This is a genomic window from Billgrantia bachuensis (assembly GCF_011742165.1).
Lineage (GTDB): Bacteria > Pseudomonadota > Gammaproteobacteria > Pseudomonadales > Halomonadaceae > Halomonas > Halomonas bachuensis.
In genome coordinates this window covers 57672-108375 of the sequence record NZ_JAAQTO010000039.1, presented here as the reverse complement: position 1 = coordinate 108375, position 50704 = coordinate 57672, and the positions used below count along the sequence as shown (strand labels likewise).

General features: G+C 62.3%; 56 protein-coding genes and 1 pseudogene (1 of these 57 running past the window's edge). 30 read left to right on the top strand and 27 right to left on the bottom strand.

Annotated elements, in window-relative coordinates; translation table 11 throughout:
• Window positions 1-111: 111 nt before the first annotated feature.
• The 7 genes from HBJ55_RS14505 to HBJ55_RS14475 all read right to left on the bottom strand — a co-directional run bounded on the left by HBJ55_RS14505 (window position 112) and on the right by HBJ55_RS14475 (window position 4498).
• Window positions 112-1494: an Nramp family divalent metal transporter gene (locus HBJ55_RS14505; protein WP_277345679.1), complete on the bottom strand. Its 1383-nt coding sequence runs from the start codon at window positions 1492-1494 to the stop codon at window positions 112-114.
• Between the two features lie 250 nt (window positions 1495-1744).
• Window positions 1745-2023: a peptidylprolyl isomerase gene (locus tag HBJ55_RS14500; protein ID WP_167116256.1), complete on the bottom strand. Its 279-nt coding sequence runs from the start codon at window positions 2021-2023 to the stop codon at window positions 1745-1747.
• A gap of 83 nt (window positions 2024-2106) precedes the next feature.
• Window positions 2107-2394 (bottom strand): DUF1330 domain-containing protein, encoded by a 288-nt coding sequence (locus HBJ55_RS14495; protein WP_167116253.1) that lies wholly within the window; start codon window positions 2392-2394, stop codon window positions 2107-2109.
• A gap of 13 nt (window positions 2395-2407) precedes the next feature.
• On the bottom strand, window positions 2408-2731 hold the full coding sequence (locus tag HBJ55_RS14490) for a hypothetical protein (protein ID WP_167116250.1): 324 nt from the start codon (window positions 2729-2731) through the stop codon (window positions 2408-2410).
• 36 nt (window positions 2732-2767) lie between these two features.
• On the bottom strand, window positions 2768-3652 hold the full coding sequence (locus tag HBJ55_RS14485; protein WP_240936122.1) for an SDR family NAD(P)-dependent oxidoreductase: 885 nt from the start codon (window positions 3650-3652) through the stop codon (window positions 2768-2770).
• Window positions 3649-4281, bottom strand: coding sequence for a glutathione S-transferase family protein (locus HBJ55_RS14480; RefSeq protein ID WP_167116247.1), 633 nt, complete (start codon window positions 4279-4281; stop codon window positions 3649-3651). The genes HBJ55_RS14485 and HBJ55_RS14480 overlap by 4 nt, the downstream gene beginning before the upstream one ends.
• A 28-nt stretch (window positions 4282-4309) precedes the next feature.
• The gene (locus tag HBJ55_RS14475; RefSeq protein ID WP_167115988.1) at window positions 4310-4498 is read right to left on the bottom strand and encodes a hypothetical protein; all 189 of its coding nucleotides are present in this window, start codon (window positions 4496-4498) and stop codon (window positions 4310-4312) included.
• On the opposite strand from HBJ55_RS14475, the gene trxC reads away from it, so the two are divergent.
• The 6 genes from trxC to HBJ55_RS14445 all read left to right on the top strand — a co-directional run bounded on the left by trxC (window position 4497) and on the right by HBJ55_RS14445 (window position 10504).
• Complete coding sequence (gene trxC, locus HBJ55_RS14470; RefSeq protein WP_479688608.1) at window positions 4497-4895, top strand: thioredoxin TrxC; 399 nt, start codon at window positions 4497-4499, stop codon at window positions 4893-4895. The genes HBJ55_RS14475 and trxC overlap by 2 nt on opposite strands.
• A gap of 88 nt (window positions 4896-4983) precedes the next feature.
• On the top strand, window positions 4984-5454 hold the full coding sequence (locus HBJ55_RS14465; RefSeq protein ID WP_167116241.1) for a GFA family protein: 471 nt from the start codon (window positions 4984-4986) through the stop codon (window positions 5452-5454).
• Window positions 5455-5500: 46 nt separating this feature from the next.
• On the top strand, window positions 5501-6037 hold the full coding sequence (locus tag HBJ55_RS14460; protein WP_167116239.1) for a hypothetical protein: 537 nt from the start codon (window positions 5501-5503) through the stop codon (window positions 6035-6037).
• Window positions 6038-6104: 67 nt separating this feature from the next.
• On the top strand, window positions 6105-7220 hold the full coding sequence (locus tag HBJ55_RS14455; RefSeq protein ID WP_240936121.1) for a methyltransferase: 1116 nt from the start codon (window positions 6105-6107) through the stop codon (window positions 7218-7220).
• A gap of 150 nt (window positions 7221-7370) precedes the next feature.
• A complete protein-coding gene (locus HBJ55_RS14450; protein ID WP_167116232.1) occupies window positions 7371-9356 on the top strand; it encodes a diguanylate cyclase in 1986 nt (661 codons plus the stop codon).
• A 137-nt stretch (window positions 9357-9493) separates the two neighbouring features.
• Window positions 9494-10504 carry a M20/M25/M40 family metallo-hydrolase gene (locus HBJ55_RS14445; protein WP_338072027.1) on the top strand — a complete coding sequence of 337 codons (1011 nt, stop codon included), beginning with the start codon at window positions 9494-9496 and terminating at the stop codon, window positions 10502-10504.
• Between the two features lie 90 nt (window positions 10505-10594).
• Here HBJ55_RS14445 and HBJ55_RS14440 read toward each other — a convergent pair whose 3' ends face one another.
• Entirely contained in the window at window positions 10595-11065 is a 471-nt protein-coding gene (locus tag HBJ55_RS14440; protein ID WP_167116229.1) for an aminoacyl-tRNA deacylase, read from the bottom strand.
• Window positions 11066-11328: 263 nt separating this feature from the next.
• On the opposite strand from HBJ55_RS14440, the gene HBJ55_RS14435 reads away from it, so the two are divergent.
• From HBJ55_RS14435 to HBJ55_RS14400, 8 genes are all read left to right on the top strand, one after another.
• A complete protein-coding gene (locus HBJ55_RS14435) occupies window positions 11329-12435 on the top strand; it encodes a heparan-alpha-glucosaminide N-acetyltransferase domain-containing protein (protein WP_167116226.1) in 1107 nt (368 codons plus the stop codon).
• Between the two features lie 26 nt (window positions 12436-12461).
• The gene (locus tag HBJ55_RS14430) at window positions 12462-13520 is read left to right on the top strand and encodes a serine hydrolase (protein WP_240936130.1); all 1059 of its coding nucleotides are present in this window, start codon (window positions 12462-12464) and stop codon (window positions 13518-13520) included.
• A gap of 220 nt (window positions 13521-13740) precedes the next feature.
• Window positions 13741-14817 carry a TRAP transporter substrate-binding protein gene (locus tag HBJ55_RS14425; protein ID WP_167116220.1) on the top strand — a complete coding sequence of 359 codons (1077 nt, stop codon included), beginning with the start codon at window positions 13741-13743 and terminating at the stop codon, window positions 14815-14817.
• Window positions 14818-14879: 62 nt separating this feature from the next.
• The gene (locus HBJ55_RS14420; RefSeq protein ID WP_167116217.1) at window positions 14880-15470 is read left to right on the top strand and encodes a TRAP transporter small permease; all 591 of its coding nucleotides are present in this window, start codon (window positions 14880-14882) and stop codon (window positions 15468-15470) included.
• Window positions 15471-15473: 3 nt separating this feature from the next.
• On the top strand, window positions 15474-16757 hold the full coding sequence (locus HBJ55_RS14415) for a TRAP transporter large permease (RefSeq protein ID WP_167116214.1): 1284 nt from the start codon (window positions 15474-15476) through the stop codon (window positions 16755-16757).
• A gap of 27 nt (window positions 16758-16784) precedes the next feature.
• Window positions 16785-17312 carry a gluconokinase gene (locus tag HBJ55_RS14410; protein WP_338072026.1) on the top strand — a complete coding sequence of 176 codons (528 nt, stop codon included), beginning with the start codon at window positions 16785-16787 and terminating at the stop codon, window positions 17310-17312.
• 99 nt (window positions 17313-17411) lie between these two features.
• On the top strand, window positions 17412-18407 hold the full coding sequence (gene gntR / locus HBJ55_RS14405) for a gluconate operon transcriptional repressor GntR (protein WP_167116274.1): 996 nt from the start codon (window positions 17412-17414) through the stop codon (window positions 18405-18407).
• A gap of 19 nt (window positions 18408-18426) precedes the next feature.
• A complete protein-coding gene (locus tag HBJ55_RS14400) occupies window positions 18427-19332 on the top strand; it encodes a DMT family transporter (protein WP_167116211.1) in 906 nt (301 codons plus the stop codon).
• Here the strand turns inward: HBJ55_RS14400 and HBJ55_RS14395 are convergent.
• The 5 genes from HBJ55_RS14395 to HBJ55_RS14375 form a co-directional block, all read right to left on the bottom strand.
• Window positions 19310-20059, bottom strand: a complete 750-nt coding sequence (locus HBJ55_RS14395; RefSeq protein ID WP_167116208.1) for an ABC transporter ATP-binding protein — start codon at window positions 20057-20059, stop codon at window positions 19310-19312. The genes HBJ55_RS14400 and HBJ55_RS14395 overlap by 23 nt on opposite strands.
• On the bottom strand, window positions 20053-21123 hold the full coding sequence (locus tag HBJ55_RS14390; RefSeq protein ID WP_167116205.1) for a FecCD family ABC transporter permease: 1071 nt from the start codon (window positions 21121-21123) through the stop codon (window positions 20053-20055). The genes HBJ55_RS14395 and HBJ55_RS14390 overlap by 7 nt, the downstream gene beginning before the upstream one ends.
• Entirely contained in the window at window positions 21113-22246 is a 1134-nt protein-coding gene (locus HBJ55_RS14385) for an ABC transporter substrate-binding protein (protein WP_167116202.1), read from the bottom strand. Before HBJ55_RS14385 ends, HBJ55_RS14390 begins: the two co-directional genes overlap by 11 nt.
• A gap of 179 nt (window positions 22247-22425) precedes the next feature.
• Window positions 22426-22884, bottom strand: a complete 459-nt coding sequence (locus HBJ55_RS14380; RefSeq protein ID WP_240936120.1) for a RidA family protein — start codon at window positions 22882-22884, stop codon at window positions 22426-22428.
• Window positions 22885-23027: 143 nt separating this feature from the next.
• Window positions 23028-24125 carry a class I SAM-dependent methyltransferase gene (locus tag HBJ55_RS14375; RefSeq protein WP_167116199.1) on the bottom strand — a complete coding sequence of 366 codons (1098 nt, stop codon included), beginning with the start codon at window positions 24123-24125 and terminating at the stop codon, window positions 23028-23030.
• A 106-nt stretch (window positions 24126-24231) separates the two neighbouring features.
• Between HBJ55_RS14375 and HBJ55_RS14370 the strand changes: the two genes are divergently transcribed.
• Window positions 24232-25266, top strand: a complete 1035-nt coding sequence (locus tag HBJ55_RS14370) for a GlxA family transcriptional regulator (protein WP_167116197.1) — start codon at window positions 24232-24234, stop codon at window positions 25264-25266.
• A gap of 15 nt (window positions 25267-25281) precedes the next feature.
• Here HBJ55_RS14370 and HBJ55_RS14365 read toward each other — a convergent pair whose 3' ends face one another.
• The gene (locus HBJ55_RS14365; protein ID WP_167116194.1) at window positions 25282-26679 is read right to left on the bottom strand and encodes an aminotransferase-like domain-containing protein; all 1398 of its coding nucleotides are present in this window, start codon (window positions 26677-26679) and stop codon (window positions 25282-25284) included.
• 97 nt (window positions 26680-26776) lie between these two features.
• Here HBJ55_RS14365 and HBJ55_RS14360 point away from each other — a divergent pair, with 97 nt between their 5' ends.
• On the top strand, window positions 26777-27379 hold the full coding sequence (locus HBJ55_RS14360; protein ID WP_167116191.1) for a LysE family translocator: 603 nt from the start codon (window positions 26777-26779) through the stop codon (window positions 27377-27379).
• Window positions 27380-27404: 25 nt separating this feature from the next.
• Here HBJ55_RS14360 and HBJ55_RS14355 read toward each other — a convergent pair whose 3' ends face one another.
• Window positions 27405-28352 carry a threonine ammonia-lyase gene (locus tag HBJ55_RS14355; RefSeq protein WP_167116188.1) on the bottom strand — a complete coding sequence of 316 codons (948 nt, stop codon included), beginning with the start codon at window positions 28350-28352 and terminating at the stop codon, window positions 27405-27407.
• 9 nt (window positions 28353-28361) lie between these two features.
• Complete coding sequence (locus HBJ55_RS14350) at window positions 28362-28979, bottom strand: exopolysaccharide biosynthesis protein (protein ID WP_167116185.1); 618 nt, start codon at window positions 28977-28979, stop codon at window positions 28362-28364.
• 265 nt (window positions 28980-29244) lie between these two features.
• Here HBJ55_RS14350 and HBJ55_RS14345 point away from each other — a divergent pair, with 265 nt between their 5' ends.
• Window positions 29245-30960: a methyl-accepting chemotaxis protein gene (locus HBJ55_RS14345; protein WP_167116182.1), complete on the top strand. Its 1716-nt coding sequence runs from the start codon at window positions 29245-29247 to the stop codon at window positions 30958-30960.
• A 114-nt stretch (window positions 30961-31074) separates the two neighbouring features.
• Here HBJ55_RS14345 and HBJ55_RS14340 read toward each other — a convergent pair whose 3' ends face one another.
• On the bottom strand, window positions 31075-32061 hold the full coding sequence (locus HBJ55_RS14340) for a LysR substrate-binding domain-containing protein (RefSeq protein WP_167116179.1): 987 nt from the start codon (window positions 32059-32061) through the stop codon (window positions 31075-31077).
• A gap of 144 nt (window positions 32062-32205) precedes the next feature.
• Here HBJ55_RS14340 and HBJ55_RS14335 point away from each other — a divergent pair, with 144 nt between their 5' ends.
• From HBJ55_RS14335 to HBJ55_RS14325, 3 genes are all read left to right on the top strand, one after another.
• Window positions 32206-32829: an FMN-dependent NADH-azoreductase gene (locus HBJ55_RS14335; RefSeq protein WP_167116177.1), complete on the top strand. Its 624-nt coding sequence runs from the start codon at window positions 32206-32208 to the stop codon at window positions 32827-32829.
• A 125-nt stretch (window positions 32830-32954) separates the two neighbouring features.
• Window positions 32955-34304, top strand: a complete 1350-nt coding sequence (locus tag HBJ55_RS14330; RefSeq protein ID WP_167116174.1) for a cytochrome P450 — start codon at window positions 32955-32957, stop codon at window positions 34302-34304.
• A 168-nt stretch (window positions 34305-34472) separates the two neighbouring features.
• Complete coding sequence (locus tag HBJ55_RS14325) at window positions 34473-35423, top strand: alpha/beta fold hydrolase (RefSeq protein WP_167116171.1); 951 nt, start codon at window positions 34473-34475, stop codon at window positions 35421-35423.
• Window positions 35424-35521: 98 nt separating this feature from the next.
• Here HBJ55_RS14325 and HBJ55_RS22425 read toward each other — a convergent pair whose 3' ends face one another.
• From HBJ55_RS22425 to HBJ55_RS14315, 3 genes are all read right to left on the bottom strand, one after another.
• A complete protein-coding gene (locus tag HBJ55_RS22425) occupies window positions 35522-35770 on the bottom strand; it encodes a helix-turn-helix domain-containing protein (RefSeq protein ID WP_240936119.1) in 249 nt (82 codons plus the stop codon).
• A gap of 102 nt (window positions 35771-35872) precedes the next feature.
• Window positions 35873-36361 (bottom strand): cupin domain-containing protein, encoded by a 489-nt coding sequence (locus HBJ55_RS22420; protein ID WP_338072025.1) that lies wholly within the window; start codon window positions 36359-36361, stop codon window positions 35873-35875.
• A gap of 89 nt (window positions 36362-36450) precedes the next feature.
• On the bottom strand, window positions 36451-36864 hold the full coding sequence (locus HBJ55_RS14315) for a helix-turn-helix domain-containing protein (protein ID WP_167116168.1): 414 nt from the start codon (window positions 36862-36864) through the stop codon (window positions 36451-36453).
• A 66-nt stretch (window positions 36865-36930) separates the two neighbouring features.
• Here HBJ55_RS14315 and HBJ55_RS14310 point away from each other — a divergent pair, with 66 nt between their 5' ends.
• Together HBJ55_RS14310 and HBJ55_RS14305 are read left to right on the top strand one after the other, a co-directional pair.
• The gene (locus HBJ55_RS14310; protein ID WP_167116165.1) at window positions 36931-37428 is read left to right on the top strand and encodes a DUF2938 domain-containing protein; all 498 of its coding nucleotides are present in this window, start codon (window positions 36931-36933) and stop codon (window positions 37426-37428) included.
• Window positions 37429-37507: 79 nt separating this feature from the next.
• Window positions 37508-38920: an MFS transporter gene (locus HBJ55_RS14305; RefSeq protein ID WP_167116162.1), complete on the top strand. Its 1413-nt coding sequence runs from the start codon at window positions 37508-37510 to the stop codon at window positions 38918-38920.
• Between the two features lie 6 nt (window positions 38921-38926).
• On the opposite strand, the gene HBJ55_RS14300 is transcribed toward HBJ55_RS14305, so the two are convergent.
• From HBJ55_RS14300 to HBJ55_RS14290, 3 genes are all read right to left on the bottom strand, one after another.
• A complete protein-coding gene (locus HBJ55_RS14300; RefSeq protein ID WP_167116159.1) occupies window positions 38927-40456 on the bottom strand; it encodes a sensor domain-containing diguanylate cyclase in 1530 nt (509 codons plus the stop codon).
• Window positions 40457-40617: 161 nt separating this feature from the next.
• Window positions 40618-40953 carry a DUF2795 domain-containing protein gene (locus HBJ55_RS14295; protein WP_167116156.1) on the bottom strand — a complete coding sequence of 112 codons (336 nt, stop codon included), beginning with the start codon at window positions 40951-40953 and terminating at the stop codon, window positions 40618-40620.
• A complete protein-coding gene (locus HBJ55_RS14290) occupies window positions 40953-41948 on the bottom strand; it encodes a DUF2795 domain-containing protein (protein WP_167116153.1) in 996 nt (331 codons plus the stop codon). The genes HBJ55_RS14295 and HBJ55_RS14290 overlap by 1 nt, the downstream gene beginning before the upstream one ends.
• 152 nt (window positions 41949-42100) lie before the next feature.
• Between HBJ55_RS14290 and HBJ55_RS14285 the strand changes: the two genes are divergently transcribed.
• Complete coding sequence (locus HBJ55_RS14285) at window positions 42101-42934, top strand: AraC family transcriptional regulator (RefSeq protein ID WP_167116150.1); 834 nt, start codon at window positions 42101-42103, stop codon at window positions 42932-42934.
• Here the strand turns inward: HBJ55_RS14285 and HBJ55_RS14280 are convergent.
• The 3 genes from HBJ55_RS14280 to HBJ55_RS14270 all read right to left on the bottom strand — a co-directional run bounded on the left by HBJ55_RS14280 (window position 42920) and on the right by HBJ55_RS14270 (window position 44851).
• Entirely contained in the window at window positions 42920-43513 is a 594-nt protein-coding gene (locus tag HBJ55_RS14280; protein WP_167116147.1) for a LysE family translocator, read from the bottom strand. The two genes, HBJ55_RS14285 and HBJ55_RS14280, sit on opposite strands and share 15 nt — an antisense overlap.
• Window positions 43514-43665: 152 nt before the next feature.
• A complete protein-coding gene (locus HBJ55_RS14275) occupies window positions 43666-44352 on the bottom strand; it encodes a type 1 glutamine amidotransferase domain-containing protein (RefSeq protein ID WP_167116144.1) in 687 nt (228 codons plus the stop codon).
• A 73-nt stretch (window positions 44353-44425) separates the two neighbouring features.
• Window positions 44426-44851: a DCC1-like thiol-disulfide oxidoreductase family protein gene (locus tag HBJ55_RS14270; RefSeq protein WP_167116141.1), complete on the bottom strand. Its 426-nt coding sequence runs from the start codon at window positions 44849-44851 to the stop codon at window positions 44426-44428.
• A gap of 260 nt (window positions 44852-45111) precedes the next feature.
• Between HBJ55_RS14270 and HBJ55_RS14265 the strand changes: the two genes are divergently transcribed.
• The 4 genes and pseudogenes from HBJ55_RS14265 to HBJ55_RS14250 all read left to right on the top strand — a co-directional run bounded on the left by HBJ55_RS14265 (window position 45112) and on the right by HBJ55_RS14250 (window position 47471).
• Complete coding sequence (locus HBJ55_RS14265) at window positions 45112-45861, top strand: SDR family NAD(P)-dependent oxidoreductase (protein ID WP_167116138.1); 750 nt, start codon at window positions 45112-45114, stop codon at window positions 45859-45861.
• Between the two features lie 25 nt (window positions 45862-45886).
• Window positions 45887-46258, top strand: a pseudogene (locus tag HBJ55_RS14260) (glyoxalase superfamily protein); the annotation flags it as partial.
• 38 nt (window positions 46259-46296) lie between these two features.
• Complete coding sequence (locus tag HBJ55_RS14255; RefSeq protein WP_167116132.1) at window positions 46297-46680, top strand: nuclear transport factor 2 family protein; 384 nt, start codon at window positions 46297-46299, stop codon at window positions 46678-46680.
• A gap of 44 nt (window positions 46681-46724) precedes the next feature.
• Window positions 46725-47471 (top strand): SDR family oxidoreductase, encoded by a 747-nt coding sequence (locus HBJ55_RS14250; protein WP_167116129.1) that lies wholly within the window; start codon window positions 46725-46727, stop codon window positions 47469-47471.
• 118 nt (window positions 47472-47589) lie between these two features.
• Here HBJ55_RS14250 and HBJ55_RS14245 read toward each other — a convergent pair whose 3' ends face one another.
• On the bottom strand, window positions 47590-48501 hold the full coding sequence (locus tag HBJ55_RS14245) for a LysR family transcriptional regulator (RefSeq protein ID WP_167116126.1): 912 nt from the start codon (window positions 48499-48501) through the stop codon (window positions 47590-47592).
• A 110-nt stretch (window positions 48502-48611) separates the two neighbouring features.
• Here HBJ55_RS14245 and HBJ55_RS14240 point away from each other — a divergent pair, with 110 nt between their 5' ends.
• The 3 genes from HBJ55_RS14240 to HBJ55_RS14230 all read left to right on the top strand — a co-directional run.
• A complete protein-coding gene (locus tag HBJ55_RS14240; RefSeq protein ID WP_206022651.1) occupies window positions 48612-49442 on the top strand; it encodes an alpha/beta fold hydrolase in 831 nt (276 codons plus the stop codon).
• Window positions 49443-49846: 404 nt separating this feature from the next.
• Window positions 49847-50365 carry a GNAT family N-acetyltransferase gene (locus tag HBJ55_RS14235; RefSeq protein WP_167116123.1) on the top strand — a complete coding sequence of 173 codons (519 nt, stop codon included), beginning with the start codon at window positions 49847-49849 and terminating at the stop codon, window positions 50363-50365.
• Window positions 50366-50504: 139 nt separating this feature from the next.
• Window positions 50505-50704: the 5' portion of a hypothetical protein gene (locus HBJ55_RS14230; RefSeq protein ID WP_167116120.1), read on the top strand. It continues 46 nt past the right edge of the window; only the first 200 of its 246 coding nucleotides appear in the window; its start codon is at window positions 50505-50507; the stop codon falls past the right edge of the window.

Sequence of the window (50704 nt, the reverse complement as noted above, 5' to 3'; positions counted from 1 at the left end):
CATGCGGCGTCCCTGTTTTCGAAAGAGCGAATCGACATCTATCCTAACGCGTGACAGCGCCTGGCGCCGAGCACGCGCTGCAAGGCGAGCGGCGCCGGCATAGCCCGGGCTTCAGCCATTCAACAGGCCTGCCATGTTGAGCAGATAAAGCACTGCGAAGCCGAGGTAGAAGAAGCCGGCGACTGTCATCGTCACGCTCGCCGCGATTCCCGGCCTGAGCTCCGCCGGTAGGCGTGTGCGATTGACATAGAGCGCTGCCAGGGCGATGAAAGGCGTATGGGCTGCCGCAATAATGCCTGAAACGGACATCACCTGCACCGGATCGCTGAAGGCCAGCAGGATGAGCAGCGGCATGAGGCCGGTCACGCTGACGATGTAGAGTCGCTTGAGCCAGCGACGCTCGAACATGGGCCAGGGCAGCCGGCGATCGAGGGCGTTGAGGCTCTTGAGCAGCAGGCTCGAACCGCCGGCCTCGCGGTGGCGGCGGGTCACGATCAGGGTCATGTCGGCGAAGCTGCGTCCCCAGCCGTCCTGGTTGGCCAGGATGCTGCCACCCAAGGCAATGACGATCGCGACCAGCAGCACATAGCGGCCGACCTCGCCCCACACGTCCGAGAAGATGTTGGTCAGGTCCACTGCGACCTCCGGTCCCTCGGGCATGATGCCCTCCGGTGCCAGCAGTTCCGCGCCGAGCACGAGGAAGGAGAAGATCACCACCAGGCCGCCAAGTACGCCGAGTGCTGCGGTCACGGTCATGGTGCGGATCCAGCCCCGGGCATGGGCGACCCGCGTTTCGTGGGGCTTGGGTGCGGTCCTGTCCATCTCCCGACGCGAGTCGTCGGGTTGTTCGTCGTCGGGCTCACGGCTCTGCAGGCCGCCGCCGAAACCGCGGGTGGCGGTCCAGTAGCCGAACCAGACGATACCCATGGAGCCGGCGAGAATGGTGCCCACCCAGGGTAGGATCACGTAGAGGTCGGGGTCGTCCGGCCAACCGGGGGCCAGGCCCTGGGCAATCGGCGCCAGGCCGGGGAAGACGATCATCGCCGTGACGATGGCCATCACCATCAGCGCCAACGCCATTACGCGGCTGAAGGTTTCGATCAGCGAGTAGCGCCCGGTGGCGGTGAACAGGGTGGAGGCCACCACCATGGCCATGGCGTACAAGGTGTTGGTGCCGGGCAGGAATTCGCCCAGCGCACTGCCGACGACCGCGGCGAGCCCGGCGATGCCGATCGCCGCCGCCAGCAATTGCGGTACGAAGATCACCCACACGGCCCAGTTCCTCGGCCCGCTCAGGGTGTGCATGCCCTCCAGCATGGTCTGGCCGGTGACGATGGAGTAACGCGCCATTTCCCGGATCATGACCCACATGAACAGCACCACGATGAGCAGTATCCACAGCAATTGGTACTCGTAGGCTGAGGCCACTCGGGGGGGTAAAGAGGATCGAACCGGTGCCGACGGCGGAGAGCATCCACAGCAAGCCGGGGCCATACCACTTGATGCGGTCTTTTCCCTTGGGCGGGTCGGGTACTCGATCGCGAAAATGAGCGTCCTGCTCCTGTTGCGTCCTTGTCACATCCTGCTCCTTGCTGCTTGCATGGATGCTTAAGGTAGCAGGCCTGGCTTGCATCAGCCCAAGGGATGCCGGCACAGCAAGGGCATGAACGACAAAGCCGCCGTGGCGGGGCACGGCGGCTTCGGTCAGGCGGCCGGGGCGTGACGCCCTTCGGCCGGGCTGGTCTCAACTGCGGCTGGTGATTTCCAGCAGGTGGTAACCGAACTGGGTCTTGACCGGGCCGTGCACCTTGTTCAACTCGCCGGAGAACACCACTTCATCGAATTCACGCACCATCTGGCCGGGGCCGAAGCTGCCCAGGTCGCCGCCCTGGCGGCCGGAGGGGCAGCTCGAGTGCTCGCGGGCGACTTCGGCGAAGTCGCGTCCGCCTTCGATCTCGGCCTTGAGGGCCTCACACTTCGCTTCGTCGTTTACCAGAATGTGCCGTGCAGTTGCCTTGGCCATGTCGTTCTCCTGACAATGAGGGGCGCGCCAGCGCCACGTAAAGAGACGCGAAGGATAGCACGAGGCGTTCGCTAAGCCGAAAGCTACCCCTCGTAAGCGGCCAGGTCGACCTGCGCTGCCGCGTCGCGCAACGGAATCAGCGCCTGGTACTCGGGCGAGGCGTACCACTGCTCCACGGCATGCATGTCAGGGAACCGCAGCACCACGATATTGGGGTGGCCCGGCTGTCCCACCAGCGTGGAGGCGCGCTGTCCACGCATGATCACTTCGCCGCCCCAACTGGCGAGCGTCTCGGGGATTTGCTCGACGTACTCCAGCCAGCGTTCGGGATCGTTGACGGTCACCTGACCGACGACATACGCATGGTTCATACGACGCTCCTCATCAATTACCGTCCACGCCGAACCTTAGCCGCAGATTCTGCAGGCCGTCGAGCTCCATGCGCATCTCATCCGAGAAGATCGGGTGGCCCTGAAGGCGAATGGTGACCGTGGCATCGGCACCGCGGTAGCCGACTTCCGCTCGTATCGTGGCCTCGTTGCTGACGGGCGCCAACGGGTCGTAGTCGATGCGCTCTACCTCCAGGGCGGTGAGTCCTCTTGCCTCGAGCTGTTCGTCGATGGCCTGCCTGACGACGTGGCCGTAGTAGAGGTAAAGCCCGCCATAGGCCAGGGCGGCAATGAAAAGCAGCGAGATGAGTCGGCCCAAGTGTTTCTCCTTATGTAACGATATTGGTATGTCGAGTTAGGTTCTGCGCTCGTCGCGTGTCGACGCCAACAACACCCGGTCCATTCCACACGTGGTGAGCAACCGCTTCAGCACGCCGAACAGGTGGGTAGGCAGGGTGACATGATAACGCGGCTTGGGCCGCCGGCTCTCCAGGGCATGGACCAGCTTGTCGACCACGGCATCGGGGCCCAGGGTGAAGGCGCCACCGGAAGATCCTTTGCTGCCGGTCAGCCGGGCTTCCACGGTGCGGTAGGTGTCGCGGTGATAGCTTCTGGCGGTGTCGATGTTGGCCTTGAAGGCGCGATGGCAATTCTCGCGGAAGCGGCTGGCGATGGGGCCGGGCTGGATCAGGCTGACATGGATACCGCTACCGTACAGCTCCTGGCGCAAGGTATCGGTGAGGCCCTCCAGGGCGAACTTGGAACATACGTAGGCCCCGCGATAAGGCAGGGCGGCGAATCCCAGCACCGAGCTGTTGTGCACGATGCGTCCGTATCCTTGTTCGCGCATCACCGGGATGATCCGCGTGGTGAGCTCGTGGGTGCCTAGCAGGTTGGCTTCCAGTTGGGCGCGTAGAACGTCACGGGTCAGGTCCTCCACGGCACCCGGTTGGCCGTAGGCGGCATTGTTGAACAGTGCATCGAGCCGCCCGTCGGTGCGTTCCAGCACCCGTTCCACGCAGGCGGTGATGGAGTCGCTCGAGGCCAGCTCCAGGGGAAGGGCCTCGAGCCCCTCCCCGCGTAGCCGGTCGAGATCCTCCTGGCGTCGGGCGGTGGCGAAGACCCGCCAGCCGCGCTGTACCAGGGCATGGGCCGCGGCATGGCCGATGCCGCTCGAGCAGCCGGTAACCAGTATGCTTCGCGGTACCGAGCCGGTTCCGGTCATGAGGCCATCGCTCATGGCAGGGGTATCTCGTTGACCTGCTTGGGCACGTGGTAGCCGCGCTGCACTGCGGGGCGGCCGGCGATCTCGACGTACCAGCGCTTCACGTTGGGATACTCATTCAGGTCGATGCGCTGCCACTCGTAGCGCGACACCCAGGGCCAGCAGGCAATATCGGCAATGGTGTACTCGTCGCCGGCCAGGTAGGCATGGTCGGCCAAGCGGGTATCCAGTACGCGGTAGAGGCGCTTGGCCTCGTCATGGAAGCGTTCTTCGGCATAGGGCGCCTTGCCGGGGTTGAACTGTAGAAAGTGGTGAGCCTGGCCGAGGAAGGGCCCCAGGCCGCCCATTTGCCACATCAGCCACTCCAGGGTGCGGTAGCGCTGCTCCGGATCGGCGGGCAAGAAGCGATCGGACTTCTCGGCCAGATAGATCAGGATGGCGCCCGACTCCATCAATACCGTGCCGGTGTCGTCATCGCGTATGGCGGGGATCTTGTTGTTGGGGCTGACTGCGAGAAAGGACGGTTCGTGCTGCTCGCCCTGGGTGATGTCCACGGCGTGGGTGCGATAGGGCAGGCCGAGTTCCTCGAGCATGATGGATACTTTGCGGCCGTTGGGTGTGGTCCAGGTCCATAAGTCGATCATTGCTGTTTCCTTGCGCCTGGGGGCGACGTTATTCGTTGCCTGCGTTGAAGGCTGTCACCGACCATAGCATCCGCCGGGCAATGGCGTAACGGGCCGCTCCTGCGATCGGCTTGATTGAGTGCTGTTGCGGCGCCATGCTTGGCTCGTTGATCTTCTTGAGTGGAGCGGATCCGATGGCCGATTCTTTCATCCTGGGTTGCCCGTACTGTAGTGCCATGAATCGTGTCCAGGCGACCCGCCTTGGCGAAGCGCCCAGATGCGGCAAATGCAAGCAGCCTTTGTTCACCGGTGTGCCCGTCGAGCTTACGTCGGCCAACTACCATGCGCTGGTCGAGCGCAGCGAACTGCCGGTCGTGGTCGACTTCTGGGCCAGCTGGTGCGGGCCCTGCAAGATGATGGCGCCAATCTTTGCTGAAGCGGCGCGGGAGCTGGAGCCGCGCATACGCTTCGCCAAGCTGAATACCGAGGTCGAGCCGGAACTGGCCGGGCGTTTCAACATACGTAGTATTCCTACGCTGATCGTGTTTCGACAAGGCAGTGAAATCGCCCGTCAGCCCGGGGTGTTGCAGGGGACACAGCTGCGCCAGTGGCTACATCCGCACCTGGCCCAGTAAGGCCGGCCCGCTAGTACCGACACGGGCCAGGCGTATCGCTTCCCACCGGCTACGCTGAGAAGGGAGGCACCAGCAACAGGAGGCAGCCATGCTTCTTCAAGGCTCCTGTCACTGCGGTGCGGTGAGATTCGAGCTCGAGTCGCCGCATCCGTATCCCTATCAACGCTGTTACTGCTCGATCTGCCGCAAGACCGCGGGAGGTGGGGGTTATGCCATCAACCTGGGTGGCGAGTACGCCACGCTGAAGGTCGAAGGAGAGTCGAACGTCTCGGTCTATCACGCCGTTATCGATGGAAAGCCGAGCTCGGGCGAGCGCCACTTCTGCTCTCGCTGCGGCAGTGCTCTGTGGGTTTACGACCCGAGCTGGCCGGAGTTGGTGCACCCTTTCGCCTCGGCCATCGATACGCCCCTGCCGGTGCCGCCCGAGCGGGTTCACCTGCTGCTGGACAGCAAGGCCAACTGGGTCGAGCCGGACACCAGGCCGAGCGACAAGCGCTTCGATCACTACCCGAACGAGAGCCTGGCGGAGTGGCATGAGCGCCTGGGGCTTGTCAGGTAGCCGGGCGCCCTTGAGAATGACCGCCGACCGATGGCGAGGGGGTAACATGAAGGGGAAACGCACTCTGTGGGGGTGGCTAGGGCCATTGGCACTGTTGGCAATGGCCGCTCCAGCTGCTGCCGGTGCGCCGGAAGAGCCCGAGGTCATCGGTAGCATGGTTGGCCTGCTCGACGGAGAGGAGCGTGAATGGTTTATCGTGAGCCAGGATGTCGACTCCAATGCCACCTTCACCGAGCTTGGCGACCAGGTTCAGATCGACCTGGTCGGTTTCGTCGATGTGGATGATTGGCGGGTTCGAGATTCGCTTTCGCTCAGCATCACACTGGTTGAGGGAGAGGTGACGGAGTTCGACGTACTGCATCCCATCGGCGCCACCGCCATGCCACCGGTGTTCACGTCCGATAACGCCAGCGTGCGACTGGATCTGCATGCCTTCGACGTACAGGGAAGCAAGGCGCACGTGATGGGCAGGGTGGAAGGGGTCCTGGCCCTGCAGAAAGAGCTGGGCGAAGACGCCATCGAAGACGAAGGGATCGGCATATCGGTGGAGTTCGATGCCGAAGCATCCCGTATCGAGTATTGAGCAACGCTTCTGCCGCCTTGCGTCATTGCTGGCCGAGTGGCAGTCGCTCTGGCGTCCGGCGCCATTCATGTATCGTCGACCTCCTTGGCAGAAGGCCTGCCCGGAACTGGTCGACGTACTGCTGGGGCTGGACGACCTCCAGTTGGAACGCTTGCAGGCCAACCCCTGGCAGAACTCGCCGCTGCAAGCCTGGCTGCCGGTCGCCGAATTGGCCGAGCTGGTGCGTCTGGCGCCGCTCGCTGACAAGGCCGTGCTACTGTCACAAGCCTGGGGGCAGCATGTGGGCGGTCGTAAATGGCAACAGATCGAGGCCTTCGCTCGACACCTCCACGTGGCTCCACAAGACGTCCTGCTGGACTGGTGTGCGGGCAAGGGACACCTGGCCCGCGCACTGTCCCACTACCATGCCGCCGAGGTCATCGCCCTGGAGTGGCAGGCGTCGCTGTGCGAGGAGGGGCAGCGCCTGGCAGCGGCACAGCTGGCCTCGGTGCGTATGCACCAGCAGGACGTCATGGCAATGGAAGCCGGCCGCTTTCTCACTTCGCAGACGCATGTCGTCGCCCTGCATGCCTGCGGTGACCTACACCTGCGACTGCTCGATGTGACTGCGGCTTCGGGTAGCGCGATTACCCTGGCGCCGTGCTGCTATCACCGTATCCAGGAAACCGACTATCGTCCCGTTTCGCGTCGAGGGCGCGAGCTGTGTGGCAGGTATTCGCTGTCCCTCGAGCGTAACGACCTGGCGCTGGCGGTGCAGGAGACTGTCACCGCGCCACGAGGGGTGCGCCGACGCCGTGAGCAGGCCAACGCCTGGCGGCTGGGTTTCGATGAGTTGCAGCGGGAGTTGCGCGGCGAGGATGTCTACCTGCCGGTACCCAGCCTGGCGTATGGCCGCATGCCCGAGCGCTTCGAGGCCTTCTGCCGATGGGCAGCGCATCTCAAGGGACTCGATGTGCCTGATACGCTCGATCTGACGTCCTACGAGCGGGCGGGCTGGCAGCGGCAGGCCGAAGTGAAGCGCCTGGAACTGGTACGTCACCTGTTCCGGCGCCCGTTGGAGACATGGTTGGTCATGGATCGATTTTTCCTGTTGGAAGAGGCGGGGTATTCGGTGGAAATGGGAACGTTCTGCGCCTCGGGTTTGACCCCACGGAATCTGTTAATTCGTGCCAGAAAGGCCTAATTTGCAAGTAGTAGGTCACATCCAGTTTTAGGCTCAGGCCATACCAGCCACTAGATATAACGACTATTATAAGGCGCTAGTTTCAGACTCCTGGACAATCACGGTCCTTGGCGATTCTGGCAAAGGCGTCGATACGCAAGGGAACCGGCTGTGAACGAAGGTAACTCGACGGCCTCGGGAGACGACAACCTGAGCCGTCTGCTTGATTTGCTGCCCCTACCGGTGTTGGTCGCTCGCATTCAGCATGAGTGGCGGTTGTTCTATGCCAACGATGCCGCCCGCCGTTATTTCGGGCTTGATGAGGGAGTTGAAGGCCAGCCATTGCTGCCGCTCCTTGATGATGTCGATCGGGAGGCACTCGAGGCCGCTCTGGCACAGCCGGAATTCGCTGAAATCCGCGTCGCATGGCATGGCGTCGCAGGCAAACCTCCCTTCGAGGCGTTGCTGGGCCGTGCCACCTGGCAGCGGCAGGCTGCATGGCAGCTGACGCTGGTCCCGCTGACGCAGAGCTCACGCTCGGTCAGCGAGCCTTTCTATAAGCAGATGTTCAATACCAACCCGGCGATCAAGCTACTGATCGATCCTGCCGATGGACGAATCGTCGACGCCAATGCCTCTGCCGTGTCTTTCTATGGCTATTCGCTCGCTGCGCTCAAGCAGCTGAAGATCACCGACATCAACTGTCTGAGCAGCGCCGAAGTGCGTGCCAGCATGGCCAGGGCGGAGTCCTGCCAGCAGCTCTTCTTCGAGTTCCGTCATTGCTTGGCCAGCGGCGAGATTCGCGATGTTCACGTCTACTCGGGGCCGGTGCTTTTTCAAGGCCGGGAATACCTGCACTCGATCATCGTCGACGTTACCGACGAGAAGCGTTATTGCGCCCAGCTGGAAGGCTACAACAATCTATTTCACGACCTGCCTGTTGGTATCTACCGCCACACGGCGGGGCCGAGAGGACGATTTACTGCTGCCAATCCGGCCTTGTTGCGTATCTTCGAGGCGGATTCACGCGAGGCACTCTTCGCCGCACGGATCACCTCTCTCTACGAATGTCCCAAGCAGGTCAGTGAGTTCATGGCGGACCTCGAGCGTGATGGTGCCGTGATCCGCCGCCCGCTGAAATTGCGTAGCCTCAAGGGGCGTCTCATCCATGCCGAGGTTACCGCTTATCGCAAGACCGCAGTGGACGGCAGTATCGATTACAGCGGTATCGTCGAGGACGTGACGGCGCGCCATGCCGCTCAAGTCAACCAGGACAGGTTGACCCATTTATTGGACGCGTCGCCTGATATCGTCTCGATTGCCGATGCCGACCAGCGAGTCGTCTATCTCAACAAGGCTGGGCATGAGCAGTTGGGCATTCTACCCGAAGCGCTATCGGAAGCGCTGATCGCCGCGCACCCGCTATGGGCGCGTCGGTTGATCCAGGAGAAGGGCATCCCTTATGCCATCGAGCACGGTCATTGGTATGCAGAGACGGCCGTGTTGGGGCGCGATGGAGAGATTCCCGTCTCGCAACTGATCATCGCCCGACGTGACGAGAGCGGTAAGCTAGAAAGCATCGCCACTATCATGCGTGACATCAGCCAGGCCAAGCGCTACCAGGCGGAGCTCGAATACCACGCCGGCCACGACCCGCTGACCGGCGCGTTCAACCGCAACCGATTCATCGATCTGCTGGGGCGCGAGCGGCAAGAGGTTCGCCGCGACGGCCGCCCCTTGAGTCTGGTCATGTTCGACATCGACCACTTCAAGCGCGTCAACGATTCTTTCGGCCACAGCGTAGGCGATATGGTACTGGGCAAGTTGGTGCGCATCTGCCATGCGCTGCTGCGCGAAGTGGACGTACTGGCCCGCTGGGGGGGCGAGGAGTTCATGCTGCTGTTGCCAGGGACGCCATTGACTGGCGCTGCAACGCTGGCCGAGCGCTTGCGTCGGGCGGTCGAAGAGGAGGACTTCGCTCCTGTCCCCGAAATTACCAGCAGCTTCGGCGTTGCCGAGCTGGATCCCGATGAGGCGGATACCCAGTGCTACAAGCGCCTCGACGAAGCGCTCTATCGTGCCAAGGCCAACGGACGCAACCTGGTGTGTCTGGCAGAGCCGTTCAACGACAGCGTCGAGAGGCGTCAGGTGCAGTAGCGATTTCTCCTGTTCAGCGATATGCCAGGCGCCTATCTTGATCAAGCAACCGAAGCGACTCCAGGGAGGGGGACGATGTACGGAAGCAGGCGAAACGAGCGGAAGGGGTATGGCTGTGGCGCCGGTGGGAGCGCACGGTGAGGCGCAGGCGCTCGCTCCTGACGATATTGCTGGGTGCGATTACACTGCTTGCGCTGATGGCATTGGCAGGAGGATACGGGCTGGTGCTGTACATGCCGGGAACCTCCTTTCGCGGTGCACCAGCAGCGCTGGGGGAAGAGAGCGAGGCTCTGCGCGAACGTCTCCACTCCCACGTTCAGGCCCTGTCGGAGCAGATCGGCGAACGCCACTATTGGCGGCCGGAAGCCTTGCAGGCCGCAGGCGACTATATCGAGCACTCCTTCCAGGCGGCTGGGCATCGGCCACGGCGGCAAGCCGTGCCGGCTGGCAGCCGGGTGTTTCATAATATCGAGGTGACCCTGCCTGGCGGGCAAGCGGCAGACGAGGTGTTGGTGGTCGGCGCGCACTACGATACGGTGCGCGGCAGCCCGGGGGCCGATGACAATGCCTCCGGCGTGGCCGTGTTGATCGAACTGGCGCGTCTCCTGCAGGATGCCGAACTCGACCGCTCCCTGCGCCTGGTGGCGTTCGTCAACGAGGAAACTCCCTTCTTCGGCAGCAAGGCCATGGGCAGCCTGCACTACGCCCGGCAGGCTAGCGCCGAGGGAATGAATATCGTGGGCATGATCTCGCTGGAAATGCTCGGCTACTTCAGCGATGAGCCCGGCAGCCAGGCCTATCCCTTCCCGCTCGACCGTTTCTATCCGGACAGGGGTAACTTCCTCGCCTTCGTCAGCAATCTGGAATCCCGCCGCCTGCTCCACCAAGCCATCGGTGCGTTTCGCCGCCACGCCGAGGTCTCCTCCGAAGGGCTGGCAGCGCCACCGCAGTTTGCCGATATACGCCGATCGGACCACTGGGCCTTCTGGCAGAAAGATATTCCCGCCATGATGCTGACGGATACCGCCAACTTCCGTAACCCTTACTATCACGGCCCTAGCGACACCCACGATCGTCTCGACTACACCACCATGGCCAGGCTCACCGAGGCGCTGGCGGCCACGCTCGAAGCGATGGCACGGCGCTGAGCCAGGCCGCTGCAATGAAACGGGCCTCGCCGCTGGCGAGACCCGGAATGGCGAATGAAATGAATAGTGCGCCGGGCATCTCCTGGCGCGCTAGTGGTGGCGGCTGAACGGACCGTGCGGACTGTTGCCCATCAGCTTCTCGAACTCATTACCGCTCATGTGCAGCAGCGTTTCGTGATCGCCGGCATCGAAATAGATGTCGGGCTGATGGCGCAGCATGTCATCGACATAGACCTGCAGCCCGTACGCTTGCCCGACGGGTATTGTGGCGCCGGGGTCGCAGTCGCGAAAGCGGCTGACGATCTCGTCTTCCGTGGCCAGTTCCATCGGTTCGTCGAACAGTTGGGAAAGGCTGTCCAGATCGGCATCACAGGTGCTGGGCAGAACGGCGATCCGGTAGCCTGATCTGCCGTGCAGCATGACGGCCTTGGCAAGCTGCTCGCCAGTAATGTGGGACTGTTGGGCAACGCGGCTGGCGTTGACTTCATGGGGATGCTTGACCTCCTCGTAATCGATGTCACAGGCTCTCAAGTATTCCCGAAGGGTTGCCGGAATGGCCATGGCTCTGTCTCCCTCGGCACGGCGGCCGACGTACGCTGATGGTGTGCCTCCCTGCGGCGGTGTGTCCTCGCCTCATCAGCATAGCGCGCAGTGGGAAATTTCCCCCAGGAACGGATCGCTCCCCACTGGGCGCTACGGTGCGCATCGTCGGCGATTTCGAGTACTCTCCCAGCAAAGGGCGTCGTTTGACCCTCGAGAGTATCGAGCCGGTCGAGCGGCGCTAGGCAAGAGCAAGGAAAACGCGCCATAGCGAGGGAACCGCGATGATTGGGCTCAGCCAGCGGCCGCAACTGCCGTCATTGCCCGCCAGGGTCGAAGCCATCGACCTGGCTCGTGGCATCGCCATCGCACTGATGATTCTCAGTCATGCGGTCAGTGGATTGCTGGGTATTCGCCAGGTGCCCGATTGGGGCATGGTGCCGATCCATCTCTTCACCAAATTCTCTTCATCGTTGTTCATTCTGGTGTTCGGCATCGCCCTGGCGGTGGCCTTTCTGCCCAAGGTCGGTACGCCCGACTGGCCGAAACGCCGGCGCAAGTTGATGCTGCGCGGGTTGGAAGTGCTGTTCTGGTACAAGGCATTGACCATCGTCGAGATGCTGCCGCTGTTCACCCCCCAGGAGATTCTGGAGACGCTGCTCTACCAGCGCTTCGCCATCTGGGTCGAAATCCTCGGCTTCTACGCCCTGGCATTGCTGTGGCTGCCATGGGTGCTGCCGCTGTGGTGCCGTATGCCGTTGTGGTCGCGGTTGCTCGCCCCAGTGGTAGTGGGCGTGCTCTCGGTGATGCTCGAACGCCACTTTCACTTCTGGGGCAGCGAAATCTTCAAGGCGCTCTTGGTCGAGGATGCCGACCATTACACTTGGGGCCAGCTCGCGCGGCTGCCTTTGGTGATGATGGGCCTGCTGATCGGCGAGGCCATCCTGCGTTGGTATGGCGAGCCGGCTAGCCGATGGCGCCTGGTGGGGTGCCTGGCTGGAGTGGGGGCGTTGTTCCTGGTTGGCTTTGCGGCGCTCTCCCTCTCTGAACCCTACGCGATGTTGCTGGCCGTGGCCTGGAACGACGGCAAACACCCCCCGGAGGTGCCCTTCATGCTGTTCAGCATCGGCGGAGCGTTGGTCATCATGGCGCTTTGCCTATTGGGCGGCCAACGTGCGGCCCTTTGGCTCAAGCCCCTCACCGTGATCGGCAGCGATGCCCTGCGTGCCTTCATTTTCCATATCGTGGCGATCTTCCTGGTGCTGCGCTTGCTGTTGGGCGCCTGGCAGGTCTACAGCTATCCGCAGGTGTTGGGCATCGGCCTTGGCCTGATTCTTCTCACTGCGGGCTGGATTGCCCTGATACGCCGTTTCAGAGAGCTGAGTCGATGATAGGCAGGAGATTGGCATGCACGTTGATGCTGACGGCCATGACGGTACCGTCATTGACCGGTGCCCAGCCCGGCTGGGCGGAGCACGTCGAGGCCTGGGTGGAGCCGGCTTGGGGTGAACGCCTGGAAGCCAGGTTGGCGCTGCTCGAGGCCGGTTTTGACGGCGATCTCGGCGTGCATGTGCGAGACCTTGAGACGGGCGCGCGCCATGGCTGGCGCGACGAGGAGTCCTGGTACCTGGCCTCGCTGGTCAAGGTGCCGGTGGCGATCGAGCTGATGGCACGGGTAGAAGCGGGAGAGACGGAGTTGCAAGAGCCCTTGACGCTCAAGCGTAGCGATTACGTCGACGGTGCCGGCTCCACCAACTGGGCGGCGCCGGGCAGCGCACTCACGCTGCGTCAATTGCTGGAATCGATGATGATTGTCAGCGACAACACCGCAAGCGACATGCTGATGCGCTACCTGAGCCTGGAAAGTGTCAATGAACGGGCACGCAGCCTCGCGTCAGCCGGCGAATTGGGGCCGATCACTACGCTGATCGACGTACGTCGTCATGTCTACTCCAACCTGCATCCGGATGCCTTCGGCCTGAGCGGTATGGATTTCATCGAGCTGCGCAAGCGTAGTGGCGCGAGTGAACGGTTGGCATGGTTACTTCGGCGCCTCGACCTGACCCCGCAGGAGCTGCTGGCGCCGAGTATCGACGAAGCCTTCGGGCGCTATTACGCCACCGATCTCAACAGCGGTCGGCTCGCCGCCTTCGCCGATGTACTCGAAGCACTGGCCCAGGGTAGGGCGCTGGGACCAGATGCCACCGCCGAGCTGCTCGCGGTGATGTCACGCACCAGCAGTGGAGAGCGGCGGCTCAGGGCCGGCCTGGGGCGCGACATTCGCCTGGCTCACAAGACCGGCACCCAACATCGGCTCGCCTGCGATGCTGGCATCGCTACACGGGGGCAGGGCGATAGTGCCCGCCGCGTGGTAATCGTGGCCTGTGTGCGCGGCGAACTCGACCTGGCGCGCAACGAGCAGATGCTGGCTGCGGTCGGGCGCGCCGTGAGGGAAGCAGGTGCGTTAGAGAGGTGAGCGGAACGGTTCCAAAGGGCTGGCGGGCTACCTTGTGCGACCAACGTATAACTGTCATCGCCATGTTCGAGATTGACAGCCCAGCAGCGTATGTCTAGCCTTCAGTCATCGAATGTTACCGGTAACAAGTTGCCGGCATTCGACCCCCGAAAGGCTACCATGCCGAAGGGGAGACGCGACGATGTGCCAACTCACAACGATAAATCGACTGGAGTCCGCCATGACCGCCATCTGGCGCAACACCCTCACGCTAGCCGGTGCTGCTACCCTTTCCCTGGGCATTGCCTATGCTCAGAGCCCAGACCTTTCCGATCCGCCCGCCATCGAGGGCGAGGTGGTGGGTGACCACGGTAGCCATACCTTGCGCATGGGCATCGGCCTGGCCGAGAGTTCGCCGCAGTACCTCTCCAGCCAGTACTTTGCCGATATTCTCGAGCAGCGCACCGATGGGCGCATTACCGTAGATATCTTCCCCAACAGCCAGTTGGGTGACGATGTGCAAATGATGGAAATGCTCCAGACCGGTTCGCTGGACATGACTTATCCCTCTTCATCGCCGGCCACCACCTATGTCGAGGAGCTGGCGGTGTTCGACCTGCCGTTCCTGTTGCCGAATCGGGAGGCGGCCATTGCCGTCATGCAGAGCGATACCGCCCAGCGCATGCTCGATGGCTTCGAAGGTTCCGGCATCAAGGCTCTGGCCTTTTCCGAGAACGGCTACCGCCAGCTCTCCAACAGCGCGCGTCCGGTCGAGTCGCCCGAGGATGTGGCCGGCCTCGACGTGAGTGGCCTGACCATTCGTACCATGGAGAACCCGGTACACCTGTCGATCTGGAAAACCCTGGGCGCGAACCCCACGCCGATGGCGTTCGGCGAGCTGTTCTCGGCCATGGAGCAGGGGGTCGTGGATGGCCAGGAGAATCCCTGGAGCACCATTCTGACCTCCAACTTCCACGAAGTGCAGGACTACGGCTCCGAAACACGCCACGTCTACACGCCGTTCATCATGATGATCTCCGAGCGTACCTGGGAGCGCATGGCACCCGAGTACCAGGAACTGGTGCAGGAAGCGGCGCGTCAGTCGGCCGAGTACGAGATCCAGCTGGCCACCGAGTACGACGACTGGTCGCGCGAGCAACTCGAAGAGAAGGGCATGCAGATCACCCGTCTCGACGACGAGCAGATCGCCGCCTTCCAGGAAGCCGTGCAGCCGGTTTACGACGAATGGGCACCCAAGATCGGTGAAGACCTGATCGCCGAGATCCAGGAAATCGTCGAGTCCTCTTCCATCCAGTAAACCTTCCCTCAGACCGATTTGGCAGGGCGGGGGGCTTCCCCTTGCCCTGCGCGGAGCGCTGCATGACCACGCCCAATCAACCTCCGGCCGATCCCGGCGCTTACCTCGATGATCCCAATCGTGAGCCGCTGGAGCTCGACGTCGAGGGCCGCCGTGGCCCGGCTGCCTTTCGCTGGCTGACCATGGCCATGGAACACCTGATCGCAGCGATCCTGGTGGCCCTGATCGTCTCGGTGTCGGCCAATGTCATCGGCCGCTCGATGCTCAACCGCTCGTTGCCATGGGCCGACGAGCTGGCACGCATGCTGTTCATCTGGCTGATCTTCGTCGGCGCCGCGGCGGCCTTCGCCCGCTATGAGCACATCGCCGTGGATTTCCTGGTACGACGGCTCAAGCCGCGTGCCGCCTATGCGCTTTTCCTGCTTCAGCACCTGATCATCGCTTCCCTGATGAGCATCATCGTCTGGGGGGGCTACCTGGTGATGTCACGTTCCACCGGTCGTACCGCCATCCTCGGTGTACCGTGGAACCTGATCAATGTCTCCCTGGTGCTGTGTTCGCTGTTTATCGTTGCGGTGGCCCTGTGGCGCGCCTGGCTATGCCTGCGTTTCATCCGCGACCCTCAAGCCGCCGTCCGGCAAGCGGGAGACTGACCCATGCTGTGGATTTTCCTCGCCATCCTGTTCGCTTCCATCATCATCGGGCTGCCCATCGCTTTCGGGCTTGGCATCGCTGCGGTCGTGATGGCGGTGCTCTCTGACATTCCCCTGTCGATCCTGATCGAGCAGTCGATTCGTGGAGTGAACAATTTCCCGCTGCTGGCCATTCCCTTCTTCATTCTGGTGGGCGAGGTGATGAGCAGCGGCGGCATTGCCCGCCGGCTGATGGAACTCGCCGGTGCGCTGGTCGGCTTCGTGCGAGGCGGACTCGGGCAGGTAGCCATTACCGGCTCCATGTTCTTCGGTGGTATCAGCGGCTCGGCGGTAGCCGATACTGCCGCCACCGGTGCGATGATGATCCCGTCGATGAAACAGCAGGGCTATTCCGCACCGCATGCCACTGCGATCAATACCGTCTCCTCGGTGATCGGTATCATCATCCCTCCGTCGATCCCACTGATCCTGTTCGGCATTGTCACCGAAACCTCGATCAGCCGCCTGTTCATCGCCGGCATCGTACCGGGCCTGCTGATTGGCTTTGCGCTGATGGTGACCACCTTCATCATGGCGAGCATCGAGCACGCCGGACAGACCCGCAAATTCGAACTGGGCCGCCTGTGGCAGGCGTTAAAGGCCGCCTGGCTGGCGCTGGTGCTGCCGGTGATCGTGATCGGCGGCATTCTCGGCGGTGTGTTCACTGCCACCGAGGCGGCCGTGGCTGCACTGCTCTATTCGCTGTTCATTTCGCTGGCGGTGTACCGCGAATTTCACCCTCGCGAGCTGTGGGGCATGTTGATTCGCACCGCGCGGCTGACCGGCATGGTGCTGCTGCTGCTGGCGTTTGCTACCGTCATTGCCTGGTTCCTGACCATCAACATGGTGCCGCAGACCCTGGTACGCCAAGTGCAGGCGATCACTCAGGAGCCGTTCTGGCTGCTGATGATCGTAGCCGGCCTGCTACTGCTGGTGGGCTTCGTGATGGACCTGACCCCGGCGATGGTGATCATGGCGCCAATGCTGACGCCGATCGTTACCTCGGTGGGGGTCGACCCGGTCTACTTCGGCGTGCTGATGGCCTTCATTCTCGGTATCGGCCTGCTGACCCCGCCGGTGGGCACTTGTCTCTACGTGGGCTGTGGTGTCGGTCGCGTCAGCATGGAGCAATTGGTCAGGGCAATGCTGCCGTACTATGCGGCATTGCTGGTGGTGCTGGTGGTGTTGATCGCCTTCCCCGGGATCGTGACCTGGCTGCCCGATATGGCCGCTGTCCGAGGAAACTGAGTGCGGCAACTGACAACCGGAGGTCTCGTGAAGGATGGCACACACCGCATCGTGGTGATGGGAGTGTCGGGGTCGGGCAAGTCGCACGTTGGCGCCTTGCTCGCCAGCCGACTGGGAGTCGCCTTCATCGATGGCGACGATTACCACTCGCCGGCCAACGTCGACAAGATGGCCAACGGCATCCCGCTCGACGACGACGATCGTCGCGAGTGGCTGGAGACCCTGGCGGGACTGATCGGCGACCATCGACGGCGCGATGCCTCACTGGTGCTGGCCTGCTCGGCGCTCAAGCGGCGCTACCGCGAACTCCTGCGGCGCGGCGACCCCGAGCTTGCCTTCCTGTTTCTCGAAGGGCGGCGCGACCAGTTGCGCCAACGCCTGGCTGCGCGTGAGGAGCACTTCTTTCGCGGCGAGGCGATGCTCGATAGTCAGCTTCGCGACCTCGAGCCTCCGGGTGAGGCCGAGGCCGTGGTGTGCAGCATCGCCGATTCGCCCGAGGCAATCATCGAGGTTTTCCTGGAAGCCTTGCCGGACCATTGGCGGTATGGCCCCTGAGCCTTGAGCTAGCGTCAACGGCACGGGCGTAGCGACTCCGGTATCATGCTGGCGGTGCCATTGGCACACGCCAGTATCATCAGCTGCCAGTGGGGCACCGTGAAGAAGAAACGACCGACACTGCAGGACATCGCCGATCGAGTCGGGGCGACCAAAATGACCGTGAGTCGCTGCCTGCGCGACCCCACGACCGTATCGGAAGGCTTGCGTGAGCGTATCTTCAGCGCGGCGGAGCAGGTCGGTTACATTCCCAACCGGGCGCCTGACCTGTTGTCGCGTGCCACCAGCCACTCCATCGGCGTGCTGGTACCATCGCTGACCAATCAGGTATTCGCCGATGTGCTGGTGGGTATTGAGGAGATCACCGAGCCGCTGGGCTATCACCTGATGCTTTCTCATTATGGCTACAGCCAGGATTTGGAGGAGCGCAGCCTGGCCTCGTTGCTTTCGTATAACGTCGACGGCGTAATTCTTTCCGATAGCCATCACACCACGCGGACTTGCCGCATGCTCGAAACGGCCGGCATTCCCATCGTGGAAATCATGGATTCGCTGACCCCACCGCTTCATCAGGCAATCGGCTTCGACAATGTGCGTGCCGCCTACGACATGGTGAGTGCGATGATTCACCGTGGTCGGCGCCGGATCGTCTATCTCGCCGTTCGTCTCGATTCGCGCACCCGGCAGCGCGAGCAAGGCTACCGTCAGGCCATGGAGGAGCACGGACTGACGCCCTTGACCAAGCAGCGTAGCCAGCGCTCCTCCTATTCCGTGGGTGCAGCGCTACTGAACGAAATCCTTGAAGAGCACCCCGAGACCGATGGCATCTTCTGCACCAACGACGATGTTGCCGTGGGGGCCTATTTCGCTTGTCTGCGGCGTGGCGTCAGGGTGCCGGAGCAGTTGGCCATCGCCGGTTTCCATGGCCATGACGTGGGCCAGGTGATGACGCCGCGGCTGGCCAGCGTGGTCACCCCGCGCCAGGCGATCGGCAAGCGCGCCGCCACTGAGCTGCTGCAGCGCATCCAGGGTGGCGAGACGGGGCAGCGGGTCATCGACATGGGCTACACCATCGAGCCGGGCATGACGCTCTGATTCGTTAACCAGGATGAACATGAACCACAACGTAGACAGGCCGACGGCCGGTATCTTGCTCAGGCTGCTGTCGGGGCTTCTCTTCGCTGCCATGATGGTGAGCATCAAGGCGGTGGGCGATGAAGTACCGCTGGGGCAAACGGTCTTCTTCCGCTCGGCCTTCGCGCTGTTGCCCATCGTGATCTTTCTCGCGCTGAGAGGGCAGTTTCCCGCCGGCCTGGGCACTCGACGGCCCATGGGGCATCTACTGCGCTCGGGGCTGGGCGCTGCGGCCATGTTCGCCTCCTTTGCATCGCTCGCCCTGTTGCCGGTGGCGGAAGCGACCCTGCTGATGCAACTGACACCGGTGCTGATGGCCTTCGGCGGTGTCGTTCTGCTGGGAGAGCCATTTACTTGTCAGCGTGCGGGAGCGTTGATGCTGGCGGTGTCGGGCATCGCCGTGTTGATCTTGCCCAGTCTTGGAAGCGATGCGGGTAGAATGCGTTTCGAGGGCTATGTTCTTGGGCTGCTCGCGGCGCTGCTATCGGCGGGGGCGCTGCTCACCGTGAGGCGTATCTCACGCACCGAAACGGCCGCATCGATTGCGTTCTACTTCGTGGTGATCTCGACCCTGGCGGGGCTGGCCACGCTGCCCTGGGGGTGGGCAGCGTTGACTGGGTCGCAGTGGTGGCTGCTGGTGCTTTCGGGGCTGTTCGGTGGCGCTGCGCATATTGCCATGACGCTGGCGCTCCGCTACGCCGAGGCCTCTCGGTTGGCGCCGTTCGAGTATGTTGCCATGGTCTGGCCGGTGCTGGCCGACCTGCTGATTTTCGGCTTGCCGCTGGCCAGTGGCTTTCTGCTGGCATTGCCGCTGATCCTGGGCGGGGCAGGCCTGGCGGCGTTGGAGGGGCGCGGACTGAGACTCAAACGCTCTCTTCGACGATGAGCTGGGGTCGGCCCTTGGAGCAGGGCTCGATACGGGCGGCGACCCGATAGACCCGGTGCAGCAGCTCCGGCGTGACCACCTCGGCCGTGGAGCCGCAGGCGATCAACTGACCGTTCTGCAGCACCATGGCTTCATCGGTGAAACGCAACGCATGGCCCAGGTCGTGTAGCGCCACCATGATCAGCATTTCGCGCTCCCGGGCGAGCCGCCGCAGTATGGTCAGCAGGCTGATCTGGCGGTTGAGGTCGAGGGCAGAAGTGGGCTCGTCGAGCAGCAGAATCTCGGGCTCCTGAACCAGGGCCTGGGCAGCACTGACGAGCTGGCGTTGGCCGCCGCTGATGTCGCCGATATCGCGCGCTCCGAGCGGCGAGATCCCCAGCTCGTCCAGCGCCTGGTCGACCTTGGCCAGGTCTTCTGGCCTGACCTTCAGGGAGCGCCCCTGCATACGTGCCATCAGTACCGACTCGTACACCGTCAGCACCGCATTGACGCCGGTATCCTGGGGCATGTAGGCCACGGGCCTCTCCGAGGCAGCGCCCGTGATCCTGACTTCGCCACCACCCTTGAGCAACCCGAATATGCGCCGGAACAGCGTGGACTTGCCGGCGGCGTTGGGGCCGAGCAGCGCCACCACCCGGCCGCCCTCGAAGCGGGGCGTGGAAATTTCCGCCAGGATCTGGCGGCGGCCGTAGCGAGCCGACAGGCGGTCGAGCTGTAGCGTTACCATGAAGCCTTCTTGTGATTGAGGATCAGGAACAGGAAGAAGGGGATGCCCACCAGCGAGGTGATGATACCAATGGGGATGACGGTGCCGGGCAGGATGATCTTCGACAGCACCGAGCCGATCGACAGGATCAGCGCGCCGCACAGGGCCGAACCGGGCAGGAAGAAGCGCTGATCCTCGCCCACCAGCATGCGCGCGATGTGCGGTCCGACCAGGCCGATGAAGCCGATGGTGCCGACGAATGCCACCGCAATGGCGGCCAACAGCGAGACCAGCACCATCACCTCCAGGCGCAGTGCGCGAGGGTTTACCCCCATGCTCTCGGCCTTGGTATCGCCCAGGCGCATGGCGGTCAGCGCCCAGCCGTGGCGGGCGAGCAGCGGCAGCACGGCGACCAGTACCGTCAGCGCGACCCAGAACTTGGGCCAGGTCGCCTTGGTCAGGCTGCCCATGGTCCAGAACACAACCGCCGCCACGGCCTGCTGGCTGGAGAAGAACTGGATCAGCGCCATCAGCGAATTGAAGATGAACACCATGGCGATGCCCAGCAGCACGATGGTCTCGATCGTGACCCCGCGCCGCAGGCTCATCGCATGGATGAGGAAGGCGGTGACCATGGCCATGACGAACGCATTGATCGGCACCACGTATTCCACTGCGGCGGGAACGATCACCACGCCGAAGGCCAGCGCCAACGCTGCACCGAAACTGGCACCCGCCGAGATGCCCAGTGTGAAGGGGCTGGCCAGGGGGTTGCTGAGGATGGTCTGCATCTGGGCGCCGGCTATCGACAGGCTGGCACCGACGACCAGCGCCATCAGCGCCACCGGCATGCGAATTTCCCACAGGATGACCCTGGCCTGCTGGCTAACGGCATCCGGCGATGCCAGTGCGGCCATTACCTCACCGAGGCTGAAGCGGGCAGGGCCCAGGGCCAGGTCGATACAAAAGCTCAGCGCCAGGGCAAGCGTGAGCGCCAGCAGGATGAGCTGGCGCCGTAGCACTAGGGCACGATAGAAACCGTGCCCTTTGACTTGCTGGCTGGTCCGGGCGATCTCAACGCTCATTCAGCGTGACCCAATATCCGGGTTCGTAATCCACGGGCAGGAAGCGCTCGTGCAGCTCCTTCATCGTGGCTTCGGGGTCGAGGTCGGCGAACAGCTCCGGATGGAACCACTTGGCCAATTGCTGCACGGCGACGAAGTAGTAGGGGTTGTTGTAGAACTGGTGCCAGATGGCATGGAAGTTATCGTTCTCCACGGCTTGGGTACCGGTCATGGCGGTGCGCTCGGTCAGCGCTTCGAGCTTGGCCCGGGCACTGTCCATATCGGCTCCCGGCCCCACGCCGACCCAGGCGCCGCCCGGCACGTAGGCGTCCCAGTTGCCACCCGTCACGACCACATGCTCAGGGTTGGAGGCAATGATCTGTTCGGGATTCAGCGTGCCGAAAGTGGTCGGAATGATGTCCTTGGCGATATTGTCGCCGCCGGCAATCTCGACATATTCGCCAAAGTTGCCGGGACCGAAGCTCATGCAGCAGTCCTCCGAGTAGCCGCCGGCGCGGTCGACGAACACGCTCGGTCGTTCGTCGGCCTCGACCTCGGCTTCGATCACCTGGGTGACCCGTTCCATCTGGGCCTCGGAGAATTCGATGAAGGCCTCGGCATCTTCCTCTTCACCCAGCAGTTGGCCCAGCAGGCGCATGGAGGGAATGGTGTGCCGGATCGGATCCTCACGGAAGTCCACGTAGACGATGGCAATGCCGAGTTCCGCCAGCTTTTCGTCGTAGGCGGCATCCTCGGTGGCCGCTCTGGCCTCGAGATTCATCAAGACGACATCGGGGTTGAGGGAGGCCGCCTGCTCCACGTCGAAGGTACCGTCCTTGAAGCCGCCGAAGGTGGGGAGCTCCTCGAGCTCGGGGAACTTGGCGGCGTAGCGCGCATAGCTGTCCGGATCGGCTTGTGAGAAGTCTTCGCGCCAGCCCACCACGCGGTTAAAGGGGGCTTCCGGCTGCAGTGCGCCGAGCAGGTAGACCTGACGCCCCTCGCCGAGAATGACACGCTCTACCGGTGCCTCGAGGGTAACCTCGCGACCGGCAATGTCGGTAACGGTGATCTGCTCGGCCTGCACGGCGCTGCAGCCAAGCGCCAGGGCCACACCGGAAAGGGCTTTCAAGACGTGATGGGGCATGTTCGTCACTCATGAGGATGTCGTTCAAATAGCGTCGGCTGAATGGCACGCACTGCTCCACGCAAAGTAGTGTGAAAGCTCTTGCGTATCATTCTTGTCTATAGGAGGAGGCGTAGTATGTGCGAAACGCTGCGGGCTGTCGAGATCGAAGCGCTAGCCTGTGGCCGGCGCAGTAGAGCTCAAGTGGCGTGAGGTTCGTCGCGGCCGTTCACTCTGGTTTCATCGCGCTGCGTATCGTATCGAGAGGCCTGCTCGGCCGGTTGGCGCGCCATCAACGTGATCTCCACATTGGCTCCGCCGCTCAGGCGTGATGACTCGGTGCAGGTGCGAGCGGGGTAGCTGTGGTTCTCGAAGAACTCGGCGTAGGCGGCGTCCATGGTGTGGATGGTGTCCAGGTTGGTCAGGTGAATGTCCACCCGTACCACTTCTGCCATCGAGGCGCCGGCGTATTCCAGCATGCGTGATAGACGGCGCATCACCCAGCGTGTCTCTTCGGCGATGTCGCCGAGTACGGCCTCACCGCCTTGGATGTCGGTCACCGTCAAGCCGGAAAGAAAGAGGTAATGGCCATCCATCGCGATGTGACTGCCCGGGAAGACCGGAACGGCAAGCGTCGGATCGTTGAGGAAGCGATGCATGGTGGTTCGGCCCTGTGGGTTGTCGTCCCCTTCATTTTGGCGTCTCACGCCGTGGGTGCAAGCCGCTTGCCTTCCTTACCGCTTCCGAGCTGTCCCGCTGATGCCGGATGCAGTCTGAAACAGCCTGCATCCGGCTGGGCTCATCAGGTGCGGCAGACAAAATAATCGTTCTGAATGTCGTGCTCGAGCTGGTGTACCTCGATATTGCCGAAGCCTGCCTCCTCGAGATAAGCCAACGCGCGCTCGCGCCCCCACATGGTGCCTAGCCCTTCGCCGCCCTGGGCCAGCGATACCGTCATGCAGTGGCTGACCGATACCGCGTAGAGCATGGCGCCCAGCGGGTGATCCCGGTCAAGATGGTGGTGGCTCGAAGCGTGAATGTCCTGTACCAGGTAAACGCCGCCAGGCGCCAGAGTGCGGTGGATGCCCTTGAGCAGGCTGCGCGGTCGAGCCTGGTCGTGAATGCCGTCGAAGGTGGTGACCAGGTCGAAGGCATCGGGCTCGGCGGTGACGTCGAAATCACTCAGGTCGCGTACCTCGAAGGTGAGGTTGGAAAGGCCGGCCCGGTCGGTTTCCCGCCGCGCCCAGTCAATGGCTTCCTGCGATAGGTCGTAGCCGACGAAACGGCTGGCCGGATAGCGCTCGGCCATGGCCATCAGCGCCCGGCCGCGACCGCAAGCACAGTCGAGTACCCGGATGCCGCTCTCGAGCCGCTCGATAAGGCCTTCCGCCAACGGCAGGATGGCGTCGAACAGGGCCGGCAGCACCGTCTGTCCGCTGTCGCTGGCCATGACCTCCTGAAAACGTGGATAGCGCGAGTAGGGCACGCCGCCACCTTCGCGGAAGCAACGCACCACATCGTCCTCTACGCTTCCCAATATGGCGATAAACTGCGAGTAGACGGCGAGATTTGCCGGGCCCTTGTCCGTCAGCAAAAGAGCATGGGCCTCAGGCAGCCAATAGGTGCCGGCCTGCGGGTCGGTCTCGACCACGCCGCTGGCGACCATGCCTCCTAGCCATTCACGCACGTAGCGTTCGTCGAGATCGGTGCGCACGGCCAGGGCCGCACTGGTTTCCGGTGCGGCGCCGGCCATGGCCGCCAACAGGCCGGTGCGATGACCGAGCGAGAGCAGTAGCATCAGGCCGCTTTCGTTGAGCGCGTTTACCAGCCGCTCCTCGAAAGCTTCAGCCGTGGTCTCGTGACGGGTGTCGGCGGTGCCGAGGGTGGGGACGTCGCACATGGTGGCTCTCCTTCGTGTCGTGTTGTTGTGATCGTGCATGGCCACGTTACGACCGCCGGCTCGACACCACGCAAGAGCAAAGCGACGCAAACGGGAGTTTTCGGTCATGGGGAGCGATATCGAAGCTGGCCAGCCTTTGACCATTGCTCTGTTGGCCACGCCCGAAGCGACCGCCTCGACGTTGTACGGCATGTACGACCTGTTCGGCTCGGCGGGACGGGATTGGAACCTGCTGATTCACGGGGAAATGGGCGCGCCGCTGCTGCGTCCGCTGATCGTCTCGCGCAGCGGTGAAGGCTTTCGTGCGCCGAACGGCGCCTGGATCCAGCCCGACAGCAGCCTGCAGGCGTGCCCGCCGCTTACGGCGGCCTGCATTCCGGACCTGTTCATTGCCCCGGAAGAGTCCTTGACGGGGCGTTATGATGCCGAGATCGCCTGGCTGCGTGACTGTCATGCCCAGGGCGCGCTGCTGGCGGCGGCCTGCACCGGCGCCATGCTGCTGGCCGAAGCGGGGATGCTGGAGGGGCAGGAGGCCACCACTCACTGGGCTTACTGCGAGGCCTTGGCGCGACGCTATCCCGGCGTGCGCGTGCATCCGCATCGCATTCTGGTGGCCAGCGGTGAGGGGCAGCGGCTGATCATGGCCGGCGGCGGTACCAGTTGGTTCGATCTTGCCCTCTACCTGGTGGCACGCCTGGTGGGCACCGACGAGGCGATGCGCCTGGCCCGGGTTCACCTCATAGACTGGCACCACGACGGACAGCAGCCCTATGCCGTGCTAAGCAGCTCGCGCCAAGTGGAAGACGCCTGCGTTGCACGCTGCCAGGTATGGGTCGCCCAGAACTATGACGACCATTCGCCGGTGGCCGGCATGGTGGCGCTCAGCGGCTTGTCGGAGCGTGCCTTCATGCGCCGCTTCAAGGCAGCAACGGGTATGACGCCGATGGATTACGTGCACACCCTGCGTCTCGAGGAAGCGAAGCAACTGCTGGAACAGGGCGACGAACCGATCGAGGCCATCGCCGAGCAGCTCGGCTATGCCGACCCCAGCTTTTTCCGCCGTCTGTTCGGTCGCCGCGTCGGGCTGACACCCAGTCAGTACCGGCGTCGCTTTCGCGGGCTGAGGTTGCGCCTGTCCTGAGGAGTCCTGTGCTGCCTAAAGCGTTTGCCATGGCGCGGCGGGGGGCTCCGCGAGCAGTTCGGCCAGCGTGTCGAGCGCCTGGGCCAATGCCTCGCGTGAGGCGGCGGCGCTGAGGCATAGTCGCAGCGCCTGGGGGGCGGGTTCACTGCCCACGCAGAAAGGCTCGGCGCTGCTCACCAGCACATTACGTTGCGCCAGCGCTTCCACGAGGACCGCGCTGCGTAGCCCTTCGGGAAGCGGCAGCCACAGATTGTTGCCGTGGAGCCTGCCGCTAGTGGTGTAGCCGGCCAAACGCTGTCGTGCCAGCTGCTGGCGTTCGCCCAGTTCCTGAACCAACCAATCGAGCAGGGCGCGGCTATCGTCGCTGGTCACCCAGCGGCACACCGCCTCGACCATCAGCGGCGGTACCATCCAGTTCTGGGCGCGCAGCGTCGCCCCCAGGCGTTCGCGCAACATGGCAGGAGCCACCAAGGTGCCGATACGCAGCCCGCCGGCCAGCACCTTCGACGTGCTGAAGATGAACAGGGTTCGCTCCGGAGCCAGACGATAGAGCGGCGTGCCGCGCTCCGACTCGGGCAGGTATTGCACACCATCCTCGACGATCCAGAAATCGTGGCGGCGTGCCAGCGTCACCAGGCGTTCGCGGCGGACTTCGCTCAGTGGCGTCCCGGTGGGATTGTTCTGGTCCGGTGTGACATAGACCAGCCTTGGTGGTTGCTGCTGTGCGCAGAGCCGGGCGAGGGCATCCATGTCCATGCCCTGATCGTCCATCGGTACGCCCGCTACTTTCAGGTGTGCCTGACGCGCAGCGCTGATCAGTCCGGGGTAGGTGAGCACGTCGGCGGCGATGCGTTCGCCAGGCCGTGCCAGAGCTTGCAACGCCAGGCTGATGCCGTGCTGTCCGCCCTGGGTGACGAGCAGGGCCTCGTCATCGACGGGCATGCCGAGCTCGCACATCCAGGCGGCCAATCGCTCGCGGTGCTCGGGCACGCCACGATCCGGCTGATATTCCACCGCACGCTGCAGCAGCAGGTCGTCGTCGGCAATCTCGTGCAGCACGCGCCCGAGTGAAGCAGCACGCATCGGATGCGGCGGCGGCAGGCTCAGGCTGAGGTCGATAATGCCTTTTTCGATGGGGCGGCTGGCGAGGAAATCCTGGCCTGAAGCGGCCTCGTTGCCACGCACGAAAGTGCCGCTACCCACTCGTGCGGTCACCCAGCCCTGGCGCTCGGCTTCGGCGTAGGCCCGGGTCACGGTACCGACGGTGACTCCAAGTCGGTCGGCCAGCCGGCGTTGCGGAGGAAGTTTCTGCCCGGCAGAGAGTTCGCCGGCCTGAATGGCCACGGCGATGGACTCGGCTATGGCGCGGTAGCGAACGCCATCTTCGGCTAGCTGTGGAATCCACATTGTCATGGTGACAATAAAACCTTTGACGGAATATTTTGACTCATTATGCTGACAATTGTGCTCGCTATCCAATCGAATTTCTTAATTGTATGGGTTCAATGACATGGAAGCTCTGGCGTTCCTCGGGCCGGCGGCCCTCTACATGATCTCGATGACCATCACACCCGGGCCCAACAACGTGATGCTCACGGCCTCGGGAGCCAACTACGGCTTCATGCGTACCTTGCCGCATATCTTCGGCATCCTGGGCGGCTGCTTCCTGCTGTTCGCCGGTATCGCCCTGGGGTTGGGGCTGATCTTCGAGCGCTATCCCGCGGTGCAGCTGGCCTTGCGCGTGCTGGGCAGCGCCTACCTGCTTTATCTGGCCTGGAAGATTGCCACGGCACCACCGCCTGATCTGCGCGTGCGGGGTGAGGGGAAGCCCTTGAGCTTCTGGCAGGCGGCCGCGTTCCAGTTCGCCAACCCCAAGGCATGGGTGATGGGGTTGGCGCTGATGGCGGGTTTCCTACCCAAGGGTGGCGACACCTTCGTCAATGCGCTGATGCTGGCCGGCTTTGCCGAGCTGGTGGCCTTACCCTGCATTGCGCTGTGGGCGGGCTTCGGCATGGCCATCGGCCAGTGGCTCGACACGCCGCGCGCCTGGCGTATCTTCAACTGGACGATGGGTGGGCTCACCGCAGCCTGTGTCTACTTCATTCTGGCATGATGCGGTGGCGGGAAAGCAGCTGGGATCAAAGGAAGGGGTCCAGCTCCTCCCGGCTCATGTTGCCGCCGGTAATCACCACCACGATATCGCCTTCGGGCGGCAGCGCGACCGACTCTTCCAACAGTGCGGCCACACCCACGGCGGCGCCGGGCTCGGCCATCAGCTTGGCCTGGTAGAGCAGGTGGCGCATGGCGTGGCCAATGGCGGCATCGTCGACCTGCACCAGGGCCCGAGTGGTTTCGCGGCACAGCGGGTAGGTATGTACGCCGACAATGGCGGCAGCCAAGCTCTTGGCGCAGGTATCCACTTTTTCCAACCGTGAAGCACCGCCCTGGGTCCAGGCGTGGGCCATGCTGGCGGCGCCGCAGGGCTCCACACCGATCAGCGCCAACTCGGGGCGTAGCGCCGCGGCGGCCGAGCCGATCCCGGCGATCAGCCCACCCCCGCCCACCGGGCAGAGAATGGCTGTGGCTTCGGGTGCCTGCTCGAGGATCTCGAGCCCGACGGTACCCTGGCCGGCAATGATGCGTTCGTCATCATAGGGGTGTACCAGGGTCAGGCCGCGTTCTGTCACCAGCTCATGCATTCGCTCCCAGGCGGCATTGATGTCGCCGTACAGGATCACCTCGGCGCCCAGCTTGCGGCTGCCATCTACCTTGAACCGGCTGGCGTTCTCGGGCATCACGATCGTGACCGGCACACCGGCTTGGCCCGCCGCCCAAGCAAGCCCGAGGGCGTGATTGCCCGCCGACACCGCACCCAGGCCGCCGGTCAGCTCTCCTCGGCTGGCGGTGCGCACCCAGTGCAGGCCGCCGCGGGACTTGAACGAACCGGTACGCTGGAATAGTTCTCCCTTGAGCCACACTCGTCGGCCGATCTGGTCCGACAGGACATGATCAAGGACCAGCGGCGTGGGGAGCAGGGTGTCGGCAATGAGGCGCTGGGCGGACTGCAGGCGTTCGAGCGCAAGCATGGGCCACTCCTACAGCAGATTGTAAATAATGACGAACAGGCTGGTACCGGTGATGATGAAGGCGAGGATCGACAGCAGTCCATCCCGAGCCATGATCGCCAAGCCGAACAGCGTCAGGGCTACGCCGGCGATATTGACCGTCAGCGGTATCAGCTCCATGGGGGGCATGGCCAGGGCCAGCACGAAGCACGCCAAGGCGGTCAGGCGTATACCCTGTTTGCCGGTCATGAAAGTAATGCGTGCGTTAAGCAGCCGGTCGATCCATCGGGCCGGCTTGTACATCCACTTGAGCCCCTTGTGTACCTTGTCGCTGGGTAGCGTGCGATTGCGCAGCCATCCCGGCAGCCAGAAGGTGCGACGGCCAGCGAGCAGTTGCCCGCAGACCAGCAGCGTGAACAAGGCCATCAGCGTGGGCACGCCCGGGATACCGCTGACGATGGGCATCAGCGTGACCAGCCCAGCCAACAGCAGCAGCGGGCCGAATGCGCGCCGGCCGATGGCATCGAGCACCTCGTCGAAGCGGATCCGCCCCGATGGCGTATCGATGGACTCTATGGCGCGCATCAGCTCGACGAGATTGTGCGGTTCCGTGGGCTCATCCGGTTCTGTGTCTCGTGGGGCCTGCATCCTTTCTCTCATTGGCTCATCCTTGTCTAATGCAAGACTCCTGTTGGTTCACAGCATAGCGTTTATGCGCCTGGTCATGCTTGTGGCTGCTAATGGCGAGCCAAAGTAAATGCACATATTCCAACTTTCTCTATCCATACAACAATGCAATTAGCCAAAAGTCGTCTTATGGCCCCCTTCGTGCCTCAACTTTTCGACTCTTTTGCCGATTGAAAGGAGAAACACCAAAAACCAAAACCAGAACGCACCATGCAAGGGGCTAGCGATGAAGAATGTATCCATCAAATGGAGCCTGACAGCAGCATTAGTTGTCCTGGTGCTGATGATCGGCTTGATCAGTGGGTTGGGGTTCTACTCCAATGCCAAGGGCGAAGCTGCCCTGCACGAGCTGGCAGAAACCAACATGAAGCTGGCCGACACGGCCAACCGCGCACAGGTCAACGTACTGCGCGCGCAGACCTTCCTGGACCGCTACGCCAGCCTGAGCACCCAGGGCAACCCGGACAAGGCGGGGGAGAATCAGCTGTTGGCAGCCGCCGCGATTGAAGCGGCACAACAGCGCTTCGCCGAATTCCGCGAAGTGCCCCTCGATCCCGCAGATACCCGCACGCCACACGTGGTGGCCATTACCGAGGCTTACGAGGCGCTCGTCAACGAGGGCCTGGTGCCGCTGCTGGACGCTGCGCCGTTCCAGGTACAGCGCAGCCAGGAGCAACTGGCCGAGCTGGGCACGCAGCTCGAACAGGCCATGGACGCCTTCATCCATTACATCGACGAGCGCGCCATCAACGATATCGAAGCAATCGAGACCCTGGATCGGCGCGTGGCGATCACCGCCACGACGCTGCTGGTGGCGGCGCTGGTGGCCGCCTTCCTCATTCGCGTTGCCCTGATGCGTGTGGTGGTGACCCCGCTGCGGGAAGCCATCGACCACTTCGAGCGTATCGCCGATGGCGACCTGACCGCACGTATCGAGGATCGTGGTCGCAACGAGATCGGCCAGCTGTACAGCGCTCTGGGCCGCATGCAGGAGAAACTCAAGACACTAGTGGTCTCGCTGCACGAAAGCAGTGACAACGTCTTCACCGGTGCCGGCGAGATCGCTTCGGGCAGCCAGGATCTCTCATCCCGGACCGAGCAGCAGGCTTCGGCACTGCAGGAAACCGCTTCCAGCATGGAGGAGATGGCCTCCACCGTCAGCAAGAACACCGATACCTCGATCGAGGCTGATCGCCTTTCCGCTGCGGCGTCGAAGACAGCCGAGGCCGGTGGGCAGGAAGTCGAGCGCACCGTGCTGTTGATGCGTGAAATCGCCGAGAGTGCCCGTCGCATCAACGACATCATCGGTGTGATCGACTCGATTGCCTTCCAGACCAACATTCTGGCGCTGAACGCCTCGGTCGAGGCAGCCAGGGCAGGGGAACAGGGCCGTGGCTTCGCCGTGGTGGCAAGCGAAGTGCGCTCCCTGGCCAGCCGCAGCGCGGAATCCGCCAAGGAGATCCGTAAGCTGATCGAGGACACCACGACACGAGTGGCCAGCGGTGCCGAGCAGGCCGAGCGCAGCGGCGAGACGATCAACGAAACCGTCGAATCGATTCGCCAGGTCAGCGCCCTGATGGGGGAGATTTCCACTGCCACGCGGGAGCAGAACAGTGGTATCGAGCAGATCAACACGGCGCTGACCGAGATGGACTCGGTCACCCAGCAGAATGCTTCGCTGGTGCAGCAGACCAGTGCCGCTGCTGCCTCGCTTGAAGAGCAGGCCAGTCGCCTCGCTGCGCTTATCGCCACTTTCCGCATTGACGAGCGGGCCACCTCGACGCCGGCACGGAATGACCGCCAGCCCGGTGCGCAGGGAGAGCAACGAAGCGGCAAGGAGGGAGAAAGGGCGGCACCGCATCAGCTCGTTCGGCTGACCGATCCCAAGCCGACGGGTTCCCGCCAGCGCCCCACGGCGGAAGAGGACTGGAGCGAGTTCTAGCAACCGAAGGCCTGTCGGCAGTCGTTCCTCTATACCCGAGCCCTGACCGGCTCGGGTTTTTTAATCGCCAAGCTCACCGATAAGCTGGGAGAGCCAGCTTGGACCCTTGCTCTGCTACACCTCCGGTGGCTTTGCCATGCCGGCTTCGGCAGAAGCGTCTAATGCGAAGCTCGGTGCCGGGCATACCTCTGAAATCCCCGTCTCTGCGGCAAGCTCCGGCAGCCGTTCCGACAGGAAGTCGATAAGATGGCGTACCGCCGGGCGCAGCCCGCGTCGGTACGGATACACCGCGTGCAGTTGCCCCCGGGGCAGACGCCATTGCGGTAGCAGCCAGAGCAGCTCGCCAGCCGCCAGCGCCTGGCGACACATGAAGGTCGGCAGCACCACGACGCCGATGCCGGCGATGGCCGCATCGTGCAGTACGCTCATGTCATCGGTCACGAGGCGAGGCGATAGCGAGACCGGCGTTCGGTTGCCGTCAGCATCGGTGAACTCCTGCACATGGCGACCCTCCGCAAATCGCATCGAGAGGCTAGGGAAACGCTTCAAGTCGTGCGGGTCCGTCGGCATGCCGAGGCGTTCCACCAGCCTCGGGCTTGCCACCAGCATGGCGGGGCTGACCGCGAATCGACGCGATACCAGCGACGAATCCTCGAGGCGTAGGCGAACGCGAATGGCGAGATCCACCCCTTCGGTTACGAGGTCCACCCGTCGGTTGGTGGCGTCCAGCTCCACCTCTACCTTGGGGAAACGATCCATGAACTCGGGCAGGGCTCGCGCCAGCAGCGGTTGGGAAATCGAGATGGGGCTGGTCATCAAGACCCGCCCGCGTGGCTCCCCCTGCACCTGCTCGACGACGCTCTCAGCCGCTTCCGCCGCCGCCAGCAGATCCTGGCAGTGGGCCAGGTAGGCACGGCCGATATCCGTCAGGGTCAGGCGTCGCGTGGTCCGGTGAAGCAGACGGATATCCAGCCGCTCCTCGAGCCGAGCGATGCGGCGGCTGAGCGTGGATTTCGGCATACCCAGGGCGTGCGCCGCCGCGGTAAAGCTGCCGTGCTCGGCGACTTGGGCGAAGAAATAGAGATCGTTGAGATCCTGCATGCCATATCTCCGTTTGCGGATGTTGATCGTCTTATTATTGGAACAATGATTTCAACAAGCGCTATCTAGTTGCAGATATGGAAAGCCCCTAAGGTGGACCGCAGAGGCGTAAGTCACGCCTGCAACCCATCGGAGGAGCTACTCATGAAGCTGCTGCATCTGGATTCCGGGCTGTTCGAGGATCAATCCGTCACTCGCCAGCTTTCCGCCCGCATCGTCGAACAGCTGCGTGCCACCACGCCTACGCTCGATGTCGTGTACCGCGACTTGATAAATGACGCACCCGACCACCTCTCCGGCGAGATTCTGGCCGGGGCCGGTCTGGCCGAGGGGGAGCGCAACGCGCGCCAGCGCGAGGAGGCAGTGCTGACGGAGACGCTGCTGGAGGAGTTTCTGGCGGCCGATGTGATCGTGATCGGTGCGCCGATGTACAACTTCACCATTCCGAGCCAGCTCAAGGCGTGGCTGGATCGAATTCTCCAGGCCGGCAAGACCTTCCGTTATACCGAAAACGGCGCGGTGGGGCTGGCCGGGGGGCGCAAGGTGATCGTTGCCTCCTCGCGTGGTGGCATCTATTCGCAAGGGCCGGGCGTCGATAACGACTTCCAGGAACGCTACCTGCGTGCCGTATTCGGTTTCATCGGTATCGACGATGTCAGCGTGATCCGCGCCGAGGGAGTGGCCATGGGCGATGAGATGAGGCAGGGCGCCCTGAGTACCGCATACGAGACCATTACCCAGACTTTCCAACCCGCAGAGCTGGTCTAGCAGCATTGCCGTATCCATTGCGCTATTGCTTAACTGCCATGCTTGTAATTTTTTGTTGGAAACAAAGGCTTATGGCTTCTCCGCGACTAGACTGCCGGTAGGAAAGGCAATTCAAGGAGCGAGCGATGGCTAGGGATTCGGTACATGGCAGCTTGCCTACGGCAACCTTAGGCGAGACCTTGGCGGTGGTGGGCAATGTTTTCGTTCCCAACATCGCCAAGGGGGTGATCATCCGTCGCCCCATGGCGGTGGGTGTGGTCGAGAAGCTTGGCCTGGACAAGCGCAGTATTCGCCGCTTGCAAAAGCTCAACGAGAAGTATGGTCCTGGCCCCTTGATGCTGAACACTCCCAAGAGCAAACCCATGGCATTGGTGCTCGACCCCGACCACGCCAACCGTGTGCTCAACGAGACGCCCGAGCCCTTCGCCACCGCCGAATGGGCCAAGCAGAAAGCCCTGGAGCACTTCGAGCCCGACATGGCGCTGGTTTCCCACGGGCCCGAACGCGCCGAGCGCCGCCGCTTCAATGAGGAAGTATTGCAGAGCGGATGTCCCGTGCATGGCCTGGGCGCGCGATTTGCCCAGGTAGTCGAGCAGGAAGCCAGCGAGCTGCTCACCTTCGTGGAGCGGCACCACGGCAAGCTCGACTGGAGCATGTTCGAGGCAACCTGGAACCGCGTGGTGCGGCGTGTGGTACTGGGCGATACCGCGCGCGATGACCGCGCCTTGACCGAAATGCTGGAGAAGCTGCGCTCTGCCGGCAACTGGGCCTTCCTGCATCCGGGACACGACCGCCTGCAGGATGCCTTCCATGAGCGCCTCCGTACCTACCTCAAGCGGGGAGAGGCGGGCAGCCTGGCCGCCGAGATTGCACGGGCTTCGACCAACGCCAACACCCAGCCGGAGCATCAGGTGCCGCAATACCTGTTTGCCTTCGACCCTGCCGGCATGACGACTTTCCGTGCCTTGGCACTACTGGCTGCGCATCCCAATCAGACCGAGCGGGCCCAGGTCGAGATCACCGAGCACGACCTGGAGCGAGCACCCAAGCTCGACTTCCTTCGCGCTTGCGTGCTCGAGTCGCTGCGGCTGTGGCCCACTACGCCTCTGGTACTGCGCCAGACCACCGAAGAGACCGAGTGGGAGAACGGCACGATGCCGGCAGAAACTTCGGTATTGCTGTTGGCCCCCTATTTTCACCGCGACGACCGCTACCTGGACGATGCCAATCTGTTCGATCCCGATCTCTGGCTGCAGCCGGGCGAAGTGGGGAACTGGCCGATGATTCCGTTCAGCGGCGGCAGCGGTATCTGCCCCGGGCGGCACGTGGTACTGCTGGTGACCAGTCTCATGTTGGCCAGGCTGCTTCAGGGCAGAGAGTACCGTTTGGAGCCGCCAACGCGTCTGCTCAGCAGCAAGCCGATGCCGCCGCTGCTGAACAATTACGACTTGGCGTTCAAGGTTACCGGCCGGTAATCCGTCGCTTGCATGGATCGGTGATGCGCGGCGGGCTAGGAACGGCTAGACGACCTGCATCATTTTGCGGATGATTTGCAGCCGAAAGGTCGGCCTCGATAGATAGCATTGCGTTGTGGTTAGCGCTTACCGCCTAGCCGCTTAGCTTTAACCTATCGAGGAACGACCATGAACACATTGAATCGCGCCTTGGCCCTGGCCGCACTGACCCTTGCCACTTCCGTTGCCGCCGACGCCACCCAACCCACCAACAGCGGTGCCCCGGTGCTCGGCAGCACCGAGCTTTCTGAAACTCATGTAACGACCCAGGACGGTGTGAGCCTCTACTACAAGGATTGGGGGCCGCGCGACGGCCAGGTCGTTGCCTTCAGCCATGGTTGGCCGCTGAACTCCGATAGCTGGGAATCGCAGATGCTGTTCCTGGCTTCGCAGGGCTATCGTGTCGTCGCCCATGATCGCCGCGGGCATGGACGCTCCAGCCAACCTTGGGAAGGCAACGACATGAACCACTACGCCGACGATCTCGCGGCGGTGCTCGAAGCACTGGAGCTCACGGATGTCACCCTGGTCGGCTTCTCGACCGGTGGCGGTGAAGTGGCACGCTACATCGGGCGCCACGGTACGGATCGTGTGAAGAAAGCCGTCCTGGTGGCTGCCGTGCCGCCTTTGATGCTCCAGACCGAGAGTAACCCCGATGGCCTTCCCATCGAGGTCTTCGACGGCCTACGCCAGGCATCGCTGGAGAACCGCTCGCAGCTCTATCTGGATATCGCATCGGGGCCGTTCTTCGGCTACAACCGGCCTGGCGCCACGCCTTCCCAGGGCCTGATCCAGTCCTTCTGGGTGCAGGGCATGCAGGCTGGCCACAAGAACACCTACGACTCGATCAAAGCCTTCTCGGCGACGGATTTCCGCGACGACCTGAAGAAATTCGACGTGCCTACGCTGGTGATCCACGGTGGCGACGATCAGATCGTCCTTCTCGACACCTCGGCATGGGCATCGGCGGCACTGATCGAGAATGCCGAGCTGATCGTCTACGAAGGCGCGCCGCACGGCCTGGCCGATACGCATAAGGAGCGGCTCAACCAGGACCTGTTGGCCTTCCTGCGGAAGTAAGCCTCATCTCCATCGGCCCTGCCAGCGCAGGGCCGTTTGGCTGATATACCGAAAGGCAATGGAACGCGTGCGCTGCATGCGTTTTCGCTGCGCCTCGCTCACGCGCTCTGCGGATCGGCAGACTTGAGAGCCTTCATCCAATCGCGTGGGCTGTTACCCGTTTTTCGGCGGAAGGCCCGGGCGAGTGCCGAAGGGCTTTCATAACCCACTTCGTCGGCAATCAATGCAATAGGCCGGCCCTGAAGCAAACGCTTCTGGGCCAGACTGATCCTCCAGCTCAGCAAGTATTCAGCAGGCGTTTGGCCCATGACGGTGCGGAAGTGCGCTGCGTAGCTGGCACGGGACATGTTCGACTCATTTTGCGAGTTCGCTCACCGTCCAGGCTCGCTGAGGCGAGTTGTGCATCTGTACCAGGGAGCGAGACAGGCGCGGGTCGGCAAGCCCGGCCATCATGCCGGTGGAAGGCCTTGGTGAGCCAGCAGATGCCGCAACAGCTGAATCACCAGCAACTCGAACAGGCGGTCGAGCACCGCCTCCTTGCCGCAGTTCTCTGCGGCGGCTTCCTCAAACAGCCACCTGAGGGTTTCGGCCAGCATGGGCAACTCATCCAGGGCGAGCACCAGGCGATCGGGAAGGGAAGCCGATAGCGGGTTGCTCTCGCCACCGTCGAAGGCGAGTGAGGCGCACAGAAGCTTGGCGGGGTCTGCGTCGGTCGCGATCATCGTATGCGGGAGGGGGCGTGGCAGGAACATAAGGCTTGGGCTCGTGACCAGCACGTCCGGCGCCTTGGGGCTGCGCAAGGTAACGGTGCCGCCCTGCAGAAGATGCAGATATCCGTGGCCAGCATCGTCTATCGACGCGACGCTGCAAACCGTGCCGCTATGGAAGAGGCGCGCACGTACGCCGAACTGCGACAGTAACGTCGATAACCGATCCACTGTTGATACTCTCCGTATGAATTCGTTGGTCGGCTGGCACCCTTAGGGGGCGCTCACGACGCCAAGATCGAATGTTTCCATGGTGTCGCTCACTGCTTTCGCCGCTCTCGAGCGGGCCGCATAGCGTGGCGTAACAGGCGTTGGAAAGTCGGGCATTGCATATGGCTGGGAGCAGGGCAGTCAGCAGCATGGCGCAGGCCATCCCGCATCGCTGTCAGCCGTCGAATCGCTCGGTCCAGTTCGTCTGCCTTGGCGATGAGCTTAGCGCGATCGATATCGGGCCCGCCCTTACCATCAAGCATGGCGCCGATCTCCTCCAGGGTGAAGCCCGCGTTCTGCCCGAGCGCAATCAGCGACAATCGCTCCAGAACGTTTTCACCAAACTGCCGCCGCAGGCCGTTTCTCCCCACCGAGCGAACGAGACCTTTTTCTTCGTAGTAACGCAGGGTAGAGGCCGGCAGGCCGGAGCGCCGGGAGACTTCTGCGATATCCAGGGTTTTCACGCTTGACCTCAAGTTTACTTGAATTCGTACATTGAAACCGTCGTATACAAAGGGGCGGGTTTAATCATGCACGAAGTTGACAAAATACTCCTGCATTCCGTGGTGATTGGTATTGGCGCCACGTTAGTGATGGACTTATGGGGATGGATTCAGAAGCGTATATTCAATGCACCCCCTCTTGATTATGCCTTGGTGGCAAGATGGCTAGGCCACTTTCTGCGAGGCCGATTCCGTCACGATTCCATCATGGCGGCACCGCCCGTTGCCGGTGAGCGTGCCTGGGGTTGGATCGTGCACTACGCCATCGGCATCGTCTTTGCCGCCCTGTTGATTTCATTCTGGGGATTGGAATGGGTGCGCAACCCCACGCTGGGGCCGGCGTTGGTCATCGGTATTGGCACTGTCGTGGTTCCCTTCTTCATCATGCAGCCGGCTTTCGGTATTGGCGTTGCCGGCATGCGCACTCCAAAACCGCGTATCAATCAAGTAAAAAGCCTTGCTGCACATACCTCCTTTGCCATTGGCCTCTTTCTGGCGGCGAATGCCTGGGCACAGCTTACCTAGCTGAAAGCCCGCCAAGCTGAAGTTAATTTTACCGCCTCGGTCTGACTCGGGGCGCTTAACGCATAAGAGGAGGAACGAAATGGGTCTGAGTTCTTCACCTAAGGATGGCAAAAGCCCGTCTGAAGCAGATTTCGTGTTTAGAGTGCTGGCTGCGGTACAGGCGACGCTTATTTTCACGATCGCGCTCATCATGGTGCCACTGCCCAGGTTAGGACTGGAATTCTTGCTTGGCCCCGCGGAGCTGCTCCTGCTACAGGTAGCCTACGGGTTGTCGTTCAGCGGGCTGTTGTTGTTTGGTGGTCGCTTGTCGGACCGCTTCGGCGGGCAACGAATCTTCTACTTCGGGCTGACCGTCTTCGGCAGTGCCTCGCTGGGAGCCGCGCTGGCGCCCTCCTTCGAGTTTCTCGTCAGCGTGCGCTTTGCGCAGGGGGTGGGGGCAGCCTTCGCTGCGCCTGCCGCCATGTCACTACTGCGAGGGCTCTTTCCTGAACCAGCGGCCTACGGCAAGGCCATGGCCGTATGGGGAGGTGTCTCCGTACTCGGTGCGCTACTGGGTTTTATCGCCTCAGGCATCGTGACGACCTGGCTCTCCTGGCGCTGGATGTTCAGCGTTCCGGTGTTGGTTGCAGTAGCCGCGTTCGTGCTGACCCGGGGGAGGTTGCCGAAGGAACGCCGCAAGATAGAGTATCTCGGGCTCGATCCACTTGGTGCAATACTCGCCACCTTGGGAGTCGCCCTGACCAGCTACGGCCTGATCGCTAGCGGGAACTATGCCTGGGCCTCCGTTCGCGTATTCGGTCCTCTCATGGTTGGCATTGCGCTCTTGGTCGGTTTTTTAATGGTTGAGCGTAGAGTTCGTCATCCGCTGCTGCCGTCCGGCTTCATCCGAGAGCCGTGCCGTATCGCCGGGCTCGTCGGAATGCTGTTGGCTGCCGCCGGCTCGGTGCTGATCGAATTCGTACTCACGCTTTACCTGCAACAAGTCCGCGACTGGTCGACGCTGCAAGTGGCGCTGGCGTTCTTGCCTTTTGCCATCACCTTGGTGGCGGCAAACCATATTGCCGTATCGCTGGTAGAGCGCTGCGGTGCGGCCGGCGTCAGCTGCGGAGGCTTTGTCATTGCTGGCATAGGTCTCGCAGTGCTGACGGCAATCGCTCATGATACCGCCTATGTGAGCGTGCTTCTGCCCGGACAAGTTCTGCTGGCGGCGGGTATTTCGATGGTTTTCTCCGGCTCAGCGGTACTTTCGACGATAAACGTACCGCAAGAGCAGGCAGGGCTTGCCGGAGGAGTGATGAATACAGCCATGGAGCTTGGGCCAACCGTTGGGCTTGCCGTATTGATGTCGGTTGCAGCGACGCAAACCGACACAATAGCAGGCTACTCCTGGGCGTTTGGGGCTGCCGCCTTGGCCTACGGGCTCATAGCTTTCTTAACCCTCGGGCTCAGCCGCCGAAAGGTATGCTCAGCGGCTGCCAAAGCTATGACATGAGCCCATTCACCCGAGGGCTCTTGCTTTGCGGCGCTGGGTCTTGTCGTCGTACATGCGATTGTCCGCCAGGGTAAGCACCTCCTGGGCGGGCACTTCAGTGGAACTGGCTGTGCCCATGCTCAAGCGAAGCTCCACCTCCACGCTCTCGCCGTGTGTGGGGGTGATGATGCATCGCTGGCCTTCCAGGTGAGCCCTGATCAAGGCGGCGACGCGATTGGGTGCCGACAGGTCCGCGGAAGGGAACAGGATGACGAACTCGTCTCCGCCATAACGTGCGAGGACGTCATCTTCGCGGCACTGCATCTTCAAGCGCTCGGCAACGGCGGTGATCAGCTGGTCGCCCGCTACGTGGCCATATTGGTCGTTGACCTTCTTGAGCCCGTCGACATCCATCATCAAGACGGCGAAATCCAGACCCGGTGGCTGTGCCTTGGCCTGAATGCTCAATTGCAGCGCCGATTCGAAGAAGCCACGGTTGTAAATCCCGGTCAGGCCATCGCGTTCCGCCGTCTTCTTCAGCTCCAGATGGAGCAGCTTGTTCTCGGTGGCTGCCGCCAGTTGATCGGCGAACAGTGTCAGCATGCGTTCCAGCGCACCGTCCAGCTTGGGCGCGCGCACGATCAGCCACCCATCGTAAATGCTGAGTCGCCCTGCCATGGGTGTGGCGTACAGCTGCTCGCCGATGGTGGTTTCGCGCAGCTTGATGGTGTTTTCCTGTCGCTCATGAAGCGTGGCCAACAGGCTGCCGAGGCGTCGTTCATCCTCCGGGCCGAGTTGAAGGCCGGCGACGGCCGCGTAGCGTGTCACCTCGGGGCGTTGCCGCTCCTGCAGGAACACGGCAAACCCGTATTCCGGGAAATCGGCGCGCAGATGCTCTAGCGAGTCGTCCAGCAGGGTATGGATGTTCGAGGCGCGATTGGCCACGACACCAAGCTGGAGCAGTGCATGAAAGACCCGATTCTGGAACTTGATCTCGACGATACTGCGACCGATCTTGCGATTCTGCCCATACATCACCTGGGCAATCGCCAGAAAATATATCACCGCGCCGGCGCCCTGGTAGATATCCAATCCGGTGCTGACGTATGGTCGAAAGCCGAACCCGGTCAGCGCGCTCCAGCCCAGCGCACCGCCGGCGAACAGTGCCATGGAAGCCGCCATTCGGCGTGGGCCGCCGACGACCATGTTGTTCATGAAGCAGGCCAGGCCGATCGCGAGGGTCGCCAGTACGTAGAAATCCAGCACGCTGCACCAGATGCCGAACAACAGGCTGTCGAACAGCAGGTTCTTGAACTCGGCGTGTTTCGAGTTCTGGGCTCTGGCAGCATGGAGATAGGCCACTGCCGGCCAGAACAGCAGGAGCAAGCCTGGGCCGATCAACTTCCAGCCGCTGCCTTCTACTAGAGCGATCCAGACCGTGAGCCCGAAGGTATGGCAAAAGGCGAAGGCGCGTGGGACCAGTGTCGCCAGAGCGAGACGGTGGGGGGCCTTGAGAAGGGACCATGCCCGAGTTGGAAGAGATCTGATATCTAGCATGCCCGCCTGGGTCGTCTGTCTGCTAGCTGCTGGCAGGACGACATAGATTCGTTAGAGTTATGAGCCGCTTAAACGCTCTTGTCGGTAGCCTAACATTGGCAGGAATGGCTGGCATCAACACGGCTCGCTGCCGGCCGGCAGGCAACCTGTGCCCGGTCGGCTTATTGCCGCTTCGAACGCTCACCGCCGGTCTTGCTCGGCTGGTTGGCGGGTGCCTTCTCGTGGGTGCGAAGCTCGCCGAAGGCTCTCGCCACTTCGGCGGCATCGCGATACTGCCGTTCGGGCAGTCTTTCGACGATGTCGCGCACCTCTCGCTCTTCGCCGCGCACGGCATCGATAAGCTCGTCGTGCCTCTTGGGAAAATCGATACCTTGCAGCGCTTTCTCGAGGTCGGCGGCCGACACGGCCCGTTTCGGGTGGGAGGTGAGCATATGCCGATCGTACCGGCTCTTCTGCTCGAACGTGGCACCGCAGATCTCACAAACGAACTGTGCCATCAGCGCACCTCTCCCACGGCTTTCTGGATGTCCGCCACCGTTTCGTACTTGCGGTCGGGAAAGGCGTTCAGCACCTCGATGACTTCATCCACGGCACGGTTGGCCTTGGCCTGCTGGATCAACTCGGCCTTATCACAGGGGAAGTTTACTCCCTTGAGTGCCTGGGCGATGCCGGCGGCCGAAGCCGTGCCGCTGGCCGCCTTGCCGCCACGCTCGCCACCCTTGCTGCGGTCTCCGGCGGGTGCGTGAGTTTCCGGCTGCATGTGCGGCTGGGCGAGTCTGCCGCCCTCCAGCGCCTCGGTTGGCCATTCCTGCTCTTTTAGTCCCAAGGTGCGGAACAGATTCGCCTTGCCGCTGATCGTGACGTCCTCCTCGCCAAGATCGTCGTGTGCGCCGATCAGCAGTAGCTGGACGCTCTCGTAGTCGAGCAACTGGCTATCGTCGATGTCGATCCAGCGCTTGTCGGCAAACTTGTTCTGCAAGCGCTTGGGATAGTTCGGTTTGGACTCAGGAAAGCCGGGCACATCGAGGGAGGGGTTGCGCACCGAGATAACGAAGCTGGCCTCGGCCAAAATGCCCAGCTCCTGCTGGGCCTTGCCGGGCTTGCTCGGGCGGGTGAGGCGATAGGCCAGGCGCGAGCTGTTGCTGTGCTCGAAAATCACGTAGCGGCCCTCGCCGGCGGGAATGGCCTCACCCTGTTCCTGCTCGCCGCGAGTCTTGGTCTCGTACTCCAGTGGCGCCAAGGCTTCTCCGATCGACTTTGGCTTGCCTGTCAAATCGACCATCATCCATTCGCGTGCGGTAGATTTCGGCTTGCCCTTGACGATCTCGGGCAACCGCTTCTTGCCCACCAGGAGCAGGCGAGCGGCCTCTCGATCGTCCGGCACCAGTACCACGTGCAGGCGTTGGACATCATCGAGTGATTGCACCTTTGCCGCATTCACCTTGGGACGATAGAAGAAATAGATTTCTCCTTTCTCGACATGATCCGCCATCTGGCACCTCCTGTGCTGGACTGGGCCTGTCGCGACAAGAATCCTTATCTCTTGGTTAGCAGAGTGGTGCCGACCCTGCAAAGGTGACAGCGAGTGGCAGTGCCGCCCGGCGAGCGCTATCTTGGGAATTCGATTTCCCTCGGAAGCCCACCATGTCGGATGCCACCAAGCCCCTGTTCTGGCGCGACCCGCGCATGCCACACGTGGAACTGCGCAAGGTCGAGGACGGCCGCAGGGTCTGCTATGCACCGCACAGCCATACGCACTGGTCGCTGGGTGCCATTACCGCAGGGGAAAGCACCTTCCGCTACCGGGAGGATCGCTACCACGTGCATGCCGGTACCCTGGTGTTGATGAATCCCGACTGGATGCACGCCTGCAGCGCCATCGACGATCGGCCCTGGGCCTACCTGATGCTCTACGTCGATACCGACTGGCTGAGCGAACTACGCTACCAGGCGGGATTATTGGCGTCGCCGCGCTGGCAGGATTTCACCACCGCCGTGATACGCACGCCCAAGTGGTATGAAGGCTATTGCCATATGGCGTCCTGCCTGCTCGATCCGACCCGCGACCTGCTCGACAAGCAAACGGTCGTGGTCGAATACCTCTCGGCCCTGATGCACGAACTGGCCGGCCAGCCAGCGCAGCCATTGCCCCAGACCCCGGCGAGCCTGCAGCAGCTTGCTGCCTATCTGGATGCGCACGCGGCAGAGGAAATCTCGCTGGACGAGCTATGCGAGCGCTCCGGCTACAGCCCCGGCCACCTGATTCGTGCCTTCAAGCGTCATTTCGGCTTCACGCCCCATGCCTACCTGATCAACCGCCGCATCCAACTGGGCCAGCGAGCACTGAAAGGCGGCACGCCCATCGCCGAAGCGGCATTGAACGCCGGTTTCGCCGACCAGCCGCACTTCCAGCGCACCTTCAAGCGCTTGGTGGCCGCCACGCCGAATCAGTATCGCCAGCCATCAATCGAGCAGTAGATAGACACAGCTGCCAGCGAGCAGCACTGCCAGCGTACGGTTCACCGCCATCAGCACGGCAGGTCGATGAAGGTAGCGACGCAGAAAGGCCCCCGCATAGACCCAACTGCCCAGCGAGAGCCAGCAGATCGGCAGGTAGAGCGCTGCGAACAGCAACACCTGCTGCAGGTCACTGCCGCTGGTGTAGGCGCCGATGCCCGAGGCCGACGCCAGCCATGCCTTGGGGTTGAGCCACTGCATGAGCGCCCCCGTCATGAACCCCGGCGCCCGCTGGGCTTCGCCTTCCGGCAGGCGGCCGTCGTCGCGAAACAGCCGAACGCTCATATAGAGCAGAAACGCCACCCCCGCCCAGCGCAGCGCCTGATCCAAACCCGGTATTACCGTCAGCACCGAGTAGAGCCCCAGCCCCACGGCAACGAACAGCACGACGAAGCCCAGTGTCGCCCCGGTCACGAATACCAGCCCCTGAGAGAGGGGGTAGCGCGTACCGCTACTCAGGCACACCAGGTTCACCGGCCCCGGGGAGATGGAAGCGGCAAGGGCAAACGCCGACATCGGCAGAATCATGGCTAGGCTCATCGCGACATTCTCCTGGGTGGCAATGAACCAAGCGTGCCGCAGCAGTAGGAAGGCGGTATTGAACGAAATTGAGGTGAAACAGAGGCAGGTCTTGTGAAAGGGAAGGCTACCGGCCGAAGCAGGCCGGTAGCGGTAGGCTTGCGGTGTATCGTCTACTTGCCCAGCGCCTCCAGCAGCAGCCGGGCCGTCGGCTCGGAGGAGGGTGGGTTCTGGCCGGTAATCAGCAGGCCATCCTGACGGGTGTAGGGCGCAAAGACGTCGGCCTTGGAGTAGTGGGCACCGCCTGCTTTCAGCGCATCTTCCACCAGGTGCGGCACGACCTCGGTAAGGCCTACGGCCTCTTCCTCTTCGTTGGTGAAACCTGTTACCTGACGACCGCGAATGATTGGCTCGCCACTGGCATCTCGAGCATGGATCAATGCGATGGGGGCGTGGCAAACGGCGGCCACCGGTTTTTGCTGTGCCCAGAAGGTTTCGATCAGGCGAATGGACTCCTTGTCTTCCACCAGGTCCCAAAGCGGGCCGTGGCCGCCGGGGTAGAAGACGGCGTCGAAGTCGTCGGCGCTGACCTCGCTCAGGCGATGGGTGTTGGCCAGGGCTCGCTGGGCCTCGTCATCCTGCTGGAAGCGGCGGGTCGCCTCGGTCTGGCTCTCCTCGGCATCGCTCTTGGGGTCCAGCGGCGGCTTGCCGCCCTTGGGCGAGGCCAGTACCACCTCGGCGCCGGCATCCAGGCAGGCGTAGTAGGGCGCCGCCAGCTCCTCGAGCCAGAAGCCGGTGGGCTCGCCGGTATCGCCGAGACGGTCGTGCGAGGTAAGGACCATCAGAATACGTGAACTCATGGGAACTCCTTTCATGGCGGTTGGCTATGTCCAACCTTCAAGATAGCGGAGCAGCCGTAATCGAAAATCCGGCTCACTTGCGATCCAGATTGTCGATGGGGCTCTTTCCCAGCACTTTCAATAGCCCACTCCGGCACCTCTTGAGCAAGGGATAGAGCCGCGCGGTGCGCCCTGGGCTCGCAAACAGCCGATACATCAGGCGGTTGAACACGCCGCTGCGGGTGCCCAGCAGGCTGAGCCGATGCAGGGCTTCGCTACCGTGGTACCAGCGTTTGCCAATCTGCAGGGCAAAGCCTTGGTCCAGGTCGATGCCCATGGCGGTGAGCTCCCGGCGCGCTTCGCTCTCCTGCCTGGCGTCGATCAGCTCGAGTTCGCCGACGTCCGTGCGGATGCGCTGCCAGCGAACGTAGCGTCGGCACATCGGGCATTCACCGTCGTAAACCAGGCGAAGCCGACGGCTTGATGGCTCGTATTGACGAGAATCGTTCACTGCGGACATCCTGCCATTCCTGCCACTATGGTTGACGCTTCATGTATCAGGATGAGGGCTGCAGAGCGACGATGCCAGACTCCTGAGTCCATGTTTTGCAGGAAAGAGCATTAGGTATGATCCTTACCATGACGCCGCCATCGTGGGCTTGCCAGCCGTTTTAGCTCCCAGAGTACTGGAGCGGGCATCACTTGAGCCAAGGGCGCCTTTGACCTATGCCTGAATGGGCGCCGATGGCGTGTTCTGCCTGGGGCAATTTGGGAGGCGATATGGAATTCGCAGGTAAAGTCGCCCTGGTGACGGGTGCAGGTGCCGGCAATGGCGAAGCGATAGCCGAGCGGCTCTACGCAGACGGGGCGTTGTTGGTTCTGGTCAGTCGACGTCTCGAAACCGTCCAGGCGGTAGGCGAAAGAATCGATCCGCAAGGCGAGCGGGTGCTGGCCCTCGAGGCGGACGTGCGCGATCCCGAGGCGATGGAGCACGCGGTGACGCTGGCCGTGGAGCGCTTCGGCAAACTCGACTTGGCCGTGAACAATGCCGGCGTGACGGGCCCTGCCGGCGTGTCGGTGCAGGACATTGAATTGGACGCATGGCGGGAGGTCATCGAAACCGATCTCACCGGTGTCTTCTATTCGATGAAATACGAAATTCCCGCCATGCTCGATAATGGCGCCGGCGCGATCGTGAATATCTCCTCCGCCAACGGACTGGTGGGGTTGGCGGGCATGGGAGCCTATACCGCGGCGAAACACGCTATCATCGGTCTGACCCGCTCGGCCGCGCTGGAGCTGGCCGAAAGCAACGTTCGCGTATGCGCCGTTGCACCGGGCTATGTCGCTACGCCAAGAATCATGGAGTCGGGGGCGGAAGTTACGAACTGGATGGCAAGCCAGCACCCCATGAAGCGGCTGGCCAGCCGAGAGGAAGTGGCAGAGCTGGTCGCCTACCTCCTGAGCGAGCGTGCTGCCTTCATGACGGGAAGCGTGCATTCAATCGACGGTGGCTATACGGCTCAATAGGATGTAAACCCAACAGGGACTCAGTGGAATGAAATTCGGCAAGACGACACCGATCCTGCGTATCTTCGATGAAGCCAAAGCCAGGGAATTCTATATCGACTTCCTGGGTTTTCAGGTGGATTGGGAGCACCGCTTCGCGCAAGGCATGCCGCTGTACATGCAAGTCTCCAAGGATGGCTGCGTGCTGCACCTCTCCGAGCACCACGGCGATTGCAGTCCCGGGGCGGCGCTGCGGATCGAAGCCGACGAGCTCGAGGCGTTTCACCAGCAGCTGCATGCAGCCGATTACAAGTACGCCATGCCGGGTCTGGAAGAGATGCCCTGGGGCAGCCAGGACATGACGATAGCCGACCCGTTCGGCAACCGGCTGACCTTCACCAATGCGATCAGCACCTGAACGCCGGTATATTACCGGCGTCTCGAAAGGAGCACTTCATGGACGAATCGACGAAGCGTGATCTGATAGATCGCTACATCACCGCCTATAACCATTTCGACATTGACGGAATGCTTGTCGTACTTGATCCAGGCGTCAGCTTCGAAAATTACTCGGGCGGCGAACTCACTACCTCGGCCAACGGCATCGACGAGTTTCGCCAACTCGCCGAACATGCCAAGGGATTCTTCTCCGAGCGTGTGCAGCGCGTTACCAGCCTGACCTTTAGCCAGGACGGCGCCACGGCCGAGATCGATTATCATGGTCGCCTGGCTCAGGACATTCCCGGCGGGCCGAAAGCGGGGAGCCTGATCGAATTGAATGGCATCTCCGAGTTCACCTTCGGCAGCGAACGGATCACCAAGATCATTGACCGAAGCTGATCTCGGCAGGGTTGCGCTGCTATCAGGGGCAACAGGAGGAACCATTGAAAAAAGTTCTAGTGATTACCGGCGGTAGCCGAGGCATCGGCGCGGCCACGGCGCGCCTGGGCGCCGCTAGCGGCTATGCCGTGTGTATCAACTACCGCCATAACGAAGCCGCTGCACTCGCTGTGGCCGAGGAGATCACTCGTGCCGGCGGTGAGGCAATTGCCGTGGCCGGCGATGTCGGCTCCGAAACCGACGTGGTGAGGCTCTTCGAGCAGGTTGACGAGAAGCTCGGCCCGGTCACGGCGCTGGTCAACAACGCCGGCATCCTGGAAACGCAGATGCGCGTCGAACAGATGGACGCCGCACGCCTGAGCCGTGTTCTCTCGATCAACGTAGTCGGCAGCATCCTCTGCGCTCGCGAGGCCGTGCGGCGCATGTCGACCCGGCACGGCGGGCAGGGTGGGGCGATCGTCAACGTCTCCTCCATCGCCTCACGGCTTGGCGCGCCCAACGAGTACGTCGATTACGCCGCTGCCAAGGGGGCCATCGACAGCTTCACCATCGGCCTGGCCAAGGAGGTCGCGGGCGAAGGCATTCGCGTCAATGCCGTGCGCCCGGGCGTGATCTACACCGAGATCCACGCCAGTGGTGGCGAGCCCGACCGCGTCGAGCGGGTGAAGGCGGGCGTGCCCATGCAGCGTGGTGGCCAGGCCGAAGAGGTCGCTCGCGCCATCCTCTGGCTGCTTTCCGATGAAGCTTCCTACTCGACCGGGGCGCTGCTTGACGTAACGGGCGGGCGATAGTGCGCCAGGGGAGTGTCGCAACTGGTATCACGGGCACCCCGCCCGGTCAGCAGCCACCTCCAGGCGACTGCTACGGCATGCAGCGCCGTGTACCTCCAGGGGCCACATTGATACGCGGCTAACCAGCAAGCTCGCGCTCGATGACTGGTGCCTGCGCTTCAAGAGCCTCCCACAGCTGCTTGGCGACAGGCCCATGGGGGCGGTCGCGCCGCCGCGCCGCGACCAGTTCTTCGGTAGCGCCGGGGAAATGGCGCCCGGCAATGGAGAGCAGGCGGCCGTCGCGCAACTCCTCCTCGATCATGAAGCGTGGCAGGTGCCCCCAGGCCATGCCCTGCAGGATGAAATCCTTCTTCATCTCGTGATCGGCCACGCTGCACTGAGAAGCGCCGCCCACCACATAGTAATTGCGAGGCTCGGTGTGCTGCGCCGTGTCACGCAGCACGCATTGGGTCAGCTCGCGCATCTGCTCCGGCGTGATCGCGTTCGTAATGGGGAAGGGCAGGAAGCCCGGCGCAACGACCGGGACTAACGAAACCGTGCCGATGTCGATCCACTCCAGTTGCAGGTCGCTCTTGTCGATTCGGTGCAGGATCAGGTCGGCCTCGCCGTTCAGCAGCCGTTCCCAGGGCCCGGTAACGGCTTCGTAGTGGAGCTGTAGGCGTGTGTTGGGGAACTTGGCAAAGAAGCGACTCAGTAACCCGAGGATCTTCGAACGAGGGCAGAGATCGCCGATCACTACATTGAGCTCGGTCTCTTCGCCCATGGCCATTTGCTGGGCATGCAGGGATAGCGCTTCGGCATCCCCTAGCAGCGACTGGGCACGCCGGTAGAGCGACAACCCGGCTTCGGTGGGTCGTACCCGGTAGCCGTTCCGGTCCAGCAGGGCGATGCCGAACTGACGCTCGAGCTTCGCCAAGGCAGCGAAGACGGCGGCATGCGAGCGGTTGAGTACGGCTGCCGCCGCTTGAAAGCCGCCTTCATCTATCACGGCGACGAAGCAATGAAGCTCATGCAGCGTGAACCTGTTCATTGTCAGCTCGATTAACAGAGTCTTATCAAACTATGTAATATTTTCTGTTAAGTGTCGCCACTACTATCGAACGGTCACTCACCACAAGGCAAATGCCTGAGGAGTTCGATATGTCCCGTATGGCTTCCCAATCTTCAAATGCCGCCGACAATACGCGCTCGTTCTTCACCACTGGCGATGGCGTCCGCATCGCCTATCGCATCGACGGGCCTGCCGAGAGCCCCGTGCTCGTACTTTCAAACTCCATTGCCACGGATCTTGGAATGTGGGAACACCAGGTGCCCGAGCTATCCGAGCATTTCCGCGTGGTGCGCTACGACATGCGCGGGCATGGCGAGTCGTATGTACCGGCTGGAGCCTACTCCATCGATCGCCTCGGCAGGGATGTGCTGGAGCTGCTGGATAGCCTGGACATCCAGCGAGTCCACTTCCTGGGGCTCTCCCTGGGCGGGTTCGTCGGGCAGTGGCTGGGTATTCATGCGCCCGAGCGCATCGACCGGCTGATCCTGAGCAATACCGCCTCGTACCTGGGACCGGCCGGGCAGTGGGACGAAATCATCGCTGCCGTGCTCGAGGCGGAGGACATGCAGGAAACCGCTGAGAGATTCCTGCATAACTGGTTCCCAATACGTCTGCTTGAGGACGGGAGTGCCGCTGTGGAGCCGTTTCGTACCACGCTGCTGGCCATGGATCGGCAGGGGCTGGCCGGTTCGTACGCTGCGGTTCGCGACACCGACATGCGACGCACCATCGCGCTAATCACGAACCCCACACTCGTCATTGCCGGCGAGCATGACCCGGTGACCACCGTTAGCCACAGCGAAGCCATGGCCGCCACCATCCCCGGTGCCAAGCTTACGGTCATGCCGGCCGCCCATATGACCCACATCGAATTCCCAGAGGCATTCATGAGGGCAGTATTAGACTTTCTGCTGAATTGAAACGGGTTGGTCAATACGACAGCAGCCCGAAAAACCTATAGTTACAACGTATTCAGCCACTTGGTGGCATTTCTCTCTGCGATGCAGTACCAGGGCAGCCTTCGGTCTTAGCCCTTTGTCTATGTTGCTTTCAACGTTACTCAACGTTAAATTGCGTAAAGAAAGCCGCTGAGACGGCTCTGAAGCAACAGACATAAGTACGCAGGGAACTACCCGGCAAACAAGAAGGATGCGAACGAACGCTACCTTGTTGTTTGCCGGGTAGACTTTGTTTGCCCTCCAGTCAGGCTCCCCCTCGATTCCTTCCTGCACGGCCCCGTACCATTGCACGCTGTCCATTCTGGATAGGGAGCGGCAAGAGTAAGGTCAAATACATCCGGGCAGAACGAGACAAGACCAAAGTCATGAAACCGAAGCTCCTCATCCGCGATGAAACGGAAGCCGATATCGACGCGATACACGACGTGACCGTCGCAGCCTTCCAGACGATGCCACATAGCAGCCACACCGAGCAGTACATCATCGAGGAACTGCGCGCCGCTAATGCCTTGGCGGTATCGCTCGTGGTGGAGCGGGATGAACGGCTGGTAGGGCACATCGCCTTCTCTCCGGTGACCGTCTCGGACGGCAGCCAGGGCTGGTACGGGCTGGGTCCCGTGTCGGTGCTCCCGGAATACCAGCGCCAGGGTATCGGCAAGGCATTGGTGGAGGAGGGGTTGGCACGCCTGAGAAATTTCGGCGCTCAAGGATGTTGCCTCGTTGGCCACCCCGAGTACTATGTCAAGTTCGGGTTCCGCAATATGGCGGAACTTGTCTATGAAGGTGTGCCGCCGGAATATTTCTTCGCGCTGCTCTTAGGCGGTAATGCTCCCCAAGGCACCGTTACCTTTCACGAGGCGTTTCTCACAGAGGGGCCGCGATAAACAATTTTGCTGCTATGCAAACTCTGCTGCCGGGGCAGTCGAAACTTTAAAGTGTCTTCTTGAAGTTGTGGCGTAAGAAATTCTCTGAGCATGAAGGGCTGGTAAAAATGTATTCCAAAAAAAGAAAAACTTCAGGGTGGTGCCAACTTCAGATTACACAGTAGGTGAGGGTGTTGCTGAGCCAGTATTGCTCTATGCTACTGCTATTTATTTGATTTTCCTAGTGCTTCCATTAGATTTTACAATCGATTACGATTTTGGAGTTAATAATGTACTGCAGTACGTGAAAGGTGAGTTTGGCCAGAGTGTTGCCAATGGGGCGGCCCTAAGTTTCTTTTC

What these genes read in the sequence shown, in the direction of transcription:
- HBJ55_RS14505 (WP_277345679.1), bottom strand. Translation starts at nt 1,494, where the DNA reads ATGGCCCCGGCTTGCTGTGGATGCTCTCCGCCGTCGGCACCGGTTCGA.
- HBJ55_RS14500 (WP_167116256.1), bottom strand. Translation starts at nt 2,023, where the DNA reads ATGGCCAAGGCAACTGCACGGCACATTCTGGTAAACGACGAAGCGAAG.
- HBJ55_RS14495 (WP_167116253.1), bottom strand. Translation starts at nt 2,394, where the DNA reads ATGAACCATGCGTATGTCGTCGGTCAGGTGACCGTCAACGATCCCGAA.
- HBJ55_RS14485 (WP_240936122.1), bottom strand. Translation starts at nt 3,652, where the DNA reads ATGAGCGATGGCCTCATGACCGGAACCGGCTCGGTACCGCGAAGCATA.
- HBJ55_RS14480 (WP_167116247.1), bottom strand. Translation starts at nt 4,281, where the DNA reads ATGATCGACTTATGGACCTGGACCACACCCAACGGCCGCAAAGTATCC.
- trxC (WP_479688608.1), top strand. Translation starts at nt 4,497, where the DNA reads ATGAATCGTGTCCAGGCGACCCGCCTTGGCGAAGCGCCCAGATGCGGC.
- HBJ55_RS14475 (WP_167115988.1), bottom strand. Translation starts at nt 4,498, where the DNA reads ATGGCACTACAGTACGGGCAACCCAGGATGAAAGAATCGGCCATCGGA.
- HBJ55_RS14465 (WP_167116241.1), top strand. Translation starts at nt 4,984, where the DNA reads ATGCTTCTTCAAGGCTCCTGTCACTGCGGTGCGGTGAGATTCGAGCTC.
- HBJ55_RS14460 (WP_167116239.1), top strand. Translation starts at nt 5,501, where the DNA reads ATGAAGGGGAAACGCACTCTGTGGGGGTGGCTAGGGCCATTGGCACTG.
- HBJ55_RS14455 (WP_240936121.1), top strand. Translation starts at nt 6,105, where the DNA reads ATGTATCGTCGACCTCCTTGGCAGAAGGCCTGCCCGGAACTGGTCGAC.
- HBJ55_RS14440 (WP_167116229.1), bottom strand. Translation starts at nt 11,065, where the DNA reads ATGGCCATTCCGGCAACCCTTCGGGAATACTTGAGAGCCTGTGACATC.
- HBJ55_RS14435 (WP_167116226.1), top strand. Translation starts at nt 11,329, where the DNA reads ATGATTGGGCTCAGCCAGCGGCCGCAACTGCCGTCATTGCCCGCCAGG.
- HBJ55_RS14430 (WP_240936130.1), top strand. Translation starts at nt 12,462, where the DNA reads ATGCTGACGGCCATGACGGTACCGTCATTGACCGGTGCCCAGCCCGGC.
- HBJ55_RS14425 (WP_167116220.1), top strand. Translation starts at nt 13,741, where the DNA reads ATGACCGCCATCTGGCGCAACACCCTCACGCTAGCCGGTGCTGCTACC.
- HBJ55_RS14420 (WP_167116217.1), top strand. Translation starts at nt 14,880, where the DNA reads ATGACCACGCCCAATCAACCTCCGGCCGATCCCGGCGCTTACCTCGAT.
- HBJ55_RS14415 (WP_167116214.1), top strand. Translation starts at nt 15,474, where the DNA reads ATGCTGTGGATTTTCCTCGCCATCCTGTTCGCTTCCATCATCATCGGG.
- HBJ55_RS14400 (WP_167116211.1), top strand. Translation starts at nt 18,427, where the DNA reads ATGAACCACAACGTAGACAGGCCGACGGCCGGTATCTTGCTCAGGCTG.
- HBJ55_RS14395 (WP_167116208.1), bottom strand. Translation starts at nt 20,059, where the DNA reads ATGGTAACGCTACAGCTCGACCGCCTGTCGGCTCGCTACGGCCGCCGC.
- HBJ55_RS14390 (WP_167116205.1), bottom strand. Translation starts at nt 21,123, where the DNA reads ATGAGCGTTGAGATCGCCCGGACCAGCCAGCAAGTCAAAGGGCACGGT.
- HBJ55_RS14385 (WP_167116202.1), bottom strand. Translation starts at nt 22,246, where the DNA reads ATGCCCCATCACGTCTTGAAAGCCCTTTCCGGTGTGGCCCTGGCGCTT.
- HBJ55_RS14380 (WP_240936120.1), bottom strand. Translation starts at nt 22,884, where the DNA reads ATGCATCGCTTCCTCAACGATCCGACGCTTGCCGTTCCGGTCTTCCCG.
- HBJ55_RS14375 (WP_167116199.1), bottom strand. Translation starts at nt 24,125, where the DNA reads ATGTGCGACGTCCCCACCCTCGGCACCGCCGACACCCGTCACGAGACC.
- HBJ55_RS14370 (WP_167116197.1), top strand. Translation starts at nt 24,232, where the DNA reads ATGGGGAGCGATATCGAAGCTGGCCAGCCTTTGACCATTGCTCTGTTG.
- HBJ55_RS14365 (WP_167116194.1), bottom strand. Translation starts at nt 26,679, where the DNA reads ATGACAATGTGGATTCCACAGCTAGCCGAAGATGGCGTTCGCTACCGC.
- HBJ55_RS14360 (WP_167116191.1), top strand. Translation starts at nt 26,777, where the DNA reads ATGGAAGCTCTGGCGTTCCTCGGGCCGGCGGCCCTCTACATGATCTCG.
- HBJ55_RS14355 (WP_167116188.1), bottom strand. Translation starts at nt 28,352, where the DNA reads ATGCTTGCGCTCGAACGCCTGCAGTCCGCCCAGCGCCTCATTGCCGAC.
- HBJ55_RS14350 (WP_167116185.1), bottom strand. Translation starts at nt 28,979, where the DNA reads ATGCAGGCCCCACGAGACACAGAACCGGATGAGCCCACGGAACCGCAC.
- HBJ55_RS14345 (WP_167116182.1), top strand. Translation starts at nt 29,245, where the DNA reads ATGAAGAATGTATCCATCAAATGGAGCCTGACAGCAGCATTAGTTGTC.
- HBJ55_RS14340 (WP_167116179.1), bottom strand. Translation starts at nt 32,061, where the DNA reads ATGCAGGATCTCAACGATCTCTATTTCTTCGCCCAAGTCGCCGAGCAC.
- HBJ55_RS14335 (WP_167116177.1), top strand. Translation starts at nt 32,206, where the DNA reads ATGAAGCTGCTGCATCTGGATTCCGGGCTGTTCGAGGATCAATCCGTC.
- HBJ55_RS14330 (WP_167116174.1), top strand. Translation starts at nt 32,955, where the DNA reads ATGGCTAGGGATTCGGTACATGGCAGCTTGCCTACGGCAACCTTAGGC.
- HBJ55_RS14325 (WP_167116171.1), top strand. Translation starts at nt 34,473, where the DNA reads ATGAACACATTGAATCGCGCCTTGGCCCTGGCCGCACTGACCCTTGCC.
- HBJ55_RS22425 (WP_240936119.1), bottom strand. Translation starts at nt 35,770, where the DNA reads ATGTCCCGTGCCAGCTACGCAGCGCACTTCCGCACCGTCATGGGCCAA.
- HBJ55_RS14310 (WP_167116165.1), top strand. Translation starts at nt 36,931, where the DNA reads ATGCACGAAGTTGACAAAATACTCCTGCATTCCGTGGTGATTGGTATT.
- HBJ55_RS14305 (WP_167116162.1), top strand. Translation starts at nt 37,508, where the DNA reads ATGGGTCTGAGTTCTTCACCTAAGGATGGCAAAAGCCCGTCTGAAGCA.
- HBJ55_RS14300 (WP_167116159.1), bottom strand. Translation starts at nt 40,456, where the DNA reads ATGCTAGATATCAGATCTCTTCCAACTCGGGCATGGTCCCTTCTCAAG.
- HBJ55_RS14295 (WP_167116156.1), bottom strand. Translation starts at nt 40,953, where the DNA reads ATGGCACAGTTCGTTTGTGAGATCTGCGGTGCCACGTTCGAGCAGAAG.
- HBJ55_RS14290 (WP_167116153.1), bottom strand. Translation starts at nt 41,948, where the DNA reads ATGGCGGATCATGTCGAGAAAGGAGAAATCTATTTCTTCTATCGTCCC.
- HBJ55_RS14285 (WP_167116150.1), top strand. Translation starts at nt 42,101, where the DNA reads ATGTCGGATGCCACCAAGCCCCTGTTCTGGCGCGACCCGCGCATGCCA.
- HBJ55_RS14280 (WP_167116147.1), bottom strand. Translation starts at nt 43,513, where the DNA reads ATGAGCCTAGCCATGATTCTGCCGATGTCGGCGTTTGCCCTTGCCGCT.
- HBJ55_RS14275 (WP_167116144.1), bottom strand. Translation starts at nt 44,352, where the DNA reads ATGAGTTCACGTATTCTGATGGTCCTTACCTCGCACGACCGTCTCGGC.
- HBJ55_RS14270 (WP_167116141.1), bottom strand. Translation starts at nt 44,851, where the DNA reads ATGTCCGCAGTGAACGATTCTCGTCAATACGAGCCATCAAGCCGTCGG.
- HBJ55_RS14265 (WP_167116138.1), top strand. Translation starts at nt 45,112, where the DNA reads ATGGAATTCGCAGGTAAAGTCGCCCTGGTGACGGGTGCAGGTGCCGGC.
- HBJ55_RS14255 (WP_167116132.1), top strand. Translation starts at nt 46,297, where the DNA reads ATGGACGAATCGACGAAGCGTGATCTGATAGATCGCTACATCACCGCC.
- HBJ55_RS14245 (WP_167116126.1), bottom strand. Translation starts at nt 48,501, where the DNA reads ATGAACAGGTTCACGCTGCATGAGCTTCATTGCTTCGTCGCCGTGATA.
- HBJ55_RS14240 (WP_206022651.1), top strand. Translation starts at nt 48,612, where the DNA reads ATGTCCCGTATGGCTTCCCAATCTTCAAATGCCGCCGACAATACGCGC.
- HBJ55_RS14235 (WP_167116123.1), top strand. Translation starts at nt 49,847, where the DNA reads ATGAAACCGAAGCTCCTCATCCGCGATGAAACGGAAGCCGATATCGAC.